Raw genomic sequence first — 57,671 nt, forward strand, 5'->3', positions numbered from 1 at the left:
AGTCAAAAAAAACAAATAGTTAATAATATTGGTTTTACTGTGCATCAAGGTGAAACCGTTGGGATTGTTGGTGAATCAGGATCGGGAAAAACGACTGTTGCACTAGCCATTTTACGCTTGATTAAATCACAAGGTAATATTGTATTTGATAGCCATTCTATACAAAACCTAACTGGCAAAAAACTATTACCGTTTCGTAGCCGCATTCAAGTTGTGTTCCAAGATCCGTTCTCATCACTTAACCCACGCTTTAATGTCGAGCAGATTATTTGTGAAGGATTAATGACACACAAAAAACTAAGCAAAGATGAGCGTGAAAAGGCCTTAATTGATATTATGCAAGAAGTTGGTCTTGATCCTGAAATGCGTTATCGTCATCCTACTGAATTTTCGGGTGGTCAGCGTCAGCGTATAGCCATTGCCCGAGCTTTAATTTTACAACCAGAGTTATTGATTTTAGATGAGCCGACTTCATCTTTAGATCATACTATTCAAAAACAGATTATTCATTTGCTTAAGTCATTGCAAGAAAAGTACCAGCTTAGTTATTTGTTTATTAGTCATGATTTAGCATTAGTTTATGCAATGTGTCATCAAGTAGTTGTAATGAAAGATGGCCGAATTATTGAGCAAGGTACGCGTGAAAAGGTTTTCTACTCTCCAGAAGAAGAATACACCAAGGCGTTACTTTCATTTTTAGATAGACGACCTCGTAAGCAAAGTAAAATCTTGATACATCAGGAAAAGGTTGAAACAGCTGAAAAAGTAGAAACTACAGCAAAATTTGCTCATAACGATGATACACAACAACATCAACAGCAAAGTAAGGAGCCAGACAAAAAGGTTAATTGGGGCGATGCGCTGTTAATGCGTAAAAAATAAATATTTAAATCAATATGTTAATCTATTTAGCAGGTCAATTATGCAAAAACGAATATTACCTTTTTTATTAACACCTTGTTTATCACTGATGTCGATAAATGCGATAGCGTTAACTTGTAGCGAAAACCTAGCTCAAAATACAGTTGAAGCAAATAACTATATTTTTCAAATTTTGGATTATATTGATTCGCCTGCAAAAGGAATCAAGCAAGATATTAGAACTTCAACGACTCAATTGGGTAGTGATGCAAATAGTACGACAGTTAAGCACTCATTAGAATATGATTCCAATGGTCTTATTATGCAAAGCTATTATGACCTTTATTCAGATAAAGGCATCCTAGTTTATTCTGAACATTTACAAAAAAATAAATCGGGTTGGGAAAATATCATTGAAGATGTAGAAGACAAAACCAATAGCATTATCCAATTCAATACTGATGAACAAGGTAAAATTGTCTTTTCACTCCAAACTAAAAAAGCTGTCGATTTTGTTTTTATTGAAAGGGATAACTATGTGTATGACGATAACCACTGCCTCATTAATAAAAATGTACAATGGCAACTAAAAGAGATTGATGAGAACGGTAAATACACAGGTACAGATCAAAAAGGAACTTCAAGTTATACCTTTGCATATCGAGATCAACAGTTAGCTAACGTGTTGTATCAATTTAGTAATAATATGAAAAACGAGAGTGATTTTTCGTATCATTATGATGATAATCATCGGTTAACAACCATTGAGTCTTCTTATTTATCAGCAGGTAAAGAAGCGGCTCATTATGTCACTAAATTTTTAACTTTTAATGAAAAGAATGAATGGCTTACGGCAATAAAAAATAAAAATAATCAAGGTGATAAACAAACATCTGTGACTCGAGAACTGACTTATTATTAGTCTTTAGAAATACAAAAAACGTTATTTGATTGCTAATGTTTTTTGTATTTCTCCCCTTATTTACAACTAAATAACATCCGTTACATTCGAATAAATAATATATAAACAGCATGTAATGTCCATGCTAATGCTAATCCAAACGTGAGTAACTTTTCGTGTTTGGGATAGATTTTATATTTATGCAAAAGAGTTAGAATTTGCTGTAATCCACACCAGATAGGTAACGAAATCATTAAAAATAAAAAGACTTTGCCTATTTCTGTATTGGCTATTTTAATAATATAAGATCGCGTTGCTACATCACCAAAGGAAATCATAAGCGTCATAATGATTAGCACAATAGGTGAAAACATAGCAGCCCATGTTCCTCCAAGTGTAAATAAACTTTTTATTACTTTTCCATCTGTGTTTTTTGTTTGAATTTGTTCATTTTTCATTGATGCAATACCACTTATTTCAATACAAGTAAAAATAAAAAAATCGATACAGCTAGCATAACTGTCCATAACCCTACAGTCAGTAATAATCTGTTAGATTTTTTATTAAACATTGCACTAGGAATCATTTTATAGATTAACCTAAACCAATTTATCGTATGGAAAACGCTAACCAACAATGCAATACAATTAAGCACCACAATAACAGGACTACGTAAAAAGAAGATAAAACGGTAAAACTCATCTTGCCCAAGGGTATTTGTGTGCATACATACTACACCATACATTAAAATTAAACTTACCCAAATCATGGAAAAAGGAACTAATTTGTGCATAATAGCAATTATACAGGGACGCTTTACATCGGTTTGAATAGCATCAAGGTGATTATTGTTATTTTGTTGATTCATAAATTTCTCTAGGTTGTATTACATTTTATGTTAGTTATTGTTTGGTGGGCTTATTGTGCACTGGATTATTATAAGCATTAATCTATTCTATGTCGTCAGTTTAAATTGGGTCATAATATAGCCTTTTAATATTGCAATGCTATGCAAAAAATGCGTCATATTTTAATGAGGCCATACATAGGCAATAAGTAATAAAATAGATAATCAAATAAAAATGAAGTTTAATATCGAGTAAGGTATCTTATTAGAATTTTAAAAGATTTATACCATATAAATATATTTTGACGATTTTAATTTATTCATGAACAATTGCTATTAAATAGAATGAAAAAGAAAAGTTTGGAGCAATTTTGCTAATTTTACTGTAATTGATAATTAAATGTAAATTGTCAAAAAAACTTATGTATATTATTTTGATTAGCAGTATCATTCTGAGCCTTATTGAGAATAATTTTAAGTCATACTAAAATGAACAACTCAAATCATAAAATTCCAGTTGGAATTGTCGGTATTATCAGTGCTATCGGCATTGTATATGGTGATATTGGTACTTCTCCTCTCTACGTCTTAAAGTCTATTATTCATGGATTACCTGATAATCAGTGGGCTAATCCATTCTATATTTTGGGAGCAGTGTCGTGTGTGATTTGGACATTAACTATTCAAACCACTTTGAAATATGTCATCATTACATTGCGTGCAGATAACAAAGGCGAAGGAGGAATTTTATCTTTATATGCTTTAATTCGTCGGCGTTATAAATGGACATTTGTTATTGCTATTATTGGCGCGGCGGCGTTACTTGCAGATAGCGCCATTACTCCAGCAATTACTATTATTACGGCTATTGAAGGGTTAAATGTTATTTATCCTCATATACCTATTATCCCGATCACGGTGTTTTTGATTCTTACCTTGTTTGTTATTCAGCCTTTAGGGACTGGCGCATTGGGAAGATACTTTGGTGTGAGTATGACAATTTGGTTTACCATTCTTTGTCTATTAGGGCTATATCGATTATTACCCCATTGTGATGTTTTAGTTGCTTTTAATCCTGTTTATGCTATTAGATTTATTATTGAAGCACCAGATGCTTTAGTTATTTTGGGTGCTATTTTTATGTGTACTACGGGTGCTGAAGCGCTCTATTCTGATTTAGGACATTGTGGGCTTAAAAATATTCGTATTTCATGGGGATATGTAAAATTTTGTTTAATTATTAATTATTTAGGTCAAGCAGCCTGGGTTATTTATAATCCTCATTTAATTAATGCTGATATCAATCCATTTTTCATGATAATGCCTGAGTGGTTTAGATTAATTGGTATTATTATGTCAACTTGTGCTGCCTTTATTGCATGTCAGGCATTAATTAGTGGCTCATTTACTATCATTAGCGAGGCGATGTCATTAGATCTTTGGCCATATGTTCACGTTCAATATCCTACCTTAATTAAAGGACAAGTTTATATTCGTTCAATTAACTATATTTTGTGTGCACTTTGTATTGCGATGGTACTTGGTTTTTGTTCATCAACTAATTTAGAAGCAGCTTATGGCCTAGCAATTACTTTGAGTATGTTGATGACGACAGTTTTATTGTTTTTCTATTTTATGAAGAACAATAAGCCACTTTGGTATAGTATCCCGTTAACCCTCTTTTTTATGTCGATTGAAAGTGGATTTTTTATCGCAAATATTCAAAAATTCTTTCATGGTGGTTTTGCCTCAATTCTTATAGCTGGTTTTATTTTTATTATTATGTATTCGTGGATAACCGGGAGAAATTTAAAGCGTGAACATAACTCATTTGATAAACTAGATGATGATTATTTGGCTAAAATTATTGCTGTCAGTCATGATAAAAGTATTGAAAAAATAGCGACGCATCTATTTTATTTAACACGTGCACAAAGCGCTCATGCGGTTGAAAGTAAAATAACTTACTCACTATTTGAACGAAAACCAAAACGAGCAGATACTTATTGGTTTATATCGATCAACCGTATGGATGAGCCATATCAATTCGAATATGAAATTGAAGTGTTAGTTCCATATAAGGTTTTTCGTATTGATTTGAATATCGGTTTCAAAGTAGATATGCATGTTGAACAGTATGCTCAACTCATTGCGACACGTACAGAACAGCAGAATTTAGTTAACTTATCTTCACGTTATTCTTCTGTTAAAGATCGTCGAGGTGATAGTTTATATGTAATTGTTGAGCGAACATTACGTAATGTAGATATTAATTTTATTAATCGCCCAATTTTAGCTATTTACTCATTTATTAAGCGTCAATTTACTTCGGATATTGACATGTTTGATATCGATCCCTCTACGGCATTAGTTGAGTTTGTTCCAATTGTTGTTAGTGAATATGAGAACGATAATAAAACATTAAAACAACTTATTGAGCAATCGAAAATGAGTGTTACAGGTAAGTTAGAATCGACAGATAAAGAATAACGCATTGATAAATTTAGGGTAGTAATCCCAAAAAATAAAAATTAGTGTACAATAACGCAATTTAGCGGGAAACGCTCCCCTGTGTTGGTTATATTTAAAAGTATCATAACAAATAATAGGAACTAAGCATGACAGGCAAATTTATTGTCATCGAAGGGCTTGAAGGTGCTGGTAAAACAACAGCTATTAACACCGTTGCACGCATTTTGAATCAACACAATATTGACGATTTGCAATTTACCCGAGAGCCGGGTGGAACACCTATTGCTGAAGCATTACGTCATATAATTAAAAATGGTTTAGACAACGAGCCTTTGACAGATAAAGCCGAATTGTTAATGCTATATGCTGCGCGTATTCAACTGATTGATAATGTTATAAAACCAGCACTTAAAGCCGGTAAGTGGGTTATTGGTGATCGTCATGATTTATCAACACAGGCTTATCAAGGCGGTGGGCGTCAGTTGGATAAAACCTTTATGGTAACATTAAAAGAACAAGTATTGGGTAACTTTAAACCTGATCTTACTTTATATTTGGATATCGATCCTGAAATTGGTTTGATGCGTGCAAGAACGCGTGGTGAACTAGATCGCATTGAGCAACAATCATTGCCATTTTTTGAACGAGTTCGTCAATGCTATTTAGAAATTGCCAAACAAGACAGAACCATTATAACTATTGATGCTGGAAAATCAATTGACGATGTGACTAAACAAATTGAACAAATTTTAACAAAATGGCTAACAAAACAGGTTTAATATTCAATGATTTTAAATGACTATCCTTGGCTTTCGTTACCTTATCAGCAATTAGCATCAGGAATTATACATAAGCGTGCTCATCATGCTTTGCTAATTAATTATGTTCAAGGTAGTGGTGAAGACGAATTTGTTTCAAAACTTGCAAGCCGTTTATTATGCCAAAATTCACAGCAATTAGAACCGTGCTTAAAATGTCATAGTTGCCAATTGTTTTTGTCTCACCATCATCCCGATTATTATGTAATAACCAATGAACAAGGTAAGCGGTCAATAGGTATTGATCAAATCCGTAATATATCCAGCAAAGTTTACGAAAAATCCCAACAAGGCGGTAATAAAGTCCTTTGGATAAAACATGCCGCTTTAATGACCGAAGCTGCCGCCAATGCACTACTTAAAACGTTAGAAGAGCCACCCCAAAATACGTATTTTATTTTAAGTGACGATCATAACAGCCACTTATTACCAACGATCCATAGCCGATGTTTTTCTTATTTTTTGTCTGTTCCTAAATTGGAACAATCTATTGAATGGTTAAAAAAACAATACAGCCAACAATACAGCGATAATGAACTTGCCTCGGCATTATTATTGAGTGAAAATGCGCCACTAAAAGCAGCTACACTATTAATGCCAGAAAAGTGGCAACAACGAAAAGAGTTTTGCAACCATTTATTAGAAGTTGTACCGCAAAATAATTATTGGCAGTTGGCTAAAATCTTTGATAACGAAGATTTTAGTGAACGTATTATTTGGTTTTGTGCATTATTAAGTGATGCGCTTAAAGCGAAGCAAAAAGTTGGGCGTTTTATTGTTAATCGTGATCAAGTGCCATTAGTCCGATTACTCGCAACTAATAGTAATGAGAAGCTTTCTGAGCTTTATAATTTATGGTTGCAAGCAAGAAACCAATTGTTAACAATTACTGGATTGAATAAAGAACTTATTATTTGTAATGTTCTTGCTCAATCCGAATTAGTTGATTAAGCAAAAATTAAGTGATATAAGGAGTGTTTTTATTTTCAGGCGTACGTTTTAAGTAAAAAAGGGTGACCGTGAGTTATTTATCTATTGAATTTGGTTTGCTTTTTATCGCTTTTTTTGCCCTGTATTGGGGGTGCCGTTTATCGCCTAAAATCCAAAATGGACTGCTTTTAGTATCAAGTTACCTTATTGTTGGTAGTTATAGCTGGCAATTTGCGCTTATCCTTTTTATTTATACTTGTGTGATTTATTTGTTTTCGTTGTTGATTGCGGCATCGAAATGTCATGCAAAACGATGGCTTGTTTTAGGATTATGCGTATCAATTATTAACCTTGCGTTATTTAAATATTTTGATTTTTTTCGTTATGAGCTGCAATATCTGTTTAATTTATTAAATTTTCCTATTTTATTGCCCGCTATCACTTTATTAATCCCTATTGGCATCTCATTTTATACTTTCCATTCTGTAAGTTATTTAGTTTCGGTAAAGAAGAAAGAGTTCCCGGTTGCTAAATTTTGGGATTTTGCTTTATTTTTGTCGTTTTTCCCGAGTATTATTGCAGGTCCGATTAACCGTGCTAAAGACTTTTTACCACAAATCAATGTTGCCCAACCTCGCGAAATTTTGGAGCCTTTTCGTGCATTTACATTGCTTATTTTTGCTGTTATTAAGGTTTACTGTGTAGGTGGTTTAATTAGCGAACATTGGGTTAAACCAATTTTTGCTAATCCATTAGAATTTAGTGTGATTGATTTGCTTGTTGGGCTTTATGGTTATGCAATGCAAATTTATTTGAATTTTTCTGGCTATACTGATTTAGTTACAGGTATTGCTTTATTGCTAGGGTTTCGTTTGCCAATTAATTTCAATTTGCCATATTTAGCGTTGAATTTAAGAGATTTTTGGGGGCGCTGGCATATTAGCTTATCACGTTGGATTCGTGACTATATTTATATTCCTCTTGGTGGAAATCGTCGAGGGCTTGTTCAAACGCAAATTAATGTCATGCTTGCCATGTTATTATCTGGATTATGGCATGGTGCAGGTATTAATTTTATTATTTGGGGTGCATTTCATGGTATTGGTATCGTGGTACTTAATATCGGCGACCGTTATTTAGGTAAAGATTGGATAACACGACGTTCACCAACGGTGGCACGATTGCTAACATGGCATTATGTTTGTTTTACATGGCTCTTTTTTTATTGCGAAAGTTTGCCTGATGCCTTGGAATATTTAACCGCATTAGTGCATAACTTTTCAATACAACCTCTTTATGCAGGGGATTTTCTCGTTATTTGTTTTATCTATTTTTCCTATCCAATGTGTAAAAATTTCACTCAATGGTTTATTATACAACTAACCAGAATACCTCACATTTTTTTGCCTTTTGTTTTTATCTGTATTTTATGGATGGTTATTTATATTGCACCATCAGGTATGCCAAACTTTATTTACGCTAATTTTTAATTATGATGATATATAAAAAATCGTTTTCAAAAAATAACAAAAAAACAAAATCGAATTTGAAAAGACAACGTCATAAATCGCGGAATAAAATTACGCTTAAAAAAGAACCTCAAAAAAATAAAAAGACAAGTCCTCATTCAGCCCTTGTTATTAAACATTTATCTATCTGTTATATATGGATAACCTTGTTTATTACTGCAATAGCACTAATGGCGCTTTATTACAAATCTATATTGATTTATTGCCAGCAAGCATATCATATTCATTTATTTGATAGTAATACGTTTTTCGTACAAGAAACATCCACTCAAGTGCTTGAAAAAAGTAACAATGATGAGTTAAATTTTCAACAAGTTGATGCTGTGTTGCCTATCATTGAAAATGAAGGATCAAACTTAAACGGTCCTCAGTTTCAAAATGTACAACAACGTAATGAAATTGAAGCGATACGAAAAGTAAACCCAGAAACAGAAATAAACTTAAAAAGTGAACAACAAGACAGTATTGCAAATGGTAAATTAGACACAAATTTAAAAACACATTTAGACATCATTGAGCAAAACAAACCTACTCCTGAGCTTGTATTACGAGGTGAACCTAAAACTATGCAAGTAGATATTGAGTTACCTCATGAACCACTACCTATTGTATTAACGAGTAACGATAAAGTATTTTTTGCCGGTGATTCTTTAATGCAAGGCGTTGCACCATATGTTAAAAAAATGCTGTTTAAGCAGTATAAAATAGAAAGCCTTAATTTGAGCAAACAAAGCACTGGACTTGCTTATCCAGGTGCTTTTGATTGGTCAAAAACAATTAATGACAATCTAATTGCTGATCCTTCTATTAAATTACTTATTGTTTTTCTTGGTGCTAATGACCCTTGGGATTTTCCTGTTAAAGGGTATGCAAAATATGCTAAATTCAAATCTGAATTGTGGGAAGAGCAGTACCGTTTGCGTATTGAATCTATCTTAAATAGTGCTATAGAACATAATGTTCAAGTGCTTTGGCTTGCCGCCCCCTGTATGCGCAAAGCAAAATTAAACGAGGGTATGGTTTACTTAAATAACTTATATAAGTCTGAAATAGAAAAAGTTCAACAACACTTTTTAACAACAAATGAATTATTAGGTTGTACGTACGAAAAATTCAGTGATTTTATCGAAACCGGTAAAACAAAAATTAAAGTAAGGGTTGATGATGGGATTCATTTTACTCCAACAGGCCAAAAAATTCTGGCAAAAACCATTATGGAAAAAATAATTTATAAAGAATTAGAGGATCCCCATAGTGATTAAATTTTTAAAATATATTACAGCAGTAATTGCAATAACTATTACTGTTGGATGTAGTATTGCTGAAAGCAAAACTTCTAGCGTATCTGCTATCGTTGATTTTGGTGATCCTAATGCTAAACAATTTGCCAAACGTTTAAAATTGTTAGCGAATAACAAAAAAGCTAATCAAGTGGTTAATATTACTCAATTTGGTGATTCGCATTCAGCAGCCGACTTTTTTACGGGTGAATTTAGAGCATTAATGCAACAAAAGTATGGTAACGCAGGTATTGGTTGGATAACGCCTGTTGCTATAAAAGGGCAAAACCATACTGCAGTGACATGGAAATCTAATAGTTGGGAGGTATTAAGTAGCCGCACGTTAAGTAATTTAGATTTTCCTATGGGTGGTTTTATAGCTAAGCCTAATAAAGATTCATCTACTATCCAAATTGTACCTCGCGAATTAAATAACCAAACTTGGCAAGTTAGGCTAACCTTTAAGACGCTTAAAAACAATTCAAACTTACTAACACTTTATGATGCAAATAATAATAAACTTAGTTCAAGTTATATGCCTAAACCAAATATTTGGCAAACTACAACAGTTGTATCTAATTTACCTTTAGTTATAAAGGCTCAAAAAGATATTGAACTTGGTGGAATTTGGTTAACTCACAATCAACAATCTGGGGTTATTGTTTCATCGATTGCTACTAATGGTGCTAAGCAAACAATTTGGCAAAAGTGGGGGCAAAACTGGTTTAAAGAACTGGGTGTATCAAAAAGTGATTTAGTTATTCTTGAATACGGGACAAATGAAAGCTTTGATGAAACACTAGATGTGAATCAATATCGAAAGAATTTAGTGAATAATATTAGGCTGATTCGTAAAACATTACCTAATGCGGCAATATTAATAATGACACCACCAGACACAATGGCGAATGAAACAGATATGCCTCAGTCTTTTATTAAAATAATAAATATTCAAAAGCAAGTTGCCAAATCTGAAAAAACCTTACTTTGGGACTGGCAAGTGGCGATGGGCGGTAAGTTTGTCATTAAACAGTGGCGTCAACGAGGACTAGCTCGTCCAGATCTCGTACATCAGACCCTACAAGGCTATAAAGAAAGTGCTCGCATTTTTTATGCAGATTTAAATGAATTTATTAGAAAAAACAGCTAAATTTTTTATTAAAAGGAATAAATGAGTTATGTTATCACCAATTATCGTTGCAGTTGATTTTGCGGACGTTAAATCAGCATGGAATTTTATTGATCGAGTGGATCCTAACGATTGCCGTCTTAAGATCGGTAAAGAGCTTTTTACACATGCCGGACCTGATTTTATCAAGCAGATTATGAAAAAAGGGTTTGATGTTTTTTTAGATCTTAAATTTCATGATATTCCAAATACTGTTGCAAAAGCAATTGTAGCAACTGCCGATCTTGGTGTTTGGATGACTAATGTACATGCTAGTGGTGGTTCGCGTATGATGAGTGCTGCTAAAGATGCGCTTTATTCATATGGTAAAGATGCGCCAATTTTGATTGCTGTGACAGTATTAACCAGTATGGAATCAACAGATCTTCAAGAAATTGGCATCAATGTATCGCCTTTAGAGCAAGCGACTCGATTAGCAATACTTGCTAAAAACTGTGGGCTTGATGGCGTGGTATGTTCAGCAAAAGAAGTACAAAGTTTTAGAACACGTTTGGGGGCTGATTTTAAATTGGTAACACCAGGTATTAGACCTGCAGGTACTAATCCAGATGATCAACGTCGTATTATGACACCTCAACGAGCTCAAGCGGCAGGTTCTGATTATTTAGTTATTGGACGCCCAATTACCCAAGCAGAAGATCCAGCCAAAGCGCTACAAACAATTTTAGCAACACTTGATGCAAGTAAGAGTGAGTCACATTATGTCTAGTAATCAACTTGTATATTCAACCGATAAAGGTCGAATTAAACCTGCTGAAACTGTCATCTCTCGTCCTAAAGGGGATGGCATTATTCGAATTCAACGACAAACATCAGGCCGTAAAGGAAAAGGTGTTTGTGTTATTACTGGGTTTGATATCGATGATGCTCAATTAATACAGTTAGCTGCAGAATTAAAAAAACGTTGTGGTTGCGGTGGTTCAATTAAAGATGGCATTATTGAAATTCAAGGTGATAAACGTGATTTATTAAAGTCATTGCTGGAAGATAAAGGATATAAAGTTAAATTAGCAGGAGGGTGATTTATCACTAAAATAGCGTCAATAATAAAAAAGACGCTATTTATAAAATAGTATTTTAGTTAGAGCGATAACTACGCATTTTTTTGCTAATTTCGCGACGTTCTTTCGAAATTTCAGCATTTTTAATAATATAATCATCAACACGATCATCATAATCGCTTTTCATATTAGCAATAATCGCTTGAAGTTCTTCATAAGTCATATCGGGCTTAATATATTCACTTAAGTTTTCAAGTAGTAACACGCGTTTTTGGTTGTCACGAATCTTTTTTTCGTTATCCGAAATTTCGCGTTTTAATTTATTTAAACGACGCGATAAACGAATGTATTCTAGTACGTCTTGAAACGATGGTGCAGTTGATTTTTCCTTGTCCATCTATAACCCCTTATTTCAAAAAATGGAAAATAAATTTTTACCAATTATATACCAATAATTTTTTAAGGTCATATTAATTATATTTTAAAACGTAAATGATATTTTTAGTATTAACTGTTCTATTTTTATGCCATGTTTTCTCACAAAATTTATTTACAAAATAAGATAAAAATAAAAACAACTATTAAGAATTAGAATAAAGTATTGTACAATAGCCCCCAAATTTATAAAGAGTGCCAGAATGCGAGAATCATAATGAGCTGGATTGAAAAAATTCTTAGTAAAAATAATATATCGTCAGATCATAAAAAGGCGAATATTCCCGGTGGGGTTTGGACAAAATGTAGCAACTGTGAACAAGTTATTTATCAGGCTGAACTTGATCTTAACTTAGAAGTCTGCCCAAAATGCGACCATCATATGCATATTCCTGCCCGTGTGCGTTTGTACCGTTTTTTAGACGAAGGTTCAGATGTCGAAATTGGCTCCGATCTTCTGCCTAAAGATATCTTAAAATTTAAAGATACTAAAAAGTATAAAGATCGCTTAACAGCTGCACAAAAAGAGACCCATGAAAAAGAAGCAATGGTTGTAATGAAAGGCACATTGTTTGGTATTCCTGTCGTTGTCGCTTGTTTTGAATTTGCGTTCATTGGTGGGTCAATGTCTTCTGTTGTTGGTGCATTATTTACGCGTGCTGCTGAACAAGCCATTGCAGATAAGTGTCCGTTAATTTGTTTTTCAACAAGTGGCGGTGCGCGAATGCAAGAAGCGCTATTTTCGTTAATGCAAATGGCAAAAACCAGCGCTATTCTTGCTAAAATGCAAGATGAAGGTTTGCCTTATATTTCAGTAATGACCGATCCTACCATGGGTGGCGTATCAGCAAGTTTAGCAATGCTAGGTGATATCAATATTGCTGAACCTAAAGCGTTAATTGGTTTTGCAGGGCCTCGAGTGATTCAACAAACTGTGCGTGAAACATTACCAGAAGGATTTCAGCGCAGTGAGTTTTTACTTGAAAAAGGCGCAATTGATATGATCATTCATCGCAAAGATATGCGACCTAAAATTGCCAGTTTAATAGCAAAATTAATGAAACTAACCGATCCGTTTAATGATGTTATCTTTAACGAGACAGTTTAATTGAGCATGCAAAAACAACAACCAGATGCCATGTCTAATTTAAACGCATGGCTTTGTTATTTAGAGCAATTACATCCTACAACTATCGATTTAGGTTTAGAACGAGTAAAGACGGTTGCTCAGCGCCTTGATTTATTACAACCAGCGCCCTATGTTTTTACCGTTGCAGGTACCAATGGCAAAGGTACAACTTGTCGCACACTTGAAATGATATTACTTGAAAAAACTTTGCAAGTCGGTGTTTATAGTTCTCCTCATTTATTACGTTTTACTGAACGTGTGCGTATTAATAATCAAGAATCAATTGAGCAAGAAACCGTAAAAGCCTTTGTCGAAATAGAAAAAGCCAGAGGTGATATATCACTTACTTATTTTGAATATGCAACGCTTGCTGCGCTTTATCAATTTAAAAAAGCAAAATTAGATGTTGTTATATTAGAAGTGGGACTTGGTGGACGGCTCGATGCAACCAATATAGTTGATGCTGATGTGGCAATAGTTACAACAATTGGTATCGATCATGTTGATTATTTAGGTGATACCCGTGAAAGTATAGGACGTGAAAAAGCAGGTATTTTTAAATCTAAAAGTATCGCTATTGTGGGTGAACCGGAAATACCTACATCTATTTTAGAAGTAGCTAAATCAGTCAATTGTCCTATCTATGCAGTGGGTTGTGATTGGTGTTATCAACCAATAAACGAAAGTTTATGGACGTTTGAATCGCCAATAAAACAGTATAAACATCTACCTATTGCTAATGTTCCTTTAGCTAATGCTGCAACTGCAATTGCCGCCTTAACTTTTTCATCGCTTGAAGTAACACAAGACCAAATAACTAAAGGATTGGCAAATGCCAATTTGACAGGGCGTTTTCAAATTATTCAACGATCACCACTTGTGATTCTTGATGTAGCGCATAATCCACATGCAGCAGCTTATTTAACACAACAATTAGAAAAACTAAAAGCAGAATATTTGAACATCGGTAAAGTTAGATTTGTTGTTGGTATGCTTAAAGATAAAGATATTAAAAGCACTTTATCTATTTTAAAAGGCGATAAATGGTATTGTGCTTCGCTTTATGGTGAGCGGGGGTGTAAAGCCGAGGTGTTAAAACAACATTTATTGAATAAAGGCGAGCTTAATGTATCAACATTTGATACGGTTTTTAAGGCTTATCAAAAGGCAATACATGATGCAAAAAAAGATGATATTATTGTAGTATGTGGCTCATTTCATACAGTATCTGATGTGTTAGCTGAAATTGAGCATTAAGCGAAATTAATCATGACGAACAATCAGCAAATTAATCCTAAAAATCAAAATAGAGTAAGAAATCGGTTTGTCGGTTTCGCTACATTGTTACTCATTATCGCAGTATTTGCTCCATGGATAATAACGGATAAATCCAACTTACAAACATCAACAACGCCTATTTTACAATCAGAAGCTATTAATCATCAAAAGGTTGTAACATCAACTAACGGTGTTGATGATAGTTTTACGAATAATATTCCAGATATTCCTTACATACCTGATTCTGAGCAGAATCCAAGTTCAGATGATTCATCAGATAGTCTTGATAATGCTGATGTCTCCACAACGCAAACTAATCGTTCTATGTCGCAACAGATACAGCAAGAGTCTAAACCTTATATGATTCAGCTTACAGCATTAAAAAATAGGCAAAAAATAGAAGAATTAGTTGCACTATTAAGATTAAATAATTATAGCGTTAGAACAGTTCCTCAAAAACCTGAACCTAACCAGTTGATTAAATTACAGGTTGGTCCTTATGCTAAAAAAGAACAAGCCGAGCAAGTGATTATTAATTTACATAACCTAACAAAATTAAAAGGTATTATCGTTGCTAATTAATCATTGTTTTGCTTTTTGTGTTGTAAACAATAATTAAAATAAACATTAACAATATAAAGTTGTGAGTTATTATGATGATGAACTGGGTTGATTTTACGATTATTGGTGTGATTGCTTTTTCAGCATTAATTAGTATAGTGCGAGGGTTTGTGCGAGAAGCATTATCACTCATTAGCTGGATTTTAGCTTTTTTTATTTCTAGCCGATTTTATATCTATATTACCGATTATTTAACTTATTTTGATAGCGATGTTATCCGCATTGCAGTGGCAATTGTTATTCTATTTATCGCTACATTGTTGGTCTGTTCAATTGTGTCGTATATTATTGGTCAATTAGTCCAAAAAACGGGGTTATCTGGCACTGATCGTGTATTGGGTATTTGTTTTGGTGTGCTACGAGGAATTTTAGTTGTAGCTGCTGTTCTCTTTTTTGTTGATACTTTTACGCCGTTATCACGATCGGTGTATTGGACCCAATCACAACTTATCCCTCATTTCCATTTTATTATCCGTTGGTTTTTTGATTTTATACAACAGTCATCTTCGTTTCTAGTTCAATAAATTTGAGGTAATCATAGTATGTGTGGTGTTGTTGGTATTGTAGGGTGTACTACTGTTAATCAATCTATTTATGATGCATTGACTGTGTTACAACATAGGGGGCAAGATGCTGCAGGTATTGTTACTATTGATAATCAAAATCGATTTCGTTTACGCAAAGCGAATGGTTTGGTTAAAGATGTATTTCAAGAACATCATATGCAGCGGTTGCAAGGTAATTTGGGCATAGGGCATGTTCGTTATCCTACTGCTGGTAGCTCCAGTCCATCAGAAGCACAACCTTTTTATGTTAATTCGCCTTATGGCATTGCGCTTGCACATAACGGTAATTTAACAAATACAGACAAGTTACGTAATAAAGTATTTGAATTAGCAAGAAGGCATATTAATACGAATTCTGATTCCGAAGTTTTACTCAATATTTTTGCTAGTGAGCTCGACAAATTCCCAACTTATCCTCTTACCGCAGATAACATTTTTACCGCAATACATAATGTGCATAATATAATTAAAGGTGCTTATGCTTGTGTTGCGATGATTATTGGCCATGGTCTTGTCGCTTTTCGTGATCCTTACGGGATTAGGCCTTTAGTTATTGGTAAACGGATACTTGAGAACCAACAAATTGAATATATGGTTGCATCAGAAAGTGTTGCATTAGATATTCTTGATTTTGAATTTATGCGTGATGTCCAGCCAGGAGAAGCAATTTATATTACCCAAGATGGCCAATTATATTCTCAGCAATGTTCTGATAATCCTCAATATTACCCATGCATTTTTGAATATGTTTATTTTGCAAGACCAGATTCTTTGATGAATGGTGTATCGGTTTATCAATCACGCATTTTAATGGGACAAAAGCTGGGGAAAAAAATAGCGAGAGAGTGGAAGGACATTGACATTGATGTTGTCATTCCTATTCCCGAGACATCATGTGATGCAGCTCTTGAAATTGCTCGTATTTTGGATAAACCTTACCGACAAGGTTTTGTTAAAAATCGATATGTTGGCCGCACATTTATCATGCCAGGGCAAACAGCCCGTAAATTATCAGTAAGAAGAAAGCTTAATGCAAACCGTATTGAGTTTGAGGGGAAAAACGTATTATTAGTTGATGATTCCATTGTGAGAGGAACAACCTCAAAAGAAATTCTTGAGATGGTGCGCTCAGTTGGTGCTAAAAAAGTTTATTTAGCTTCTGCTGCACCAGAAATTAGGCATCCTAATGTTTATGGTATTGATATGGCTGTTGCAAGAGAACTTATTGCCTACCATAAAACAGTTGATGAAATAGCGAAAGATATTGGTGCTGATAAGCTTATTTTTCAAGATTTATCCGATTTAATTGATTCAATCACGGAGCAAAATCCAAATATTCATCATTTAGAGTGTTCTGTTTTTGATGGAATATATGTTACTGAAGGGGTTGATGATAACTACCTATCATTATTAGAACAAAAAAGAGGTGAAAATAAAAAACACTCAGTTTCTAAAGAATTAGAAAACTTAGAAATTTATAATGAAGGCCAATAAATAACGATAATCCATCAACAAAAAATATTATATAAAAAATTGAAATTACAAATTTAGCTGTTTTTTATTTGTTTCTTGTAAATTTTATTTAAATTTTTATCTGTAATTTTTCCTAATTTCTTAATAATAATTGTAATTTTTAATTGATTAAGTAATTGTATTTTATAAGTATAAAATACAATTTACAAAAAAAATCAAAAAAATAAAGAAATAATTTGGATAAATGACTTTTTTGTAATAAAATTGAAAAGGCTAGGTAATGTAAAGAAATGTAAAGAGCATAAAATATAAAAATAAATGAGCACATAAATACTTAATGAAGACAAGTTAGTCTTAGTTAGAAATTCTGTGTTATGCGGTTTGTCGTAGGAAAATAAGGAATGTTAAGATGAGAAAAAATCTTAATTTAACAATTATCTCTGCATTTGTGATTGCTACATTAGGATGGCAGTCAGCTTTTGCTATTGGCTCTCAGAAACCACAAGATTCTGTAGATAGCAATAAGATAATTAAGTTAAAAGATGGTTCAAAAGCTCGTGAGATGATAAATGATCAACAGCGCAGTCTTTATCAAATTGCACTGTTAAGTAGTATTTCGGTTTCGGAATTACGGGCAATGAATGCAGGGCGCTTTGATAAAAAAGATGTAGTTGAGGTCGGAGAGCGCTTGGTCTTGCCTGAAAACTCACCATTATTGCCTGCAATTAAACAAAAAAGTAATAAAAACGATAAGTATGCCAATTTACCTCAGTTAGGCTCAGATGAAAATTATAATGTAAAAAAAGATAAAGACACACTTTCGACCCAAGTTGCCTCAACATTACAAACCTTAGCTAGTCAAGATTGGAAACAAATAACTTCGTCAGATAACGGAGGCTTATCTGGGCATTTAAAGAATAGAGGTAAAGATTACGCAGAGAATTATGTGCGTAATGGAGCTAAAAATCAAGTTGTAGATCCTGCTCGTAGCGCTGTTCAAGACTTTTTAGGGCGTTTTGGTACAGCTCAATTGCAGTTTGATTTGAGTGACAAAGGTACATTTAATAATGTCAACCTGAAGTTATTTAGCCCATGGTACGATACCGAAGATACATTAATATTTAGCCAAATGTCGTTTCAAGAATATGAACATAACCGTCGAATAGGTAACTTTGGTGTTGGTCAACGTTGGGATGTAGATGATAAAAAATGGTTACTTGGTTATAACGTATTTTTTGATCATGACTTTCAACGTGCGCACAATCGTTTAGGTGTTGGTGCCGAAGCATGGACTGATTATATGAAGTTTGCTGCTAACTATTACCACCCTTTATCTGATTGGAAGGATTCTAGAGACTTTGATGATTACTTAGAACGAGCCGCAAGAGGTTTTGACGTTCGATTCCAAGGTTATTTACCACAATATCCACATTTGGGTGGATCACTTATGTATGAGCAATACTATGGTGATAAAGTCGCATTATTTGGTAAAGATAATTTACAAAAAGATCCAAGAGCCGTTACTGTAGGGCTTGATTATACACCAGTTCCTCTTTTTACTATCAAAGCAGATCATAAACGAGGGCAAGATAACAAAAAGGCAACTAAAGCTGAGTTAACGATGAACTATCGTATTGGTACTCCATTAAAAGACCAATTAGATCCAGATATGGTTCAATCTGCTCGTTCTTTAAAGGGTAGCCGTTATGATTTAGTCGATCGTAATAATTACATTGTTCTCGAATATAAAGAAAAGAAAATGTCTGTCGATTTGGGGCTTGAACAAACTCAGTTAATTGAGGGACAAACCTATCCATTAAGTGTTAGCGTTCATAATGCTAAAAACTTACAAAGTTTAGCATGGGCAGGTAATATGCTAGACATTGATGCTGGTGGCGGTTTCTTATGTGCGACAGTGGGGGTATGTACTGCTTCTTCATGGCTTAATCCACCAATTGATACAAATAACTGGAAAATTGTTGCCCCTAGTTATGTTAGTGCAAATGGTCAGCGGCTACCTGTTAGCACAAATGGAAAATATTCTTTATCTTTATCCGTCTCAGATAGTCGCGGTAAATCTGCAACATCTAACACTGTTAGTTTTGAGGTATTACCAGACCCTGTGATGCGTAAAGTCGGTGTATGGGCTGTTGATACTTCAGGAAATAAGACAGTAATGACGTCTCAAACGGCTGATGGGTTAAGTAGTTTGACAGTATTAGCAACTCTTGTTAAGCCTAAAGTGTACAATGGCGCAATTAACACATTTCTAGATGTAGATGGATTTAGTGATGAAAATGTAACGAACAGTATTCCTGAAACATTTAGCGAATTTTCAAAATTATGGACGGCGACGAGTAATGGTAGAAAAATTGCTTTAATTGACGGTACTTCTGGCAATATAAACCAATGTCCAGGGCAAATTGCTTGTGTTATTGTGAAATCATTTGAAAAAGTAGTAAAAGACCATAATGTATCATCTCGTGCTTCAACTGCTGCTGGTTTACAAGTAATTGGCGATAGTTATGCATTGGATGTTGCTTCAAATATTACTGGAGCGGTTGATTTTTCAATTTCGCTAGAACAGTATGGTTTGGGTAAGTCATTTAATAGTGCTACCGTCGATTTTACTGGTGGTAGTGCAGGTCTCCTTGAAGTTTGGAATACTTCTGGAGTACTAGTTGCTAGAAGTTCAGGTTCTTTACTTCAGTTTGACCCTGCAGGTCCAAACGAATGGCGTGTTGGTAAGGAATATCTTGTTAAAGCCTTTGCAGCTGATGGTACTCCAATCGTTAATCCATATGTGATTTGGTCATTGGTTGGTTCAAATGCAGATGCTTGTCTTGGTGTTGCCCCGACAACATTACCAAATGCTGCTAGTAATCCAAATGGGCCTTGGTTTAACGTTGCAATGGGAACTGATGCCCATTATATTATAAAAGGTAGAAACGACAGTTATGCAACATCAGGTACTAGTATTCCAGCGGTACAAGGTGCACCAAATAATCTAGATTTAAGGCAAGTAACATCTTCTCCTCGTGCATGTGCTGGGGACCAAGGATTCAAATTGCAAGTAACCGTTTTATGATAAATAAAAGTTTAGATTACCGATAACTGTCGGTAATCTAGTAGAAGGGACACCAACTTAATGGTGTGTTTGTATAACTATAATACATTAGTTTATAGAAAAAATAGGAAGTTAAACATGAAAAATCTTACAATTAAAAAAGTTGCACTAGGCTTGTTTTTAGCTGGCTATGCAGCAAGTAGTGCATTTGCTGCGTTACAGAAAGAAACTGCTAATCTTATCAACGGTAATGCACCAGTATTGAAATCCCATGCAGGTGTAGCTGACAAATTGACTGTCGATGTATTCCATGCGGATGGCTCAGCATATGTTGCAGGTGACGTAGTTAGAGTAGGTGATAAAGTTCATATCAAATATCGATTAGCCGATTTAGATGGTGATACTGATACTGCTAATGCAGGAAAAGTAAAAACGTCACTCAAAGTTTCTGGAAAAGATTCAAGTGGTAACTGGACTGTCATTCCAACACCTACGGTAGTATCAACTTATGATTCTACCGATCCGGAATTAGGTGAACTTGTATTTGAATTTACCAATGATTTCGTTGGTAAAACCAGTATCGGTTTCCAGGTTTTAGCAGAAACTGAATTTGGTCTTCCTACAAAAGGTAACTGGGCATGGGTAAGTAATATCTTTGGAACAGGCGGCCCTGCTCATGGTGGTACTGAACCAACTAACCCTGGAGAGACTGGTGATAATGGTACCGTCCCTGGAGGACCTGGTGAAGGTAACTCTAGTGATAACGGTAATGGTACAAATCCTGGCCCTGTTATGCCTTCAGGTGGTGTGTTAGGTATTTTCCTAGTTGATAGCACAGGTAACCTTCTAAGTCGCGAAAGCTATACTAATTTAGGTTCTACTTTAACACCTAAATATGGCGAAAGATATGCAGCTATAGTATGGGATGATGCAAATAGTAATGGTACTTATGAGGCTAGTGAAACTGAGTTTACTAGTGGCTTTAGATTTGAATGGCATGTAGTAGGTAATGGAAATCTTCCTGTTGGTACAAATGGTAATATAGGTGGTGTAGCAGCTGAATCTGGCTTCCTTACCGGTGATGGAAATAGAGCAGGTACAAATGATACTATCTTCTTAGGTTCTAGTGCCTCTGGTACTAAGCATAACAGTGTTTATAGCTTTAGCACCCATAAAGCAGGTATTCAAGGCTACCAACTTCAAGTTAAAACATTGTAAGCTAGTTTCTTACATTATAAAAACCACTCTTCGGAGTGGTTTTTTTATTAGCTTGTGGTTTTAATTTAATATTGAACGTATTAGGTAAAATATAGTTTGCATCTTGTCTATTTAGCCTTGATATAAAACCGATAAACTCAGTAAAACTATAATAATTAAATTCTCACTTCTTATTATTAATTTAATCATTTAAAATGGCATCAAATTTAACTCGATGTAATTTACAATGAATATTCCCTGGCAAGATCTTGACCCTGAAACGTTAAATAACCTTATAGAATATTTTGTATTGCGTGAAGGTACTGATTACGGTTTACACGAAACATCATTACAAGAAAAAGTGAACGATGTTAAACTTCAGTTAGCAAATGGTTCTGCAGTCATATTTTGGTCACAATTACATGAAACAATTGATATTAAACTAATTAAATAATGATTAAAATGATTGTATGTTAATATATGATTTATTGTGTAACTTTGTTATAGTGTCTTGGATGTAAATTAAATAGAGAGGTAGCAATAATGATTGGTAAACCGCAATCGGATACAACGTTAGAATGGTTTTTATCTCACTGCCATATTCATAAATACCCAGCTAAGAGCACCCTTATACACCAAGGTGAAAAAGCAGAAACTCTCTATTATATTTTAAAAGGTTCTGTCGCTGTTTTGATTAAAGATGATGAAGGTAACGAAATGATTTTGTCTTACTTGAATCAAAATCAGTTTTTAGGTGAATTAGGCCTTTTTGAAGAAGGCACCGAGCGAAGTGCTTGGGTTAAAGCTAAAACAAGTTGTGAAGTGGCCGAAATTTCATACAAAAAATTTAAACAACTTGTCCAAGTTAATCCTGATATTTTAATGCGTCTTGCGAGCCAAATGGCAAGTCGATTACAAGTAACTTCTGAAAAGGTCAGCAATTTAGCATTTTTAGATGTAGCTGGACGCATTGCACAAACACTTTTAAATCTTGCAAAACAACCTGATGCAATGACTCATCCTGATGGTATGCAAATTAAAATTACACGGCAAGAAATAGGGCAAATAGTTGGTTGTTCACGAGAAACAGTTGGCCGAATTTTAAAAATGCTTGAAGATCAACATTTGATTTCTGCACATGGCAAAACGATTGTTGTTTATGGTACACGTTAATTGGTCAAAATAATAAATTGATAAAATGATTGATACAATACGAGATATGGCATGACTCAAGAAAGATGTATTCCAAGTCATGTGGCTATAATTATGGATGGAAATGGACGCTGGGCACAACAACGTAACCAATTGCGTGTCATTGGTCATCGAGCAGGTTTAAAAACTGTACGAAAAATTGTTGCTTATGCGGCAAGATTGAAGGTGAAAGTTCTTACTTTATACGCATTTAGTAGTGAAAACTGGAAGCGTCCGCCTAATGAAGTTTCAGCTCTGATTTCTCTTTTTATTTATGCATTAAATCGAGAAATCAAAAACTTACATAAAAATAATGTTCGCTTGAATATTATTGGTGATATTTCTCGGTTTAGTGAACATTTGCAAGAAATGATTGTTCGCGCAGAAGATCTAACCAAAAACAATTCAGGCCTTGTTCTGAATATTGCTGCCAATTATGGTGGACGTTGGGATATCTTACAATCTGCAAAAAAAATGGCTATGCAAATAAAAAAGGGAGAAATCACTTTAGAACAAGTGACAGAAGATCGTTTTGCTTCAATAATGTGTATGGGAAAATTTCCCGAAGTTGATTTAGTTATTCGTACAGGTGGTGAATATCGGATTAGTAATTTTTTACTATGGCAAATTGCTTATTCTGAGCTTTACTTTACCGATACCTTATGGCCTGATTTTAATCAGACTTTATTTGATGAAGCAATCAATGTATTTAATGCCAGAGAACGACGTTTTGGAGGCATTCATAATAAGGAACACTCATGTTAATCCATCGTATACTTGCTGCAATTGTGCTTATTCCGCTTGTTATAGCGGTTGTTTTTTTTGTCCCGTTATCAGTATTTTCTTTAATTATTATTCTGGTTTGTGGACTAGCAGCGTGGGAATGGGCTCAGTTTCTTCATATTACTAACAAGTATTCAAGGTTGGTTTTTGCTATTTCAATCGTTGTTTTGCTAAGTATACTTTATTTGATTCCCAATTCCTGCGAACTAAAAATAAGGGTATTTGCCGTTATTTTATTTTTATCGATTATATGGTGGATAATTGCTTTGTGTTTAGTACTTAGCTATCCTGATACAACTAAATATTGGCGTAATTCAATTGTTATAAAATTGTTATTTGCTTTTTTTACTTTAGTGCCGTTTTTTATTAGTATGATTGAATTACGATCCATTAACTATAATTCTAATTCTTATATAGGCGCAATTTGGTTGCTTTATGTCTTTGTGCTAGTATGGGCTACAGATACTGGCGCTTATTTTGCAGGGCGAACATTTGGTAAGCGAAAATTAGCAGCAAAAGTATCACCAGGTAAGACTATAGAGGGCTTTATTGGTGGTGTTAGTTTGGCAGTCATTATTAGTCTAATTGCTTACTTTTTTAATTTGTTTGATATGGCATTTAGCGTATTTTTTATTAGCTCTTTGTTAGCAATTTTTGTTTCAGTATTAGGTGATTTAACTGAAAGTATGTTTAAGCGTGAAGCTGGCATTAAAGATAGTGGTCATTTAATTCCGGGGCATGGTGGTATTTTAGATCGTATTGACAGTTTAACTGCTGCTGTTCCTGTTTTTACTGCATTATCTTTTTGTTTACTATAAAAGGTGATAGATTTTGCTGTGGTCACTATTATTATTTGTTATTACTATCAGTATATTAGTTACTATTCATGAGTTCGGGCATTTTTGTGTTGCTCGCTTATGCCAGGTTAAAGTTGAATGTTTTTCAATTGGCTTCGGTAAAAAACTTTGGTCACATAAATTTTTAAGTGGAACCGAGTTGGTAATTGCTATGATTCCACTTGGCGGTTATGTTAAAATGCTCGACGGAAGAGCAACAATCTTATCAAGCAATAACGAAAAATTTGCATTTGATAAAAAAAAGATTTGGCAACGTGCTTTAATTATTTTTGCCGGTCCATTTGCTAACTTTATATTAGCTTTGATTATCTATTGGATTATTTTTTTGATAGGGGTAGTACATTATCCAGTTAAAGTAAAAGATGTAATACCTAACACACCAGCAGCTTTGGTCTCAATCCCATCTGGCGCTGAGTTGAAGACCATTGATAATGTTAAAATTGAAAATTGGAATGATGTCAATTTGGCCTTAATTGCTGTAATGGGTAAAACAAATATAACTTTCTCTTATATTGATAGTAGTGATGATAGTAATCAAAAAGAAGTGAAAAAAAGTGTAGATATTAACAATTGGCATTTTGATATAGAAAAAGATTCAGCTATTATGGCGTTTGGTTTTGTGCCTAAAGAGTTGGAAATTTATCCAATTGTGAGTAAAATTGTACCAGATTCTGCTGCTGAGCGGGCAGGTTTACGTGTTGGCGATAAAATTATTGGTTATAATGAGCAATCGTATGTAGATTGGCGTGATTTTTCCAATACAATTAAAAAAGCTCAAGCTATCACTTTAAAGGTTAATCGAAAAAATAAAGATATTTATCTTAAACTCGTACCAACCGTTCAAAAGAACGGAGAAGGTGTTGCAGGTTTATATCCTACATCTGATGCGATAGTTGTTCAGTATGGTTTTTTCGATGGGTTGAATAAAGGTATTGCGCAAACATTGTTAACCACAAAGTTAACAATTCGTTCGCTTTATCAATTAGTAACAGGTGTTATTGGATTAAAACATTTATCAGGACCAATAACAATAGCAAAAAGCGCAGGGCAAACAGCAAGTTATGGTTTTACTCCTTATTTATATTTTCTAGCCTTTATCAGTATAAGTTTAGGGGTTATCAATCTTGTTCCATTACCTATGTTAGATGGCGGCCACCTTATTTTTTTATTATTTGAAAAAATAAACGGAAAAGCCTTATCAAATAAAGCCCAAGAGCGTTTTTTTCGTATTGGCTTTTTTTTATTAATGGTAATAATGGGAATTGCACTATTCAATGATATTTTACGATTGTGATGGAATGAGGTTATAAACATTTACGATGAAAATAAATAAATTACTTATAGCATCTTTGCTGTTCAGTACGACAGCCGTATATAGTTCCAATGCATTTTGTGTTGATGATTTTGTGGTGAAAGATATCAAATTTGAAGGTTTGCAGCGTGTGACAGTTGGTGCTGCATTACTTGAAATGCCAATTCAAATTGGTGATTATGTTAATGAAGCTGATTTAGGCCGTATCATCAAATCACTTTATGCCAGTGGTAACTTTGATAATATTACTGTTTCTCGTGATGGTGATCAGCTAATTATTCATGTTGAAGAACGTCCTACTATTGCAAGCATCACTTTTTCCGGTAATAAATCAGTAAAAGATGACATGCTTAAGAAAAATCTAGATAGTTCGGGTATCCGTGAAGGCGAAGCGTTAGATCGTACTATGCTTTCAGGTATAGAAAAGGGCTTAGAAGATTTTTATTACAGTGTTGGTAAGTACAATGCTCAAGTTAAAGCTGTTGTAACTCCTTTATCTCGTAATCGTGTTGATTTAAAGTTAGTTGTTGCTGAAGGTAAATCGGCGTTAATCGATCAGATCAATATTGTTGGAGCTAAGGCTTTTTCATCAGAAGAACTTATTGCGCGCTTTACTTTGCGTGATGAGGTGCCTTGGTGGAATATGCTTGGCAATCGTAAATATCAAAAACAAAAATTATCTTCAGATTTAGATGAGTTGCAGAGCTTTTATTTAAATCGAGGTTACGCTCGTTTTAATATAGAGTCAACGCAAGTTAGTTTAACGCCAGATAAAAAAGGCATTTACGTTACAATTAATATTCATGAAGGTGAACAATATAAAGTATCTCAACTTGAATTTATGGGTAATTTTGCAAATCATAAAGATGCGATTGCTAAAATTGCTAATGAAAAAGTAGAGATTGGTGAACTTTATAATGGCAAAAAAATAACCGAAATTGAAGATAATGTTAAACGTCTACTTGCTAATTTTGGTTATGCATACCCTAGGGTTTCGATTCAACCAGAAATGGACGATGCCGCACATACAGTTAAATTAGTTGTTCTTGTCGATGTAGGTCAACGTTTTTATGTTCGCAATATTAAAATAGTCGGTAATACCATCACAAGTGAAAGTGTAATTCGCCGCGAACTTCGACAAATGGAGGGCGCGTGGTTAAGTAATGGATTAGTTGAATTAGGTAAAGAACGTTTAAGTCGACTTGGTTTTTTTGATACTGTTGAAGCAAATACTGAACGAGTACCAGGCGTAGATGATCAGGTTGATATCATTTATAAAGTTGCTGAACGTAATACAGGTAGTATTAAATTTGGTGTCGGTATCGGTTCTGATAGCGGTCTCAGTTTCAACGCTGGTATTTCTCAAGATAACTGGTTAGGTACAGGGAATAGTGTTTCATTTGATGTTAATACTACTGATACAGATAAAACAGCATCTATTTCTCTTGTTGATCCTTATTTTACAGTTGATGGAGTAAGTTTAGGCGGTAGTATTTACTATAATACCTATAAAAATGACGATAAAGATGATGAGTCAGAATACTCAAGTAAAACATGGGGTGCATCGGCAAATTTAGGATTCCCTATTAGTGAAAATAATTTTGTTCGATTTGGTACAGAATTTGCTAATCATAAATTATCGGATATGCAACCACAGTATAGTATGTGGCGTTATTTTGATTCTATGGGTAAAAAAGCAAAAGATGAGCATTCATTTACGTATGATACAAATGATCTATTGTTGAATGCTTATTGGACATACAACTCTTTAGATCGTGGATTCTTTCCTACTGATGGTTTAAAAATGACTGCTAATGCTAAAATCACCGCACCTGTATTTGATAATCGATTCTATAAACTGATATCGGATGCATCTTACTATTATCCAATTGACAATGACCATAATTGGATATTCTTAACTCGTGCTCGATTTGGTTATGGTGGTGGTTTAGGTGGTAAAGAGTTGCCATTTTATGAAAACTTCTATGCTGGTGGGGCATCAGTATTGAGAGGGTTTAAATCAAATACTGTTGGTCCTAAAGCAGTATATCTTAATAAAGCTGGCGTTTGTGATAGTTTAGAACGTACATCTGGATGCACAAAATCAAAAGATGCCGTAGGTGGTAATGCTATAGCTTTTGTTAGTACAGAGCTAATTGTTCCAACTCCATTTGCTGGAGAAAAATACGCTGATAATCTTAGAACATCTCTATTTTTTGATGCAGGTACAGTATGGGATACTGAATGGAACTTAAAGGGGAAAGATATTCCCGATTATAGCTCTCCATCTGATATTAGAATGTCAGCTGGCCTTGCTGTTCAGTGGATGTCACCATTAGGTCCTTTGGTATTTTCTTATGCTCAACCATTTAAGAAATATGATGGTGACTCATCACAACAATTCCAGTTTAATATAGGTTCTACATGGTAATTCATGTTATAAATAAAAATACATAGGTGATTAAAGTGAAAAAAATTATAGCTGTTTTAGGCATTAGTGCCGCATTACTTTTTGCTGGATTTGCAAATGCTGAAGTTAAATTGGGTGTGATTAATGTTGAATCAGTATTAGAACGGATGCCTCAACGTGAATCAGTAAGAAAAATGTTGAAAAATGAATTTGAAGCAAGAGCCAACTCATTGCAAGAAGAAGAAAAAAAATCTAAAGAAGCTATCGCTCGTCTAAAGAAAGATGGTTTAACATTATCTTCTTCTGAAAAAGCTAAATTAAATAAGGTAATTTCCGATTTTGAAAGTAAGGCTGATGCGTTTTCAGTAGATTATCAAAAACGTCAAAAAGAAGAAGCTGAAAAATTATTTACTAAAATTCAAGAGGCAGTTAAAGATATTGTTGCAACAGAAGGATACGATGTTATTTTAAGCGCTGGAGCTACATTGTTCGCATCAGATGCAGTTGATATTTCAGATAAAGTGTTGGAAAAGGTTAAGAACTAATGTTTTCCATTCGTTTAGAGCAATTAGCTAAGCAACTTGATGCCGAGTTACATGGTGATGGTAATGTAATCATCACCGGTATAGCATCAATGAAAAGTGCGGTACCTGGGCAAATTACTTTTTTGTCTGATAAAAAATTACAAAGTAATTTATCAACATGTAAAGCTTCTGCTGTCGTAATGACTAGAGAGAGTCTTGAACATTGGGGTAGGGCTGCTCTTATTGTTAAAAATCCTTATCTTGCATATGCAAAATTAGCACAAATCCTTGATACTACGCCAACACCAGCAAAAGATATCGCACCAACAGCAGTAATTGATTCAACTGCTCAGCTAGGTTGCAATATTTCGATTGGCGCTAATGCTGTCATCGAAAGCGGTGTTGTATTAGGTGATAATTGTGTTATTGGTGCAGGTTGTTTTATTGGTAAGAATACAACAATCGGTTCTGGTACAAAATTATGGGCTAATATTTCTATTTATCATAATTGTATTATTGGTGAAAATTGCTTAATTCAATCTGGAACTGTAATTGGCGCAGATGGATTTGGTTATGCTAATGATAAAGGTAAATGGATTAAAATTCCCCAACTAGGTCGTGTTGTTATTGGTAATAATGTTGAAATTGGCGCCTCAACAACAATCGATCGTGGTGCGTTAGATGATACTGTTATAGGTAATGGTGTGATTATTGATAATCAATGCCAAATAGCTCATAACGATATTATCGGTGATCATACAGCGGTTGCTGGTGGTGTTATTATGGCTGGGAGTTTGACTATTGGTCGCCATTGCTTAATTGGTGGAGCTAGCGTGATTAATGGACATATGGAAATATGTGATCAAGTTACCGTAACTGGTATGGGGATGGTAATGCGCCCAATTACACAGCCAGGTGTTTACTCATCAGGTATTCCATTGCAAGAAAATAAAGTATGGCGTAAAACCGCGTCGTTAGTTTTACATATTGACGAAATGAATAAACGCTTGAAAGCACTTGAGAAGAAACAATTAAATGTCTCGACGTAGACGATTACGGTCGGTATAATGCATGCCTATTTTTAATATTTTTTTAGCTCAGTTATCGTTTTTATATAATTATGGACGGATAACATTCAATAATTTCGAGGTATAAAGATGCAAGTTTCGGTAGAAACAACAAAAGGTTTAGGTCGACGTTTATCAATTACAATTAAATCAGAAGACATCAAAAAAGCGGTTGATAAAGAACTAATTAATACTGCAAAAAAAGTACGTATTGACGGTTTTCGTAAAGGAAAAGTACCTTTAAAGATTGTTGAACAACGTTATGGGGCTTCTATTTTACAGGACGCATTAGGTGATTTGATGCAACGAAATTTTGTTGAAGCAATTATTCAAGAAAAATTAAATCCAGCAGGCGCTCCAACTTATACTCCACAAGAATATAAAAATGGTGAAGATTATACCTTTACTGTTGAATTTGAAGTATATCCAGAAATTAAAGTTGAAAATTTAGATAAAATTGAAGTTGAAAAACCGATAGCAGAAGTTGTAGATGCTGATATAGAGACGATGATCGAAACTTTACGCAAACAACAAGGTGCTTGGAAAGAGGTTAAAAAAGCAGCTCAAGATCAATATCGTGTTACTTTGGATTTTGTTGGTCAGGTTGACGGTGCGGAGTTCGAAGGTGGTAAAGCAAATGATTTTGCATTGGTTTTAGGTCAAGGTCGCATGATTCCTGGGTTTGAAGATGCAATTATTGGTCATAAAGAAGGTGACCAGTTTGATATTAATGTGACTTTCCCAGAAGATTATCATGCCGAAAACCTAAAAGGTAAACCCGCTATATTTGCGGCAACACTTAAAAAGGTTGAAGAGCTTGAGTTACCAGAGCTTACAAAAGATGTTATTAAACGCTTTGGTATCGCTGATGGTACTGTTGAAAGCTTACGAGCTGAAGTTTGTAAGAACATGACTAGAGAGCTCAATGCAACAATTCGTAATAAAGTCAAAACGCAAGCTATTGATGGTTTAGTTAAAAATAATGAAATTGATATACCTGTGGCATTAATCGACCGCGAAGTTGATGTGTTACGTAAGCAGGCTTTATCTCGTTTCGGTGGTAATGTAAAACCAGGTATGGAGTTACCTAAAGAACTATTTGAAGCTGAGGCAAGAAAACGAGTGGCTACTGGTTTATTATTTAGTGAAATCATTGAAAGTAATAAACTAACTGCGGATGAAGCGCGTGTTCAAGCGTTAATTGATGAAATCGCAACTGCATATGAAGATCCAAAAGAAGTTTTAGAATATTATCGTAAAGATAAAAAAGCGATGGAGAATATTCGAGCTGTTGCATTAGAAGATCAAGTCGTTGATCTATTATTAGCTAGCGCAAAAGTAACGGAAAAGAATTACTCGTTTTCTGAATTAATGAATCAGCAAATAGCTTAATCTATTTGCTTTTTCATTTAGTCCAAAAAGAGCACTTTAAAGCCCAAATAAGGAATATCTGTTTGGGCTATTTTGTTTAATTAGGAGATAAAAATGCCTTTAGAATCATATATGGGTGTTATTCCAATGGTTGTTGAGCAAAGTTCTCGAGGCGAAAGAGCTTACGATATTTACTCACGATTATTAAAAGAACGAATTATATTTTTGACAGGTCAAGTTGAAGATAATATGGCAAATCTTATTATCGCTCAAATGTTATTTCTAGAAGCGGAAAATCCTGATAAAGATATTCATTTGTATATTAATTCACCGGGTGGCGTGGTTACAGCTGGTATGGCAATCTATGATACTATGCAGTTTATAAAACCAGATGTTAGTACAATCTGTTTGGGGCAAGCATGCTCAATGGGTTCATTGCTTTTAACGGCAGGAACTAAAGGTAAACGTTATTGCTTACCTAATGCTCGTGTAATGATTCATCAGCCATTAGGTGGTTTTCAAGGGCAAGCTTCTGATATTCAAATACATGCACAAGAGATTTTACAAGTAAAGAGTCGTTTAAATAACATTTTAGCAATGCACACAGGTCAAGATATAAGTGTAATTGAAAAAGATACCGATCGTGATAATTTTATGTCTGCCGAAAAAGCAGTTGAATATGGTTTAGTTGATGCCATATACAATAAACGATCTTAATATTAGATAGGTGATAGAAGTGAATAACGAAAATTCAGAAAAATTACTCTATTGTACTTTTTGTGGTAAAAGTGAGCATGAAGTCCGTAAACTTATTGCAGGGCCATCATCTATTTATATCTGTAACGAATGTATAGGATTGTGTAATGATATCTTAAAAGAAGAAACAAAAAGTTTTCTTTCTCATGAAGAGTTTATAAGTAAGCCATTACCAACACCACATGAAATTAGAGAGCATCTTGATGAGTATGTAATTGGTCAAGAACGTGCAAAAAAAGTTTTATCCGTTGCTGTTTATAATCATTATAAACGATTACGTAATTATGCAAGTCGAAGTGATGTTGAATTGGGCAAAAGTAATATTTTGCTTATAGGACCTACAGGAAGTGGTAAAACGTTATTAGCTGAAACATTAGCTCGTTTTTTAGATGTGCCTTTTGCAATGGCAGATGCAACAACATTAACGGAAGCTGGTTATGTAGGTGAAGATGTAGAAAACATTATTCAAAAGCTATTACAAAATTGTGATTATGATGTTGAAAAAGCTCAACGTGGTATTATTTACGTTGATGAAATTGATAAGATTTCACGAAAATCGGATAATCCATCTATTACGAGAGATGTTTCTGGTGAAGGTGTTCAACAAGCTTTACTGAAAATTATTGAGGGAACAATTGCTTCAGTTCCACCAAAAGGAGGGCGTAAGCATCCTCAGCAGGAGTTTTTACAAGTTGATACTTCAAAAATTTTATTTATTTGTGGTGGTGCATTTAGTGGTTTAGATAAAGTTATCGAAAACCGCGTATCAACTAATACAGGAATAGGTTTTGGTGCTGATGTAAAAAGTACTAAGAATAAAATTTCTGAGTCAGAATTATTAGCACAAATCGAAGCTGAAGATTTAGTTAAGTTTGGCTTAATTCCAGAATTTATTGGAAGATTGCCTGTTATTGGTACTTTATCGGAGTTAGATAAAAATGCTTTAATTAATATTCTAACTGAACCTAAAAATGCTTTAACTAAACAATTTCAGACTTTGATTGAATTAGATGGCGTTGAACTTGAGTTTACAAAAGAAGCTCTGGACGCTATTGCTGTAAAAGCAATGCAACGTAAAACAGGGGCAAGGGGATTGCGTTCAATTGTTGAAAATATATTGTTAGATACAATGTATGATTTACCGTCAATGAACTCTATTAAAAAAGTGATTGTAGAAAAAGAAACGGTCGAAAAATATCAAGCACCGAAGTTAGTATACCGAGAAAATGCTGAACTATCTGCTTGAAATATAAACTTGCCATCATAAAAATATGATGGCAAGAACTATAGCCTCAAATTAATACTAAAATAAAGTGCCTTTGAAAACTGTCAATATGTCCCAAAAATAGGCTTGAATGTCTAAAAACGACCCCCATATTTATCTAATGGGTTTGTACTACTAGAGAGAAGAAAATGAAAATAAAACGAACTAAACACATGATTATGCCTATTTTACCATTGCGTGATGTTGTTGTATTTCCACATATGGTAATTCCTCTCTTTGTCGGTCGAAGTAAATCAATACGTTGCCTAGAAAGTGCAATGGAAATGGATAAGCAAGTTTTTCTTGTAACCCAAAAAAATCCTTCCCAAGATGATCCTGATGTAGATGATTTATATGAAGTCGGAACTGTTGCTAATGTCGTACAATTACTTCAATTGCCTGATGGAACTGTAAAAGTTCTTGTTGAAGGTGTTGAACGTGCCAAAATGATGGATATTGCTGTGCATGAAAATAATGAATTTTTTATTGCAAAAGTTAAGCCATTAAGCGAAGTCAAAAAGGCAGAAGATATAAGTGAAGCAATGATCCGCTTAACTTTATCTAACTTTGATGAATATTCAAAGCTTAATAAAAAAATAACTCAGGAAGTTGTTGATTCTATCCGTTTGGTAAAAGAACCATCGCGTTTAGCTGATTCTATTGCTGCTACGCTCTTTTTAAGAGTAGAACAGAAACAAGAGATTCTAGTTGCTGCTAATCTTGTAAAGCGTTTTGAGTTGCTTATTTCATTAATGGAATCAGAAATTGATTTATTACAAGTCGAAAAAAATATTCGACAACGTGTTAAACAGCAAATGGAAAAGGCTCAAAAAGAGTATTATCTGAATGAGCAAATTAAAGCTATTCATAAAGAGTTAGGTGATATAGACAATAAACCTGATGAATATGAAGAGTTAAAAGAAAAAATTACTAAAGCTAAGATGCCGAAAGAGGCTACAGATAAAGCATTAGCTGAACTTAATAAATTAAAAATGATGCCGGCAATGTCTGCTGAAGCGACGGTGGTTCGAAGTTATATCGATTGGATGATTCAAGTTCCTTGGTATAAACGTAGCAAAGTTAAAAAAGATATTGAAGGTGCACAAAAAGTTTTAGATAAAGATCATTATGGACTTGAACGTGTAAAAGATAGAATTTTAGAATATTTAGCGGTTCAAGGCCGTGTTAATAAAGTTAAAGGTCCTATTTTGTGTTTGGTCGGGCCTCCTGGTGTGGGTAAAACCTCGCTAGGTCAATCGATAGCTAAAGCAACAGGTCGTCAGTATATTCGCATGGCGTTAGGTGGCGTGCGCGATGAGGCGGAGATTCGTGGACATAGACGTACTTACATTGGTTCAATGCCGGGCAAATTAATTCAGCGTATGGCAAAAGTAGGTGTTAAGAACCCATTATTTTTATTAGATGAAATTGATAAGATGGCATCGGATATGCGTGGTGATCCTGCCTCAGCATTATTAGAAGTACTTGATCCAGAGCAAAATAATGCTTTTAGCGACCATTATTTAGAAGTTGATTACGATTTATCTGATGTAATGTTTGTTGCAACGGCTAACTCTATGAATATTCCTGCCCCCTTGTTGGATAGAATGGAGGTTATTCGTCTTTCTGGTTATACAGAAGATGAAAAGTTGAATATAGCTAAGCAACATTTAATTACCAAGCAGATAGAAGATAATGGCTTAAAGTCAAAAGAAATTAGCATTGATGATTCAGCCATCATCGGCATTATCCGCTATTATACTCGTGAAGCGGGTGTTCGAAGTTTGGAAAGAGAGATTGCAAAAATTTGCCGTAAAGTTATTAAACAGTTAGCATTAGACAGTAAATTGAAAAAGGTAACTGTGACACAAGATAACTTAAAAGATTTCTTGGGAATACAACGTTTTGATTACGGTAAAACGGATAATGAAAACCGCATCGGCCAAGTTGTTGGTCTTGCATGGACCGAAGTCGGAGGCGATTTGCTTACTATTGAATCGGTAAGTGTACCTGGGAAAGGGAAATTAACTTATACAGGTTCATTAGGTGATGTTATGCAAGAGTCAATACAAACGGCATTGACAGTTGTTCGGTCTCGTGCAGAAAAATTGGGTATTAATAATGATTTTTATGAAAAACGCGATATCCATGTGCATGTACCTGATGGCGCAACGCCAAAAGATGGGCCAAGTGCCGGTATTGCTATGTGCACTTCATTAATTTCAACATTAACTGGTAATCCAGTTCGCTCAGATGTTGCTATGACGGGAGAAATAACATTACGTGGTGAAGTTTTACCCATCGGTGGACTAAAAGAGAAGCTATTAGCTGCGCATCGAGGTGGAATTAAAACTGTATTAATCCCAATCGATAATGTTAAAGACTTAGAAGAAATCCCTGAGAATGTGAAAGCGGAAATTGATATACATCCTGTAAAATGGATTGATGAAGTATTAACAATTGCATTACAAAATAATCCATTAGGTATAGAGTTCGTAGCTAAAAAAACGACATTAAAGCAACCTGTAAAAAAAACTATAAAAAAAATAAAAAGTAGTGTTGGCCGTTCAGCTAGCTTAAATTAATTATTTTTTAATTTGAAAAAGATCAACTTGGTGTTGATCTTTTTTTTTGGACTTAATATTCGGACAATAGCCAATTTAGTTAAATATGCTATACTTTCAAAAATAAACATTAGGTATACGGAGAATCGCAAGAAATGATGGAAACAATCCGAACAGCAGCAAATAATCTTGTTGTTAAGATTATTTTTGCAATAATTATTTTATGTTTCATTTTCACGGGCGTCGGATTTTTAGGTTTTGGCGGTGGTAATAATAGTGCACGTGATCAGCAACAATACATCGCCAAAGTTGATGGTGACGGTATCAGCCGCACTGAATTTGAAGCCCAAGCTAGACGAGCAACAGCGAATACTGGAGGGGATAGTTCTTTTATCAAACAGATACGTCGGGGTGTATTATCAGATCAAATTGATAATTATTTAGCTTATAAATTTTCAGCAAAGATAGGTGTAACTATTAGTAATGAACAGATTAAAAATTACATTAAGAAACAAAGAGATTTTTTTAAAAATGGTAAATTTGATACTCAAAAATATTTAACCCTTCTAGCTGAAAATAATATTACTCCAGATGCTTATGCCGAAATTATAAGAACTGTATTGCAGCAACAACAGGTGATTAATGCTTTGACAAATAGCAGTTTTGTTTTGCCAATCGATTCTGAAATATCTTCACTCAAAAATCAAACTAGAAGTGTATATGCTACTTCAGTTAATACTTCAATAAGTGATATTGATGAAACACATATTACGATAGATGATGAACAAAAATACTATAACGAAAATTTAAAAGAGTTTTTTAGGAAAGAGAGAGTAAAAGTTAAATATATTTTTGTATCAGAAGATGCTATAAGAAAAACAATTGATGTTACTGAAGACGAGATTAAGAATGAGTATAATAAAAATATTAAAACTTATTCTTATCCAGCTAAGAAAGCCTATAGTGTAATTTTTGTTATTGATGAACAGCAAGCTAATCAAATTGCGAAGGATCTTTCTTCTGGAGCTGATTTTGATAATATTGCTAAAACTTTCAATCAAAATCATGATATTTCTCCATATGGTAAAAATGGGTCATTAGGGTGGTTTGCTGATGATGACTCTTTACCTCAAGTTTTTAAAAATGCTCAGTTGAAAAAAGTAGGGAAAATTTCATCACCAATTAAAGTTGACGGCGGTTATGCAATCGTGAAATTAGATGATATACAGCCCTCTAAGGTTATGGATTTTGATTTTGCGAAGTATGAAATTGATTCAAAACTGACTCAACAAAAAATACAGCAGACTTTGGAAAATGACGAAAATAAAATTAAAATTGCATTACATGACTCTCCTAAAAGTATTGAAGAACTTGCTAAGAAAGTTGGACTAGAAGTAAAGACCTCTGATTGGATATTTTTCAACGATAAATTTGGAATAACAACTCATCCTGAAGTTAGTGACGTAGTTTTTAGTGAAGAAATGATAGCCGATGGTAAAGCAACAGGGAAAATTTCTGATTTAATAATTGCTGAAAGGAATTATGGTAGATATGATTTTGTTGTACAAACAATTGATTATCGTCCTGAAGGTGTTGCGCCATTTGATGAGGTGAAAAACGAAATTCATAAAAAACTCTATGCAAAAATGGCTCAAAACCAGTTTAAATCTAGTGTCGATAATATATTGACTCAATTAAATGAAACAGGAGAAGCTAAAAATGTTCAGTTTGCACAAAAATACACCTTGAAACGGAATTCAACCGAACTCGACCCAAAAGTTGTTAATATGGTATTTAATTTAAATCCATCAGCATCAGGAAAGAGGATTTTTGGTGCGGAATTTATCGATGATAAAAGTGCTTATATTGTTGTACTAACTAAGGTAGATACCCCAACAAAATATGAAGATCTTTCTTCTGAGCTGTTACCTTTATTCATTAGTGAAATGCATTATTATCTTGCTGCTGACATACGCTCTAAAGCTAAGATAGAAATTATGCCAGATGCTAATCTGTGATTTAGTTCTCAAAATAGTAGCAATTATCGAAAAAAAGAAAAGTCACTTAGGTGGCTTTTCTCATTCTTGCCATTCATGAAATTTGTTTTATTTGATTAAGTGAGATAGTTATAAAGCAAATTTATTTGCCTAACTATTTTGGGAGATTAATCAAATGAAATTATTTTCACTATTATGTATTTTATTATCAAGTTTTGTTTTTTCTAACATAAGCTTTGCCGATTCAACTCCAACGACATCGGCTAAAGTTAAACAAGAACAAAAACAAGTTGTTCAAGTAAATATTAATACTGCAACGGCAGAAGAATTATCAAAAGTATTGACGGGGATTGGGCCAAGTAAAGCCCATAAAATTATCGAATATCGAGAAAAATTTGGCCCTTTTGTTTCGGTTGAGCAGTTAAAAGAAGTTTCTGGTATTGGTCAAGCAACACTAGATAAGAATGCCGGTAAAATAATTTTATAATTTATTATTTCCACCAATTAATATTGGTGGAAATAATATCAATCTAATTATCAATTGGATCGACATCAATACTCCATCTCACTTTCGATGTTTCATTCCATTGACCTATTTCTATTAATAGTTGATTTAATATTTGCTGCAAATGTTGCCTATTTGTATGTTGGAGCAGTAATTGCCAACGATGATAGCCCGCTTTTTTGGGTTGACTTGCAGGCATTGGCCCAAGTTGCCATAACGTATGATTATAATGTGCTTTTAACCAATCATAAATGTGTTGTAAAAGTGTTGGTGCGTAATAATTATTGCGATCTGCTGCACGAATCAATGCTTGATAACTAAATGGAGGTAGTTGGGTTTGTTTTCTTTCTTGTAATGTCAGCTTGGCAAATTTTTGATAGCCTTCAGTTAGTAATACATTAAGTAATGGATGATCAGGATGATACGTTTGTAAAATGACCTGACCAGCTTTTGCTGCACGGCCAGCTCTTCCTGATACTTGTGTATAAATTTGAGCAAATCGTTCAGTTGCTCGAAAATCACTTGAAAATAAAGCTCCATCAACATCTACAATTCCAACCAAAGTTACATCAGGGAAGTGATGTCCTTTTGCCAAAATTTGTGTGCCAACTAAAATGTGTGCACCACCTTGTTGAATACTGTGTAAATAGTTATCTAATGCACCTTTTTTACTAACTGTATCTCGATCAATACGACTAATTTTGATATTAGGAAAAAGAATCTCAAGTTGCTGTTCAAGTTGTTCTGTTCCAAATCCAATCGGCATTAAATGAGTAGAGCCACATTTTGGGCATTGTTTGGGTACTGCTCTTGGTGTATCACAATAATGACAAATCAGCTTGTGTTGTTTCTGATGAAATGTATAGGGCCTATCACAACGAGGACACTCAGCAATCCAGCCACAATCATGACATATTAATAATGGTGAAAAGCCTCGACGGTTTAAAAATAACATTACCTGATTATTATTAGATAAATGTTTTTTTATTTGCTCAATTAATGGTTGTGATAAACCAGCAGTAAGTACTAACCCACGCAAATCTAAAATTGACTGTTTGGCTAACGTTGCATTACCTGCTCTTTCTGTTAATTGTAATAAGTGGTACTTATCGTTTTGTGCATTATTGAGTGTTTCAAGCGATGGTGTTGCAGAGCCTAAAATAATCGGAATATTATTAAATTTAGCTCGTATAATTGCTAAATCTCGCGCATGATAGCGCCAACCCTCTTGTTGTTTATAGGAGCTATCATGTTCTTCATCAATAATAATTACCCCTAAGTCTTTAAATGGGGTAAAAAGTGATGAGCGAGTACCTACAACAATAGCATTTTCTCCATTTTTACTTCTTAACCAAACTGCTAGTCTTTGTTTATCTGTTAATCCTGAATGAAGAATATCAATTGGAGCATTAAAACGTTGTTTAAAACGTTTAATTGTTTGTGGTGTTAAACCAATCTCAGGAACAAGTACTAATGCTTGTTTTCCTGCAGTTAAAATATTAGAGAGTATATTCAAATAGACCTCAGTTTTACCTGAGCCAGTTACGCCTTCTAGTAAAAATACCTCAAATTGTTGATTTTGTTTATTGACTGTTTCTATCGCATAACTCTGCTCTTTATTTAACTGAATTGAACTAGCATTAGCTGAAAAATTTGTTTGCCATTGAATGTGATCTGGCTGGTGGCTTACTTGCTCTATAAGCTGTTTTTTCTGTAATTCGTGATAAACTGTGCTACTTACGTTAGTGTTAGAAATAGTATTATTTCTAAATGATGATAGTAATAATTGCTGTTTTGGGGCTCGTGATAGCGATTCTAAATCAATCTGCTTCCCCAATTGGGTTAATTGCCATTGTTTGATTTCTTCTTTGACCGCATGGCGTCCTTGTCTTAGCAAAATAGGCATAGCATGAAACAGAACCTCGCCGATAGGGTAGTGGTAATAACTAGCAGCCCAGTTTAATAGCTGCCAAATAGAAGGTGTAAAAACTGGTTCACTATCAATAACTGCTTTAATGGTTTTTAGTTTTTTTACATTAAATTCTGTTTTTTCATCAATGTTAACAATAATGCCTATTGTATCTCTTTTACCAAAAGGAACTTTAACCCGCATTCCAACTTGAGCAGGCATCGCTAAGCTATAATCATAAAGTTGATAGAGTGGCACAGGTAAGGCTACATGAGCAATAGGCATTGAAAAGTCACAATTATAATTCATCAAAAGTTATATTGTACGCAGTTTTCGTTTAACTCGCAAAATCTAACCTGATTTATTCTATTTTAATAAATTTAGTGTGTTATTGATCTAGTCAAATGTGGTGGTATCTATTTATAAAATTTGCTATCTTGGCAATACAATATAGTTTTACTTTTTTAAGGAATATATAGCGGATGTCTGAATCCTTTTCACACATTAATCGCCAAGGCGATGCCCACATGGTTGATATATCAAATAAACCAATCACTACTCGGGAAGCAAGAGCTGAATCCTTTATTATGATGAATGCCAAAACATTAAATAGCATTATTGAGGGAAAACACCATAAAGGTGATGTTTTTGCAACGGCAAGAATTGCGGGCATCCAAGCTGCAAAAAAGACGTGGGAACTTATTCCTTTATGTCATCCCCTTTTATTGAGTAAAATTGAAATTAATATTGAAGCTGATTTAGTGAATTGTTGTGTCAAAATTGAATCTATTTGTCGATTGAGTGGTCAAACGGGTGTCGAAATGGAAGCATTGGTAGCCGCCTCTGTTGCTGCGTTAACTATATATGACATGTGTAAATCTGTTCAAAAAGATATGGTGATTACTCAAGTAAGACTATTGACAAAAAAGGGTGGTAAATCTGGCGATTTTGTAGCTAAATCATAAGAACAGTGAGTAGTATGAATAAAATTATTTTTTTTGCCCAAATTAGAGAGTTAATTGGTGTAGAGAGTTTGATGTTAGATGCAGAACAACTTTCAATTTTTCGTCTTATTGAACAATTAAGTGATCGTGGTGATCAATGGTTATTGGCTTTCAAAGAGCGTTCTGTTTTATGTGCTGTAAATCAAACATTGGTTGATTTTGATTATATTGTTCAAGCTGGCGATGAAATTGCGTTCTTTCCTCCTGTGACAGGAGGTTAGTATTATGGATCTTATTAAAGTTAGCCAAGAACCTATTGATGTTAATAAGCTAACCGATTGGCTTTCACAATTACCACAAGATGGTGCCATTGTTACCTTTATGGGCAAAGTTCGTAGTATTGAAAAATATACAATAAGCTTATTTTTAGAGCATTATGCAGGAATGACTGAAAAGGTTTTGGTTAATATTATTGCTCAAGCTAGAGAACGATGGCAATTAAGCCGAGTAGCTATTATTCATCGTGTTGGTAAAATTAATGTCAACGAACAAATTGTATTTGTAGGTGTGAGTAGTGCACATCGAGCTGATTCATTTGCAGCAGCTGAATTTATTATGGATATATTAAAAAATGAAGCCCCGTTCTGGAAAAAAGAGAGAACTACTGATGGCGATATATGGGTTGATGCAAAAAAATCCGATGCTGACGCATTGAAAAAATGGTATTAGTGGTTATTTAGGTTATAATAGTATTAAGCTATATCATGTATTTTATTCGAGGTGATTAATGGAAAATTATTCACCTAACGGCTCAAATTTTGAATAGGAAGGTAGCCGCCTTCAATTTTGTTTAAATTAAATAAAGGGCTCTGAATTGAGCCTTTTTTGTATATAAAATTCTTATCATTAAGTCATTACCCAATAGCGAATACTATGAAAAAATTATACTATTTTGTTCTAATTAATATCTTTATTTCATCAATACTAGCAATTCGATTTTTTATTGTACCAGGTGCGTCTTTTAATTGGGCTGGAGTGACATTTTCAGTATTTGCTGTGTTGGGGCATTTTTTCTCTGCTTATTTATTACTTTTTATTGTTTGTATTCCTTTTATTTGGCTTAAACAGTCTATTCGTAATATTATTCTTGCTGCAATATTCAGCTTTATCCAAATTGGATTATATATTGATACTATTGTTTTTCAACAGTACCGATTTCATGTAAATCAATCTGTTTTAGCAATGGTTTTATCGGGTCAAGTTGTTGATTTTTCAATAATTACTTATTTATTGATGTTAGCTGTTATTATTGTTTCATTCTGTGCTGAATATTTTATTCTTTATCTTGTTAATAAAAAATTCACTGTACAGCATAATAAATCAAAAATTCTTTTGATATCAACAATATTTCTTTTTAGCTCATTTTTAGTGAACCATGTAGTACATATGGTTGCCTTTTATTACGCTTATTCACCTATTATGGTTGTAAAAGAATATATTCCATTGTATAAGCCATTTACGTCGAAAAAGATTATGAGCTTTTTTGATGCAAATGGGCAAAGAAAAGTCGTATATAATAAGAATAATGACAACACTGGTGTTGATTATCCCAAAAAAGAATTGGTGATTAATCCTGAAAATAATAAGCCACAAAATATTATGTTTATTGTCTTAGATTCTTGGCGATATGATACCTTTAGTGAGGCTATTTCTCCTAATACATTCCGTTTTGTTAAGCAGAATAATGGTGTGATTTTTGATAACCATTACTCAACAGGGAATGCAACTCGTACAGGTATTTTTGGGCTATTTTATGGTATTCCTGGTACGTATTGGGATTCATTTTTACGAAATAGTATTCCTTCACTGTTTATCACAACGTTACAAAAAGAAAACTATAATATCGGCATCTTTACTTCAGCTAAAGTTTCTGCTCCAGAATTTGATCGAACTGCATTTGTCACCATCAAAAATTTAAGAATCAGTAGTAAAGATGGTTCGGCATCTAGTCGTGATAAACAAATCACAGAGGATTGGCTTGCATGGTATAAAGCTCGCGATACTTCTCGACCGACATTTTCTTTTTTATTTTATGATGCTCCTCATGCTTACGATTTTCCTGCCGATTTTTCGGTCAAGTTTAAACCTATTGGTGATCTAAATTATATGACATTGAATAATGATACAGATCCTTTGCCAATTTTTAATCGTTACAAACAAAGTGTTTATTATGATGATTATTTATTACAAAATGTCTATGATGAGCTTGCTGCATCAGGTTCTTTAGATAACACAATATTGATTATTACTGGTGATCATGCTCAAGAAATGAATGATAATAAACTTGGATTTTGGGGGCATAATGGTAATTATACTGATGCACAAACAAAGGTTCCTTTTATTATTATTGGCGCGAAAGAGTTAGAAAATCTTAAAAATAATAGTAAAAAATTAACTAGCCATGAAGATGTCGTTCCTACCTTAATGAAACATTATTTATATGTAAAAAATGATATAAGCGATTATTCGACAGGTTATGACTTATTTAGTCCTATAACTGATCGTAATTGGCTTTTGATGTCAAATTATAGTTCTTATGCAGTTAGAACGTCTGATCATATTTATTTCGTGAATCGATTAGGTATTAATCATTATATGGATTTACATAATCGTGAAACAGATGAAACACCAAATTATCAATACATTCAAGAAGCGATGAATCATATGCGTTATTTTTCCCAATCAGGGCTAAATAGCTTAAAAGATAAAAACAATTAGGTATAAATTGGCGAATCATTATCTACCACGAGCATGGTAGATAATGATTTGTGTATTAGCGCACGTCGGCACAATTTAGACAATAAATATAGCGATTTTGTGGGTCTTGAAACTTATTCCATAAAGAAACATGTTCTTTAAGTTGTTTCGCTGCTGGTAGTTGTTCAAAAAATATTTCTGCAGTGGATTTAGGTAACATAGCTATCATATCCGAATAAAATGCATTAAACCAATTTCCTTTTGGTTTTTGCCAGTCAATTTCATAATCAGTTACATTCGCTAATGTTGCAGCAGTTTCAATGGCATCATCAATATCGCCTAACTTATCAACAAGTCCAATTTTGCTTGCTTCTGACCCTAACCAGACTTGGCCTTGTCCAATTTTATCGACTTGTTCGGTTGTCATATTTCTTGCATCTGCTACTAACGAAATAAATGTTTGATAACCATTATCAATATTCATTTGAATTAATTGGCTCATTTCTTTAGGCAGATTTTGTGTTGAGGTATTATTTGCTAATGGTGATGTAGTTATACCATCACTATAAACACCAATATGAGATAAAGAGTTTTCGAATGTTGGAATAATACCGAAAATACCAATAGAGCCAGTAATCGTATTTGGGCTAGCAACTATGTAATCAGATGCGGTAGATATCCAGTATCCACCTGATGCAGCCATTCCTCCCATAGATACAACGATAGGAATCTGGTAATCACGTAGCGCTTCTAGTTCACTACGAATTGCTTCCGATGCATCTACACTACCCCCAGGGCTATTTACACGTAATACTATTGCTTGTATGTTATGTTTGTTTAAGTTTTTACGAATCTTTCTCAGCTGTTCAACAATGTCTTGGCTACCAGCAATATTACTACTATTTTCGCCATTGGTGATAGTACCATTGACAAATACAACTGCAATCAGTGGTTTTTTCCCCTTAGAGTCACTGTTTGATTTTTCATTTTTTGATTTAAGTTGATAATCATAAATGCTAACCTCATGTTGGTTATTGAAATCAAGTTCATATTGATAGTTAGAGGCAATAGCATCGACTAATCCATTAGATATAGCATATTGAGCCATGTTACCATTAGTTTCTTTTAACGCTGTTAACATAATATTTGGGGCGGGAACCAATTGTGTATCGGCTTTTTTTCGTTGTGTAGAAATGTCATTAAGATAGTTATTCCACATAAGTGTTAACCAGCGTGTTGTATTGCTTTTTGCTTCTTCAGACATGTCATTGCGAATAAATGGTTCAATGGCTGATTTATAAGTACCTACTCTAAAAACATGTGTATTGATTTTTAAATTATCAAGTAAGGTTTTATAGTATAGATTATTAGCGGATAGCCCATATACATTAACAGAACCAAGTGGTGCTAAGTATATTTTATTAGCATAGCTAGCTAAATAATATTGGCTTTGATTGAAATTTGAACCAAAAGCATAAATAGGTTTATTTGCTTCGCTAAATTTGGTTAAATATTTCCCAATATATTGTAGCGAACTTATATCGGCACCAGTAAAATTATCTAATTTAAGTACTATACTTGTAATTTTTGGATCAGTAGTAGCTTGAGCTATTTTTTGAGTTAATTCAAATAAACTATTCTCACGAGAAGTATTGACTTTTTTGCCATAGATTTTGTTTTGTAAAGCATAGATTTCATCACTGTAAAGTGTGTTGTCAACAATAATTCCTTCAATATCCAGAACTAATGAACCATATTGTGGAACAATTTCTTGTTTTTGTGCTTCTTTGATTAATGCAATAGAGCTAAAGATCAAAATAATAATAATTAGAAAAATTAAGTTAAGAAATATTTCTCTAATAAAGTTAATCATTTTCCATATTGATTTAATGGCAGATAAAGCAGACATAATAATTGATCCTTTTATAGTGGTTTATCTAGTTTTTATTTCGATGTTTTTCTTTTTAAAATATTTTCTATCTTCAAAGCGCAAGCATGTCAGTTTTCCACCCCAACAACATCCTGTATCAAGTGCATAAATGTTTTCTGGTGTCCCTTTGCCATTTAATGCCGCCCAATGTCCAAAAGCGATACTATATTCGTTTGAAATTTTACTAGGTAATAAAAACCAAGGTTTAAGTTTTGATGGTGCTTGTTCGGGTGATTTTTTATAGTAGAAATCTAGCCGACCATCCTCATAGCAAAAACGCATACGGGTTAATGCATTAGCAATATAACGTAGCCTATCTAAGCCTTGTAATTCTGGTTGCCATTCATCAGGAAAATTGCCATACATTTTATCAAGGAATAAAATATAAGAATCGCTTGATAACATAGCATTCAAATCATTGGCACATTTTTTTAGTGTTTCAAGATCCCATTGTGGTGAAATACCTGCGTGAGTCATAATTAGTTTTAATGATTCGTCTATTTGAACTAATGGTTGTTTACGTAGCCAATTCATTAATTCATCAAGATCTGTCGCACGGATGAGCTCTTCAAGATTATCTTTCTTTTTGGCCTGCGTAATATTGGCATAAATCGATAGTAAATGTAGATCATGATTACCTAATACCAATCTAATTTGATTGGCATTATGTTTAACAAATCTTAGAACGTCTAGTGATTTTGGACCTCTAGCAACAAGATCTCCAGTTAGCCACAGAGTGTCTGATGATGAGAATTTTGCTTTTTCAAGTAACCGCATAAATTCATCATAACAGCCATGAATATCACCAATAAGTAGATTTGCCATAATATTATTTCCATGCATTTGCTAGTTGACAGTATTGTTGTACTGTTAAGTTTTCAGCACGTAAAGTTGGGTCAATATTCAATTCAAGTAACTGTTCAATAGTAAACATATTACTTAAACTGTTACGAATAGTTTTACGTCGTTGGTTAAATGCCTCTGTAGTTACACGAGAAAGTGTTTTTATATCATTAACAAGATAAGGTTTTTCTTTATAGGGTACTAATCTAACTACTGCTGAATCAACTTTTGGTGCAGGTTTAAATGATGTTGGTGGGACTTCAAGAACTGGAATGATTTGACAATAATATTGAGCCATTACGCTCAATCTACCATAATCTTTACTGTTAGGTGCTGCAACTAAGCGAGTTACTACCTCTTTTTGTAGCATAAAATGCATATCGGTGATGATATTTGCATGTTCAAATAAATGGAACATCAAAGGGGTTGAGATATTATATGGTAAGTTACCAAATACTCTTAATGGTTTATCTAATTGCTCGGCCAATAGATTAAAGTCAAAGGTCAGTGCATCTTGTTCAATAACGGTTAGTTTATTATGTAAAAATGGATTTTCGATCAATCTACTGGCTAAATCTCTGTCGATCTCTATAACGGTTAAATGATCAACATATTTACTTACAGGTACTGTTAATGCTGCAAGTCCTGGTCCGATTTCCACTAGCGCTTGATCTGCTTTTGGTTGAATCGCTGCAACAATACTTTCGATGATATAGTCATCATGTAAAAAGTTTTGTCCGAATCTTTTACGGGCAAAATGCCCTTGGTGAACACGATTATTCATGCTTATCTTCACCTGTAATTTTGATGTAAGCGTCACCTTTTATTTCTTGAACCCATGCTTGGGCTTCTTCTGAAAATTTACGATTAAAAATAAGTCGATAGGCCTGATCTTTTTTCATCGCATTTGTACCATCAATCTGTCTTGTATCAATTAATTGGATTAAATGCCATCCGTAAGATGATTTTATTGGCTGGCTAATTTCTCCTTTTTTTAGCTGAGATAAGCCGTCTCTAAACCCGTTATCATAAATTTCAGGACGATTCCAACCTAAATTGCCTCCTTTTTCGGCTGTACCTGTATCTTCAGAATTCGCCTTAGCTGCAGCTTCAAAGGTTATTGTGCCATTAGTAATTGATTTGCGAATATCGGCTAGTTTTTGTTGGGCAATTTTATCGTTAACTAATACGTTTGTTTTAATCAAGATATGACGAGCATTGACTTCTTGAAGTGTAATAGTTTTTGGTGCTTCTGAACGAGTATCATCAACTTTTATAATGTGCAGACCAACACCTGAACGAATAGGGCCAATAATACTACCTTTTGCTGCACGTACTAAACGTTCTTCAAAGAGGGTCGGTAATTCATTTAGTTTATGCCAACCCATACTGCCGCCTTTTAAAGCAAGGTCGTCATTTGAATAAGAGGTAGCTAATTTAGCAAAGTTTTCCCCTTTTTGTGCCCGATTGATAATATCTTGTGCTTTATTTACAGCATTGTCTATTTGTTGTTTAGATGCTTTTTCTGGTATAGAAATCAAAATATGACTGATTTTTACATCAATATTATTAGCTGGTTGGCGAGTAATATTTTTTGCTAAGTTTTCTACTTCTTTTTCTGAAATTTTGATCCTAGGTCTTACTTCATGCATTCGAGTTTCATCAATCAACATATCATTGTGGATCCTTTCTCGATAGGAGCTATAGCTGATCCCCATTGTTGAGAGTTTGCTTCGAAGTTGATCAATGGTCATATCATTTTCAGACGCAATTTTATCAATTGCATTGGTTACTTCGTCATCACTAACAGTGATTTTAGCCTTAGCTGCTTTTTGTAAAATTAAGTTTTCAATAACTAAACGATCAATAATTTGTTGTCTGAGTATTTTATCATTAGGTAGATTTTGGGAATCAGTGCTTGCTTTAATTGTTTTTAGCATATCATTAACATCACTTTCTAAAATGACATTGTTATTAACAACGGCAGCAACCTGTTCTACCACTTTTGGTGCGGCATTCGCAGATAATGGAGTTATAATTCCTAAGCTTATGCTTAGGTTTAAGGTGATAAATAGTTTTAATAATTTCATATTCACTCAACTCATTTTGTTGTTGAGGCATTGGTAGCCTACAATAAATTTATCGGTAATCTATATTTGCAAAAGTATTTTATTCAAATGTTGTTGTATATGGTAGCTTACCGAAATTTAGCATTTTAGCTTTGGTATCTCGGTTGTTGCCTAAACCTTGTAATTCGAAGTTAATAGACAGTTTATTTTCGTATTTACTTTTTCGAGAAATATTGTCCCAATCTGTTAGTTTTCTGCCATACTGTACCGTCATTCCCCAACAACAATCGCTATAATGCAAACCAACAAAGCTATCTGCAGTTTGTTTTAATTTAACGTCATAATAATAGGAACCAACAGCACTAACTGTTTGTGATAATGGCCAAGCAGTCATTATTCCAGCTTGAGAAATATTTTGCTTATAACCTCTATAAGAAGGGTTTTTATCTACAACGTCAATATAGTTACGGTTTGCATATCGATAAGATAATTGCATTAACTTATCACCGGATGGTCGGTACTCAAATATTGTATTAGCTAATGAAATCGTATCAATCCGAGTATCATATTGAACACCACTTCGAAAGATTATATCATCACTTATGCGCCAAAAATTATCAGATGCCCAAGTAATGCTACCTGTATCAGAGTTTTCATCTAAATCATTATTATGTTCACTAGTTTTTGATTTAGTAAAATAAGTAATTTGTCCAATGGATAAGTTAAATTTTTCAACCTTGTTATTATCATAAAACCGAGTTGTTACACCAGTTGATATTTTATTGGTTGAGGCAATTCTATCTAGACCACTGTAAGGTTGATCTCTAAATAGACCTATATAATCTGATTGTAATATAGTGGAATCATAGGCGCCAATATTGGATTGATTTCGGTATGGAATATAAATGTATTTTACTCTTGGTTCCAATGTTTGGGTATAACCATCAATAAAACTTATATCACGTTCGAAGATGACTTTACCATCAATGCTGAATTTAGGTAAAAAACGATTTACAGTTTTATCTAAGTCTTTATATATATCTTTATCAATGCGATCTTGATTATAATGTGTTGCCATAAAACCAGCTTCGGTGATTAATGATGACCAAGAATTGGTTAAAGTATAATTTAGCGTTGGTTCAACGTGAGCTCGCCATGCTTTAGGTTTATCTTCCCCTGATGTCAAAAAATGAGATATTTGAGAAAATGTCCTAAATTTGAATGGTCCCAAGTCATTATTATAATAACTCATATCCAATTGTGGTTCGGTTTGGTAAAGCGAGTTTTTTAGTTCTGAATGAAATGGCTGAAAGTGCCTATAGCCTAAAGTAATATCCCAATTTTCATCATTATAAGCGATTTTATAAAACTGTGTTAAATATCCAGCAGTTTGAGAAGCGTATTTAGAATTTAGATTGGTGAGATACTGATTGTCACTAACTCGAGTTGTATCGGCATAAAAACGCCAATTATAGTTAATTAGTTCTTCATTTTTCCAATGGAACAACCAACGATGGTTATTATCATCATAATTGTTACCATTAACATGATTGCTTCTATCTTCATTATATTTACTATCATGTTGTAGCCAGTCAAATGCAAGTGTACCTAATCCTAGTTCATTTAAATAGCGAAATTCTGTTTGTAATTGTACACCACGGTTTTGTAAAGCTCTTGGTGTAAAAGTAGCATCATAATTTGGTGCAATATTCCAATAAATTGGCATTGAAAAATCAATACCATCAATACTGTCATAGCCTAAATTAGGCATCAATAAACCCGAACGGCGTTTATCTCCAGTTGGTAGTTGTAAATACGGTGAATACAGGACTGGGACTTTGCCAATACTAAATACGGCATTCCAAACTTCTAGTAATTGTTCTTCATTGTCATGGATAACCGTTGTGCCCTTAATGTTCCATGTACTGTCATTAACAGGACAAGATGTGTAGCTACCATTTTTTAAAATAACATATCGGTTTTTTTCAAGTTTCATCTGATCCGCATTGCCACGACCAAGTCTATTGACAAGTTGATACTGACTAGGGCTCATATTTGCATCATTGTTATTTAAATTCATTGATGCATTATCGCCTTTCAGTTGTATTAAATTATCTTGATAAGTAATATCACCTTCTAGTGTTACAGCTCGATTATTGTTATCTTGAGTGTCGATTGTTACTTTGTCTGCTTGGACGGTGCGATTACCTTGTTCTATTAATACATCACCTTTATATACGGCTATATTTGGATAGAATACTTCCAATTGGTCAGCTTCAGCATTTACAGGTAAGCTGTTTATGTCTCCATTGACTAAAGGGCGATCAAACCTAGGAACGCCTATAAGACATTGAGGGTTATTGCTAATAGCGGCTTTAGGTAAATCTATAGCATAACTAGAGTTGTTATACAAAGAAAGAGTAACAGCTATTGCAATAAGAGAAGGCGCTAATTTTTTCATCAATGATTAAAAAGTTATTATGATTATTCTAATTGAAGCATTATAGCTGTTATTTATAAAAGTGCGAATTAAAAATTAACGTTTCCCCTTGCGTTTATTCATTTTGTTTAGCTGTTTTACCATCACTATTCTTTTTTCGAGTGAAGTGTATTGAAACTCATCCCACCATTTAGCTAACTCCAAGAGTTCACCTTTTTCGATTGATGCTCGTATTTCTAAAAGATCGTAGGCCGCTCGAAACTTAGGGTGCTCTAAAATAGCAAATGCACGTTTCCCATCTCGTTTTTTCATCCGTAGCTGCAAACGCCAAATGTCTCCCATTATGGTGGTTAAGCGTCTAGGTATGGCAATATTTTTACATTGTTCACTAAGCACTTCATTAATTGCCATCGAAAACGAATCATAAAATGGCAAACCGCTTTCAACACTTGTTTCTTTTGCTTGTTCAATAATTGGATACCAAAAAAAAGCAGCAAATAGGAATGCAGGATTAACTCGTTTATTGTTAGCGATACGATAATCAGTATTTTTTAAAACTTGCTCAATGATTTTTTCTAAATGACTATTTTGGTTATTAGCCAATAAACGCTCAATAGTCGGAAATAGCTGTTCGAAAAGACAATATTCTCTTAGTAACAGGTAAGTTTTATAACCGTATCCTGCTTGTAAAAGTTTAAGGGACTCGTCAAAAAGTCGAGCAGAGGGAATATTTTTCAATAATGGTGCAAGATCTTTAATTGGTCCAGCGGTAGCTGGCTCAATTTTCATATTCAGTTTTGCTGCGAAACGGATGGCTCTTAGCATTCTCACGGGATCTTCTCGATAACGTGTTTGTGGATCGCCAATTAATTGAATAATGCCTTTTTGTAAATCTTTCAACCCTCCACAGTAATCGCGTAAAGTGAAATCATTTGCACTATAATAAAGTGCATTCATAGTAAAATCGCGACGAATTGCATCTTGTTCAACGGTTCCGTAAACATTATCGCGTAACAACATACCAGACTGTGAACGTTTAGAAATATTGTTTTGCCCATTCTGAGAATCATGATCTCCACGAAAAGTCGCTACTTCAATAATTTCTTTACCAAACATAATATGGGCAAGACGAAATCGTCTTCCTACCAAGCGACAGTTGCGGAAAATTTTTTGGATTTGTTCTGGTGTTGCATTAGTTGTGATATCAAAGTCCTTTGGCATTTTGCCTAATATGAGATCTCTTATGCATCCTCCAACCAAATAAGCTTCGTATCCTTGTTTGTTTAATCGATGGAGGACTTTTAATGCATTCGCACTAATGTCTTTACGGGATATATTATGCTCATTACGTGCAATAGACACATAACCAATTTTTTGTCGTTTGTTGTTTTTTTCTTCATGGCGAAAAAACTTTTGATAAAAACGTGAAACTTGTTTAAAAATAGCGCACCTCAAAAAGTGTTTTTGGCTTAATAACAACTATAGCGCGCGATTATATCGTAACTGTCAATAATTTTCCATGTTTCTTAGCATCGGTATTTATGAGTACAATAAAATTGTAATTTTACTAAATAGTTTAAATATTATATTTGATTTTTTTAATATAATTATCAACAATAGTAACATTGGCAGTATTTAATTAAAAGCGACAAATTTTGTTTTGCTCTTGTTAGAGTATTTTAATTAGCTGAATAAAGACTAAATAAAACCATACTCAACATTTCTTTTTATTTATTTGTTTTACAGAATATAATTTATAAAGCATTATAGTTTAAGAAATTATGAAGAATGTTATTTGTTATAACTTTACATATGGAAGTTGTTTGAGTATATACTATTAACTAATAACTTATTGGGGACATTATGAATATTCGTGATTTGGAATATTTTGTTTCATTAGCTGAATTTCGTCATTTTCGTAAAGCTGCTGATGCTTGCAATGTGAGTCAACCAACTCTTAGTGGTCAAATTAGGAAATTAGAAGATGAACTAGGCGTAATGTTATTAGAGCGTACTAGTCGCAAAGTATTATTTACTCAAACAGGCATGATGCTGGTTGAGCAAGCTAAAGAGATTTTGCGTAACATTCAAATTCTAAAAGAAATGGCAAGTCGTCAAGGTGAAGAAATGTCAGGACCAATGCATATCGGCTTGATTCCTACGATAGCACCTTATCTTTTACCACATGTGATTACTGTGTTACATGAGTCTTTCCCTCAGTTAGAGCTGTATTTACACGAAGCTCAAACCGCTAGCATTGTTGCTCAGCTTGAAAGTGGAAAACTTGATTGTGCCATTGTTGCTCAAGTTAAAGAAACCTCGCAGTTTATTGAGCTACCATTATTTGACGAGCCGATGTTTTTAGCTGTTCCTGCAAGTAGTGAAATGGCTAGTAAAAAAGTCGTTAAACTATCTCAGTTAAAAGGACAAAAATTCTTAATGCTAGAAGATGGTCACTGTTTACGAGATCATGCAATGGGATATTGTTTCCAAGTTGGTATTGATGAGGATAAACAGTTTAAAGCAACCAGTCTGGAAACGCTTCGTAGTATGATTTCTGCTGGCCGTGGAATCACTTTATTTCCAGAGCTTGCGGCACCTAATGAGCGTGTTCGAGATAATATTTGCTATATTCCTTGTGCAGAGCCAGTACCATCACGCAGTATTACTTTGATTTATCGTCCTGGCTCGCCATTACGTTCTCGCTATGAAACTATAGCTAAAACTATCCGTGAGCATATGCCGAAAGTGTTTGCTGAAAAAGAGCGATTATTAAAATCAGCAAATTAATATTAGGTTAAATATAAACAACTAGGATTGAGCTATAAAATGAAAAATATCAAGACCAGCGGCGGTGTTCGAGCTCAACAGAAAGAAAGAACCCGCCGTACCTTAATTGATGCGGCATTTAATCAACTTAATGCCGAGCAAGGTTTTGCTAGTTTAAGTTTAAGAGAGGTTGCCCGCGAAGCAGGTATTGCTGCAACTTCGTTTTATCGCCATTTTCGCGATATGGATGAATTAGGTTTGGCCATGGTTGATGAAAGTGGTTTGACTCTTCGTCAATTATTGCGACAAGCGCGTAAGCGTATTGAAAAAGGTGGTAGTGTACTACGGACATCTGTTACCACATTTATTGAGTTTATTGATAAAAATCCTAAAGTCTTTTTATTACTTCTCCGCGAAAAAGCTGGAACATCAGCAGCTTTTCGTTCTGCTATTGCTCGAGAAATCCAACACTTTATTGTAGAGCTTGTTGATTATCTTGATAATGCCAACCAGATGCCTCACCATTACAATGAAGCTCAAGCAGAAGCAATGGTAACTATTGCTTTTAATGCGGGAGCTGAAGCAATTGATTTTGATACAGTACAAAGACAAAAATTAATTGAAGATCTTATTTTTCAACTAAGAATGGTGTCTCGTGGAGCTTATTATTTATATCATAAAGAACAAATCAAAAAAGATAGTCATTAATCGTTATACCACCCCAAATCCAATCTCAAAATTCTAGTTTGGTCGTAATATTAAAGTTTCATGCTGTTAGGTAATTGATTATTTTCAATAAAAATATCTACTAATTACTGATTTTTACTATTACTATTTATTGTGTTTTTGTTATTCATACTATAGCATTAAAAAAAGAGAAACATTGTTAAATGGAAATTAATTTAATGACTAAACTATACTTTTTGCTTTATTCGCTTATTTTGTCCTTTCCCTTTTTCAACTATGCTTATTCAAATGTGGGATTTAAGGAAATCTATTATAACAAAGAAGACAGTAGACCTTTAAATATTGCAATATGGTATCCGACCAATGATCAACAAATAGCAGTAACTATTGGTGATAATGCCATTTTTTATGGTTCTAAAGTTATTCCTGATGCTGCACCTATTTCAAATTATCGTAAACATCCTTTGATTGTTATTTCGCATGGTTATGGAGGAAGTTGGCAAAGTTTAAATTGGCTTGCTTATGAACTGGCAGATAGGGGATATATTGTTGCTGCACCAAATCATCCGGGAACTACTTATTTTAATAAAGATATTACTCAATCTACTAAATTGTGGTTACGTCCTCAAGATCTAAGTAAAACTATTGATGCGTTACAAATAGATGAGATTTTGGCAAACTATATTGATATGAATAAAATTTCATCTATTGGACATTCCCTTGGAGGTTGGACAGTAGCTGCACTTGCTGGAGCAAGGTTTGATACAGATCTTTTTAAACAAGATTGCACTATACATTCACATTTAAAAGCTTGCCAGTTAGTAAATGAACTTGGACTAGATAACCCACAATTAAATAAAAACATGTCAGATCCGAGAATAAAGTCATTTATTTCTTTAGATGCTGGATTAGTTAGAGGATTTACTGCAGATAGTTTGAAAAATATTACTGTTCCTTCTTTAATCATTGGTGCTGGTATTGATGTTGGTGATACGAATGTAGAGCTAGAATCTGGTTATTTACAACAGTTTCTTTCAAAATCATTATCAACTTATATTGTTATCCCTGATGCAATGCATTTTAGTTTCATGCAAATTTGTAAATCAGGCGCTATAGATATTTTAGAGCAAGATGCTAAAGGAGAAGCAATTATTTGTAAAGATGGTGGGAATCGCACAAGGACAGAGATACACCGTGAAATAACGGATCAAATAATCGATTTTTTAGCTAAAGCGAATTTAAATTAAGTGCCTATTTTAGAAATATACTGCGGCGGAAGCCGCAGTATATTAATGAATTAATCATTAAAGGTTTTGTAATACTTTTTCAACACTATCTTTAGCATCACCAAATAACATATAGCTATTTTCTTTAAAGAATAGTGGGTTTTGTACACCTGCATAACCAGTATTCATTGAGCGTTTAGAAATAACAACCGTTTTTGCTTTCCAAACTTCAAGAACAGGCATGCCAGCAATTGGACTATTTGGATCTTCTTCTGCCGCTGGGTTAACAGTATCGTTTGCACCAATAACCCAAACAACATCAGTATCTGGGAAGTCATCATTGATTTCGTCCATTTCAAGAACGATATCATATGGCACTTTCGCTTCAGCTAATAATACGTTCATATGACCTGGTAAACGTCCGGCAACAGGGTGAATACCAAATCTCACTTCAATATCCATTGCACGTAGTTTTTCTGTAATATTACTTACTGCACCTTGTGCTTGTGCAACAGCCATACCATAGCCAGGAACGATGATAACAGAACGCGCTTCTTTTAATGTTTGTGCAACTTCAGCAGGTTGCATTTCACGGTATTCACCTTGTTCTTCATCTGATGAACTTGTTGAACTGCTATCACTACCGAAACCACCAGCAATAACACTAATAAATGAGCGGTTCATCGCTTTACACATAATGTATGAAAGAATTGCACCTGATGAACCAACTAATGCGCCTGTTACAATTAATAGATCGTTACCTAACATAAAGCCCGCTGCTGCTGCTGCCCAACCAGAATAAGAGTTTAGCATTGAGATTACCACTGGCATATCAGCACCACCAATTGAGGCAACAAGATGGAAGCCAAATACAAATGCAATTATTGCCATAATTAATAGACTAATGAGTGCACCTGTTCCATTTTCTACTTCAATGAAGGTATACATTAATATGATCGAAACAACAATCGCAGCTAAATTCCAATAATGTTTATTTGGAATAGAAAGTGGTTTAGAGCTAATACGGCCATTTAATTTACCGAATGCAACAACAGAACCTGAGAAAGTTACAGCCCCAATGAATACACCCACAAAAATTTCGACTAAATGTACAGTAAGCTCATTACCATGAAATAGTTGTGAATGACTGTTTAAGTCTAAAAAGCTATTTAAACCAACAAGTACAGCTGCCATACCAACAAAGCTATGTAGTAGCGCAACAAGTTCTGGCATTTGCGTCATTTCAACTTTCTTAGCAAGGTATAACCCAATTGTTGCACCAATAATCATTGAGATTACGATCCAGTGTAATCCACCCTTGATACTAGCTACTGCTGCAATAAGTGCAATAGCCATACCAATCATACCGTAGATATTTCCTGATTTGGCTGATTCTTGGTTAGAAAGACCACGTAAACTAAAGATAAAAAGTAATGCAGCAATAACATAGGCTGCTTGAATGATTCCATTACTCATGGTTTATTCCCTCCCTTACTTGCCACGTTGAAACATTTTCAGCATTCTTTGCGTAACAAAGAATCCGCCAAAAATATTAATACTAGCGATTAAAATAGCAACAAAGGCAATTGCTGTACTTAGACCGTTGTCATCACCGATTTGCAATATTGCTCCGACTAAAATAATACCAGAAATTGCATTAGTTACTGACATCAGTGGAGTATGTAGAGAGTGCGTAACATTCCATACAACGTAATAACCAACCACGCAAGATAAAGCAAAAACAGTGAAATGCCCTAAGAAGCTTTCGGGTACAGAATTCGCAAGCCAGAAATAGGCTAGAATGGCTAATGCAAAAATTCCATATTTTTTACGTGGATCCATTGGTTTTGGTTCAGGTTTAGCAATTGACTCAGAAGTTTTTTTCTGAGGTTGTGCTGATAC

Annotated in this window: 48 protein-coding genes and 2 pseudogenes (2 of these 50 cut by a window edge); 38 read left to right on the top strand and 12 right to left on the bottom strand. The window is 34.0% G+C overall.

The window, feature by feature from the left end:
- Positions 1 to 693 (top strand): annotated as a pseudogene (gene yejF, locus GYX25_RS08510) (microcin C ABC transporter ATP-binding protein YejF) (its annotated part extends 882 nt beyond the left edge of the window); the annotation flags it as partial.
- Between the two features lie 229 nt (positions 694 to 922).
- A complete protein-coding gene (locus GYX25_RS08515; RefSeq protein WP_174787182.1) occupies positions 923 to 1,783 on the top strand; it encodes a hypothetical protein in 861 nt (286 codons plus the stop codon).
- Positions 1,784 to 1,863: 80 nt separating this feature from the next.
- Here GYX25_RS08515 and frdD read toward each other — a convergent pair whose 3' ends face one another.
- Both frdD and GYX25_RS08525 read right to left on the bottom strand, forming a co-directional pair.
- Positions 1,864 to 2,220 carry a fumarate reductase subunit FrdD gene (gene frdD / locus GYX25_RS08520; protein WP_167349321.1) on the bottom strand — a complete coding sequence of 119 codons (357 nt, stop codon included), beginning with the start codon at positions 2,218 to 2,220 and terminating at the stop codon, positions 1,864 to 1,866.
- 14 nt (positions 2,221 to 2,234) lie between these two features.
- Positions 2,235 to 2,630 (bottom strand): hypothetical protein, encoded by a 396-nt coding sequence (locus tag GYX25_RS08525; protein WP_091348578.1) that lies wholly within the window; start codon positions 2,628 to 2,630, stop codon positions 2,235 to 2,237.
- Positions 2,631 to 3,098: 468 nt separating this feature from the next.
- On the opposite strand from GYX25_RS08525, the gene GYX25_RS08530 reads away from it, so the two are divergent.
- The 8 genes from GYX25_RS08530 to yciH all read left to right on the top strand — a co-directional run bounded on the left by GYX25_RS08530 (position 3,099) and on the right by yciH (position 11,849).
- Positions 3,099 to 5,099, top strand: coding sequence for a KUP/HAK/KT family potassium transporter (locus tag GYX25_RS08530; protein WP_091348582.1), 2,001 nt, complete (start codon positions 3,099 to 3,101; stop codon positions 5,097 to 5,099).
- Positions 5,100 to 5,227: 128 nt separating this feature from the next.
- Positions 5,228 to 5,860, top strand: a complete 633-nt coding sequence (tmk, locus tag GYX25_RS08535) for a dTMP kinase (RefSeq protein ID WP_091348586.1) — start codon at positions 5,228 to 5,230, stop codon at positions 5,858 to 5,860.
- Between the two features lie 6 nt (positions 5,861 to 5,866).
- The gene (gene holB / locus GYX25_RS08540) at positions 5,867 to 6,850 is read left to right on the top strand and encodes a DNA polymerase III subunit delta' (protein ID WP_091348589.1); all 984 of its coding nucleotides are present in this window, start codon (positions 5,867 to 5,869) and stop codon (positions 6,848 to 6,850) included.
- A 68-nt stretch (positions 6,851 to 6,918) separates the two neighbouring features.
- Positions 6,919 to 8,319, top strand: coding sequence for an MBOAT family O-acyltransferase (locus GYX25_RS08545; protein ID WP_091348773.1), 1,401 nt, complete (start codon positions 6,919 to 6,921; stop codon positions 8,317 to 8,319).
- 56 nt (positions 8,320 to 8,375) lie between these two features.
- The gene (locus GYX25_RS08550) at positions 8,376 to 9,620 is read left to right on the top strand and encodes an SGNH/GDSL hydrolase family protein (protein ID WP_238786084.1); all 1,245 of its coding nucleotides are present in this window, start codon (positions 8,376 to 8,378) and stop codon (positions 9,618 to 9,620) included.
- A complete protein-coding gene (locus GYX25_RS08555; RefSeq protein WP_167349323.1) occupies positions 9,613 to 10,788 on the top strand; it encodes a hypothetical protein in 1,176 nt (391 codons plus the stop codon). Before GYX25_RS08550 ends, GYX25_RS08555 begins: the two co-directional genes overlap by 8 nt.
- A 28-nt stretch (positions 10,789 to 10,816) precedes the next feature.
- Positions 10,817 to 11,536: an orotidine-5'-phosphate decarboxylase gene (pyrF, locus tag GYX25_RS08560; RefSeq protein ID WP_174787184.1), complete on the top strand. Its 720-nt coding sequence runs from the start codon at positions 10,817 to 10,819 to the stop codon at positions 11,534 to 11,536.
- A complete protein-coding gene (gene yciH, locus GYX25_RS08565) occupies positions 11,529 to 11,849 on the top strand; it encodes a stress response translation initiation inhibitor YciH (protein ID WP_174787185.1) in 321 nt (106 codons plus the stop codon). Before pyrF ends, yciH begins: the two co-directional genes overlap by 8 nt.
- A gap of 55 nt (positions 11,850 to 11,904) precedes the next feature.
- On the opposite strand, the gene tmaR is transcribed toward yciH, so the two are convergent.
- The gene (gene tmaR / locus GYX25_RS08570) at positions 11,905 to 12,225 is read right to left on the bottom strand and encodes a PTS system regulator TmaR (RefSeq protein WP_034910282.1); all 321 of its coding nucleotides are present in this window, start codon (positions 12,223 to 12,225) and stop codon (positions 11,905 to 11,907) included.
- A gap of 255 nt (positions 12,226 to 12,480) precedes the next feature.
- On the opposite strand from tmaR, the gene accD reads away from it, so the two are divergent.
- The 21 genes and pseudogenes from accD to GYX25_RS08675 all read left to right on the top strand — a co-directional run bounded on the left by accD (position 12,481) and on the right by GYX25_RS08675 (position 38,177).
- On the top strand, positions 12,481 to 13,371 hold the full coding sequence (gene accD, locus GYX25_RS08575) for an acetyl-CoA carboxylase, carboxyltransferase subunit beta (protein WP_091348607.1): 891 nt from the start codon (positions 12,481 to 12,483) through the stop codon (positions 13,369 to 13,371).
- Between the two features lie 6 nt (positions 13,372 to 13,377).
- On the top strand, positions 13,378 to 14,649 hold the full coding sequence (gene folC / locus GYX25_RS08580; RefSeq protein WP_174787186.1) for a bifunctional tetrahydrofolate synthase/dihydrofolate synthase: 1,272 nt from the start codon (positions 13,378 to 13,380) through the stop codon (positions 14,647 to 14,649).
- A gap of 12 nt (positions 14,650 to 14,661) precedes the next feature.
- A complete protein-coding gene (locus GYX25_RS08585; RefSeq protein ID WP_174787187.1) occupies positions 14,662 to 15,252 on the top strand; it encodes an SPOR domain-containing protein in 591 nt (196 codons plus the stop codon).
- Between the two features lie 77 nt (positions 15,253 to 15,329).
- The gene (locus tag GYX25_RS08590; RefSeq protein WP_091348777.1) at positions 15,330 to 15,815 is read left to right on the top strand and encodes a CvpA family protein; all 486 of its coding nucleotides are present in this window, start codon (positions 15,330 to 15,332) and stop codon (positions 15,813 to 15,815) included.
- An 18-nt stretch (positions 15,816 to 15,833) separates the two neighbouring features.
- Positions 15,834 to 17,351, top strand: coding sequence for an amidophosphoribosyltransferase (purF, locus tag GYX25_RS08595; RefSeq protein ID WP_091348618.1), 1,518 nt, complete (start codon positions 15,834 to 15,836; stop codon positions 17,349 to 17,351).
- Positions 17,352 to 17,739: 388 nt separating this feature from the next.
- On the top strand, positions 17,740 to 20,418 hold the full coding sequence (locus GYX25_RS08600) for an inverse autotransporter beta domain-containing protein (protein WP_202983853.1): 2,679 nt from the start codon (positions 17,740 to 17,742) through the stop codon (positions 20,416 to 20,418).
- A 117-nt stretch (positions 20,419 to 20,535) separates the two neighbouring features.
- Positions 20,536 to 21,615, top strand: a complete 1,080-nt coding sequence (locus GYX25_RS08605; RefSeq protein ID WP_174787188.1) for a hypothetical protein — start codon at positions 20,536 to 20,538, stop codon at positions 21,613 to 21,615.
- A 226-nt stretch (positions 21,616 to 21,841) separates the two neighbouring features.
- Entirely contained in the window at positions 21,842 to 22,048 is a 207-nt protein-coding gene (locus tag GYX25_RS08610) for a YheU family protein (RefSeq protein WP_091348626.1), read from the top strand.
- An 86-nt stretch (positions 22,049 to 22,134) separates the two neighbouring features.
- Positions 22,135 to 22,767 (top strand): cAMP-activated global transcriptional regulator CRP, encoded by a 633-nt coding sequence (gene crp / locus GYX25_RS08615; RefSeq protein ID WP_065560787.1) that lies wholly within the window; start codon positions 22,135 to 22,137, stop codon positions 22,765 to 22,767.
- 51 nt (positions 22,768 to 22,818) lie between these two features.
- Positions 22,819 to 23,550, top strand: coding sequence for an isoprenyl transferase (locus GYX25_RS08620; protein ID WP_091348628.1), 732 nt, complete (start codon positions 22,819 to 22,821; stop codon positions 23,548 to 23,550).
- Positions 23,544 to 24,386, top strand: coding sequence for a phosphatidate cytidylyltransferase (locus GYX25_RS08625; protein ID WP_091348630.1), 843 nt, complete (start codon positions 23,544 to 23,546; stop codon positions 24,384 to 24,386). Before GYX25_RS08620 ends, GYX25_RS08625 begins: the two co-directional genes overlap by 7 nt.
- Positions 24,387 to 24,399: 13 nt before the next feature.
- Positions 24,400 to 25,719: an RIP metalloprotease RseP gene (gene rseP / locus GYX25_RS08630; RefSeq protein ID WP_167349324.1), complete on the top strand. Its 1,320-nt coding sequence runs from the start codon at positions 24,400 to 24,402 to the stop codon at positions 25,717 to 25,719.
- Positions 25,720 to 25,744: 25 nt separating this feature from the next.
- Complete coding sequence (bamA, locus tag GYX25_RS08635; protein WP_091348637.1) at positions 25,745 to 28,168, top strand: outer membrane protein assembly factor BamA; 2,424 nt, start codon at positions 25,745 to 25,747, stop codon at positions 28,166 to 28,168.
- 35 nt (positions 28,169 to 28,203) lie between these two features.
- On the top strand, positions 28,204 to 28,692 hold the full coding sequence (locus GYX25_RS08640; protein ID WP_160402096.1) for an OmpH family outer membrane protein: 489 nt from the start codon (positions 28,204 to 28,206) through the stop codon (positions 28,690 to 28,692).
- Positions 28,692 to 29,720 (top strand): UDP-3-O-(3-hydroxymyristoyl)glucosamine N-acyltransferase, encoded by a 1,029-nt coding sequence (gene lpxD / locus GYX25_RS08645; RefSeq protein ID WP_174787189.1) that lies wholly within the window; start codon positions 28,692 to 28,694, stop codon positions 29,718 to 29,720. Before GYX25_RS08640 ends, lpxD begins: the two co-directional genes overlap by 1 nt.
- A 108-nt stretch (positions 29,721 to 29,828) precedes the next feature.
- Positions 29,829 to 31,130: a trigger factor gene (gene tig / locus GYX25_RS08650; protein ID WP_091348647.1), complete on the top strand. Its 1,302-nt coding sequence runs from the start codon at positions 29,829 to 29,831 to the stop codon at positions 31,128 to 31,130.
- A gap of 93 nt (positions 31,131 to 31,223) precedes the next feature.
- A complete protein-coding gene (gene clpP / locus GYX25_RS08655) occupies positions 31,224 to 31,826 on the top strand; it encodes an ATP-dependent Clp endopeptidase proteolytic subunit ClpP (protein ID WP_091348650.1) in 603 nt (200 codons plus the stop codon).
- Positions 31,827 to 31,836: 10 nt separating this feature from the next.
- Complete coding sequence (gene clpX, locus GYX25_RS08660) at positions 31,837 to 33,111, top strand: ATP-dependent protease ATP-binding subunit ClpX (protein ID WP_091348653.1); 1,275 nt, start codon at positions 31,837 to 31,839, stop codon at positions 33,109 to 33,111.
- A 167-nt stretch (positions 33,112 to 33,278) separates the two neighbouring features.
- Positions 33,279 to 35,636, top strand: a pseudogene (gene lon, locus GYX25_RS08665) (endopeptidase La); the annotation flags it as partial.
- 212 nt (positions 35,637 to 35,848) lie between these two features.
- Positions 35,849 to 37,711 carry a SurA N-terminal domain-containing protein gene (locus GYX25_RS08670; RefSeq protein WP_174787190.1) on the top strand — a complete coding sequence of 621 codons (1,863 nt, stop codon included), beginning with the start codon at positions 35,849 to 35,851 and terminating at the stop codon, positions 37,709 to 37,711.
- 154 nt (positions 37,712 to 37,865) lie between these two features.
- On the top strand, positions 37,866 to 38,177 hold the full coding sequence (locus GYX25_RS08675) for a ComEA family DNA-binding protein (RefSeq protein WP_091348659.1): 312 nt from the start codon (positions 37,866 to 37,868) through the stop codon (positions 38,175 to 38,177).
- Positions 38,178 to 38,220: 43 nt separating this feature from the next.
- On the opposite strand, the gene priA is transcribed toward GYX25_RS08675, so the two are convergent.
- Positions 38,221 to 40,389, bottom strand: coding sequence for a primosomal protein N' (gene priA / locus GYX25_RS08680; RefSeq protein WP_174787219.1), 2,169 nt, complete (start codon positions 40,387 to 40,389; stop codon positions 38,221 to 38,223).
- Positions 40,390 to 40,586: 197 nt separating this feature from the next.
- On the opposite strand from priA, the gene moaC reads away from it, so the two are divergent.
- From moaC to GYX25_RS08700, 4 genes are all read left to right on the top strand, one after another.
- On the top strand, positions 40,587 to 41,069 hold the full coding sequence (gene moaC, locus GYX25_RS08685; protein WP_091348666.1) for a cyclic pyranopterin monophosphate synthase MoaC: 483 nt from the start codon (positions 40,587 to 40,589) through the stop codon (positions 41,067 to 41,069).
- A gap of 14 nt (positions 41,070 to 41,083) precedes the next feature.
- Positions 41,084 to 41,329: a molybdopterin synthase sulfur carrier subunit gene (gene moaD / locus GYX25_RS08690; RefSeq protein ID WP_091348669.1), complete on the top strand. Its 246-nt coding sequence runs from the start codon at positions 41,084 to 41,086 to the stop codon at positions 41,327 to 41,329.
- A 4-nt stretch (positions 41,330 to 41,333) separates the two neighbouring features.
- A complete protein-coding gene (moaE, locus tag GYX25_RS08695) occupies positions 41,334 to 41,777 on the top strand; it encodes a molybdopterin synthase catalytic subunit MoaE (RefSeq protein ID WP_180214369.1) in 444 nt (147 codons plus the stop codon).
- A gap of 204 nt (positions 41,778 to 41,981) precedes the next feature.
- Complete coding sequence (locus GYX25_RS08700) at positions 41,982 to 43,826, top strand: sulfatase-like hydrolase/transferase (RefSeq protein ID WP_091348674.1); 1,845 nt, start codon at positions 41,982 to 41,984, stop codon at positions 43,824 to 43,826.
- A 55-nt stretch (positions 43,827 to 43,881) separates the two neighbouring features.
- Here GYX25_RS08700 and sppA read toward each other — a convergent pair whose 3' ends face one another.
- The 6 genes from sppA to pcnB form a co-directional block, all read right to left on the bottom strand.
- Positions 43,882 to 45,714, bottom strand: coding sequence for a signal peptide peptidase SppA (gene sppA / locus GYX25_RS08705; protein WP_174787191.1), 1,833 nt, complete (start codon positions 45,712 to 45,714; stop codon positions 43,882 to 43,884).
- 24 nt (positions 45,715 to 45,738) lie between these two features.
- Entirely contained in the window at positions 45,739 to 46,560 is an 822-nt protein-coding gene (apaH, locus tag GYX25_RS08710; protein WP_091348680.1) for a bis(5'-nucleosyl)-tetraphosphatase (symmetrical) ApaH, read from the bottom strand.
- Positions 46,561 to 46,564: 4 nt separating this feature from the next.
- On the bottom strand, positions 46,565 to 47,362 hold the full coding sequence (rsmA, locus tag GYX25_RS08715) for a 16S rRNA (adenine(1518)-N(6)/adenine(1519)-N(6))-dimethyltransferase RsmA (protein WP_174787192.1): 798 nt from the start codon (positions 47,360 to 47,362) through the stop codon (positions 46,565 to 46,567).
- Complete coding sequence (gene surA / locus GYX25_RS08720) at positions 47,355 to 48,668, bottom strand: peptidylprolyl isomerase SurA (RefSeq protein ID WP_174787193.1); 1,314 nt, start codon at positions 48,666 to 48,668, stop codon at positions 47,355 to 47,357. Before surA ends, rsmA begins: the two co-directional genes overlap by 8 nt.
- 79 nt (positions 48,669 to 48,747) lie before the next feature.
- Positions 48,748 to 51,108, bottom strand: coding sequence for an LPS assembly protein LptD (gene lptD / locus GYX25_RS08725; protein WP_091348688.1), 2,361 nt, complete (start codon positions 51,106 to 51,108; stop codon positions 48,748 to 48,750).
- Between the two features lie 75 nt (positions 51,109 to 51,183).
- Positions 51,184 to 52,530: a polynucleotide adenylyltransferase PcnB gene (gene pcnB / locus GYX25_RS08730; RefSeq protein WP_425337790.1), complete on the bottom strand. Its 1,347-nt coding sequence runs from the start codon at positions 52,528 to 52,530 to the stop codon at positions 51,184 to 51,186.
- A gap of 420 nt (positions 52,531 to 52,950) precedes the next feature.
- On the opposite strand from pcnB, the gene oxyR reads away from it, so the two are divergent.
- The 3 genes from oxyR (at position 52,951) to GYX25_RS08745 (ending at position 55,790) form a co-directional block, all read left to right on the top strand.
- The gene (gene oxyR / locus GYX25_RS08735; protein WP_091348691.1) at positions 52,951 to 53,877 is read left to right on the top strand and encodes a DNA-binding transcriptional regulator OxyR; all 927 of its coding nucleotides are present in this window, start codon (positions 52,951 to 52,953) and stop codon (positions 53,875 to 53,877) included.
- Positions 53,878 to 53,916: 39 nt separating this feature from the next.
- Complete coding sequence (gene fabR / locus GYX25_RS08740) at positions 53,917 to 54,564, top strand: HTH-type transcriptional repressor FabR (RefSeq protein ID WP_091348694.1); 648 nt, start codon at positions 53,917 to 53,919, stop codon at positions 54,562 to 54,564.
- A 182-nt stretch (positions 54,565 to 54,746) separates the two neighbouring features.
- Positions 54,747 to 55,790 (top strand): alpha/beta hydrolase family protein, encoded by a 1,044-nt coding sequence (locus tag GYX25_RS08745; protein ID WP_174787194.1) that lies wholly within the window; start codon positions 54,747 to 54,749, stop codon positions 55,788 to 55,790.
- Between the two features lie 57 nt (positions 55,791 to 55,847).
- On the opposite strand, the gene pntB is transcribed toward GYX25_RS08745, so the two are convergent.
- Complete coding sequence (gene pntB / locus GYX25_RS08750) at positions 55,848 to 57,245, bottom strand: Re/Si-specific NAD(P)(+) transhydrogenase subunit beta (RefSeq protein WP_091348699.1); 1,398 nt, start codon at positions 57,243 to 57,245, stop codon at positions 55,848 to 55,850.
- Positions 57,246 to 57,260: 15 nt separating this feature from the next.
- Positions 57,261 to 57,671: the final stretch of a Re/Si-specific NAD(P)(+) transhydrogenase subunit alpha gene (gene pntA / locus GYX25_RS08755; RefSeq protein WP_174787195.1), read on the bottom strand. The gene runs 1,122 nt beyond the window's last position; 411 of the gene's 1,533 nt are visible here — the last part of the coding sequence; its start codon lies beyond the right edge, outside the window — the gene reads right to left on this strand; it ends in the stop codon at positions 57,261 to 57,263.

It is taken from the genome of Gilliamella sp. ESL0254 (assembly GCF_013344985.1).
Classification (GTDB): domain Bacteria; phylum Pseudomonadota; class Gammaproteobacteria; order Enterobacterales; family Orbaceae; genus Gilliamella; species Gilliamella bombicola.

Coding starts and splice junctions, on each gene's coding strand:
- frdD (WP_167349321.1), bottom strand. CDS start 2,220: ATGAAAAATGAACAAATTCAAACAAAAAACACAGATGGAAAAGTAATA.
- tmaR (WP_034910282.1), bottom strand. CDS start 12,225: ATGGACAAGGAAAAATCAACTGCACCATCGTTTCAAGACGTACTAGAA.
- GYX25_RS08515 (WP_174787182.1), top strand. CDS start 923: ATGCAAAAACGAATATTACCTTTTTTATTAACACCTTGTTTATCACTG.
- GYX25_RS08700 (WP_091348674.1), top strand. CDS start 41,982: ATGAAAAAATTATACTATTTTGTTCTAATTAATATCTTTATTTCATCA.
- priA (WP_174787219.1), bottom strand. CDS start 40,389: ATGCCTATTGCTCATGTAGCCTTACCTGTGCCACTCTATCAACTTTAT.
- GYX25_RS08670 (WP_174787190.1), top strand. CDS start 35,849: ATGATGGAAACAATCCGAACAGCAGCAAATAATCTTGTTGTTAAGATT.
- rsmA (WP_174787192.1), bottom strand. CDS start 47,362: ATGAATAATCGTGTTCACCAAGGGCATTTTGCCCGTAAAAGATTCGGA.
- GYX25_RS08625 (WP_091348630.1), top strand. CDS start 23,544: ATGTTAATCCATCGTATACTTGCTGCAATTGTGCTTATTCCGCTTGTT.
- moaE (WP_180214369.1), top strand. CDS start 41,334: ATGGATCTTATTAAAGTTAGCCAAGAACCTATTGATGTTAATAAGCTA.
- GYX25_RS08585 (WP_174787187.1), top strand. CDS start 14,662: ATGACGAACAATCAGCAAATTAATCCTAAAAATCAAAATAGAGTAAGA.
- surA (WP_174787193.1), bottom strand. CDS start 48,668: ATGAAATTATTAAAACTATTTATCACCTTAAACCTAAGCATAAGCTTA.
- moaC (WP_091348666.1), top strand. CDS start 40,587: ATGTCTGAATCCTTTTCACACATTAATCGCCAAGGCGATGCCCACATG.
- apaH (WP_091348680.1), bottom strand. CDS start 46,560: ATGGCAAATCTACTTATTGGTGATATTCATGGCTGTTATGATGAATTT.
- GYX25_RS08675 (WP_091348659.1), top strand. CDS start 37,866: ATGAAATTATTTTCACTATTATGTATTTTATTATCAAGTTTTGTTTTT.
- GYX25_RS08525 (WP_091348578.1), bottom strand. CDS start 2,630: ATGAATCAACAAAATAACAATAATCACCTTGATGCTATTCAAACCGAT.
- GYX25_RS08600 (WP_202983853.1), top strand. CDS start 17,740: ATGAGAAAAAATCTTAATTTAACAATTATCTCTGCATTTGTGATTGCT.
- purF (WP_091348618.1), top strand. CDS start 15,834: ATGTGTGGTGTTGTTGGTATTGTAGGGTGTACTACTGTTAATCAATCT.
- GYX25_RS08530 (WP_091348582.1), top strand. CDS start 3,099: ATGAACAACTCAAATCATAAAATTCCAGTTGGAATTGTCGGTATTATC.
- bamA (WP_091348637.1), top strand. CDS start 25,745: ATGAAAATAAATAAATTACTTATAGCATCTTTGCTGTTCAGTACGACA.
- folC (WP_174787186.1), top strand. CDS start 13,378: ATGCAAAAACAACAACCAGATGCCATGTCTAATTTAAACGCATGGCTT.
- lptD (WP_091348688.1), bottom strand. CDS start 51,108: ATGAAAAAATTAGCGCCTTCTCTTATTGCAATAGCTGTTACTCTTTCT.
- GYX25_RS08610 (WP_091348626.1), top strand. CDS start 21,842: ATGAATATTCCCTGGCAAGATCTTGACCCTGAAACGTTAAATAACCTT.
- sppA (WP_174787191.1), bottom strand. CDS start 45,714: ATGTCTGCTTTATCTGCCATTAAATCAATATGGAAAATGATTAACTTT.
- tig (WP_091348647.1), top strand. CDS start 29,829: ATGCAAGTTTCGGTAGAAACAACAAAAGGTTTAGGTCGACGTTTATCA.
- holB (WP_091348589.1), top strand. CDS start 5,867: ATGATTTTAAATGACTATCCTTGGCTTTCGTTACCTTATCAGCAATTA.
- pntB (WP_091348699.1), bottom strand. CDS start 57,245: ATGAGTAATGGAATCATTCAAGCAGCCTATGTTATTGCTGCATTACTT.
- oxyR (WP_091348691.1), top strand. CDS start 52,951: ATGAATATTCGTGATTTGGAATATTTTGTTTCATTAGCTGAATTTCGT.
- GYX25_RS08620 (WP_091348628.1), top strand. CDS start 22,819: ATGACTCAAGAAAGATGTATTCCAAGTCATGTGGCTATAATTATGGAT.
- fabR (WP_091348694.1), top strand. CDS start 53,917: ATGAAAAATATCAAGACCAGCGGCGGTGTTCGAGCTCAACAGAAAGAA.
- GYX25_RS08605 (WP_174787188.1), top strand. CDS start 20,536: ATGAAAAATCTTACAATTAAAAAAGTTGCACTAGGCTTGTTTTTAGCT.
- accD (WP_091348607.1), top strand. CDS start 12,481: ATGAGCTGGATTGAAAAAATTCTTAGTAAAAATAATATATCGTCAGAT.
- moaD (WP_091348669.1), top strand. CDS start 41,084: ATGAATAAAATTATTTTTTTTGCCCAAATTAGAGAGTTAATTGGTGTA.
- GYX25_RS08590 (WP_091348777.1), top strand. CDS start 15,330: ATGAACTGGGTTGATTTTACGATTATTGGTGTGATTGCTTTTTCAGCA.
- yciH (WP_174787185.1), top strand. CDS start 11,529: ATGTCTAGTAATCAACTTGTATATTCAACCGATAAAGGTCGAATTAAA.
- GYX25_RS08745 (WP_174787194.1), top strand. CDS start 54,747: ATGGAAATTAATTTAATGACTAAACTATACTTTTTGCTTTATTCGCTT.
- pyrF (WP_174787184.1), top strand. CDS start 10,817: ATGTTATCACCAATTATCGTTGCAGTTGATTTTGCGGACGTTAAATCA.
- tmk (WP_091348586.1), top strand. CDS start 5,228: ATGACAGGCAAATTTATTGTCATCGAAGGGCTTGAAGGTGCTGGTAAA.
- clpP (WP_091348650.1), top strand. CDS start 31,224: ATGCCTTTAGAATCATATATGGGTGTTATTCCAATGGTTGTTGAGCAA.
- lpxD (WP_174787189.1), top strand. CDS start 28,692: ATGTTTTCCATTCGTTTAGAGCAATTAGCTAAGCAACTTGATGCCGAG.